The organism is Geodermatophilus sp. CPCC 205506, from assembly GCF_051383635.1.
Taxonomy (GTDB): Bacteria; Actinomycetota; Actinomycetes; order Mycobacteriales; family Geodermatophilaceae; genus Geodermatophilus.
The window spans coordinates 1-41,583 of sequence record NZ_JALPKP010000049.1 but is presented as its reverse complement, the minus strand read 5'-3'; the positions used below and the strand labels follow the sequence as shown (position 1 = coordinate 41,583).

At 75.0% G+C, this 41,583-nt stretch carries 38 protein-coding genes, 1 pseudogene and 1 riboswitch; of the genes and pseudogenes, 19 read left to right on the top strand and 20 right to left on the bottom strand.

Going from position 1 to position 41,583, the window contains the following annotated elements; translation table 11 throughout:
* Positions 1-421, bottom strand: a 421-nt coding sequence (locus MY520_RS22550) for a transglycosylase family protein (protein WP_436694810.1), incomplete at its 3' end; no start/stop codon positions are given.
* Between the two features lie 2 nt (positions 422-423).
* A riboswitch (cyclic di-AMP (ydaO/yuaA leader) is annotated at positions 424-570 on the bottom strand.
* Positions 571-837: 267 nt separating this feature from the next.
* Between MY520_RS22550 and MY520_RS22545 the strand changes: the two genes are divergently transcribed.
* Positions 838-1,368 carry a DNA-directed RNA polymerase subunit alpha C-terminal domain-containing protein gene (locus MY520_RS22545; protein ID WP_436694809.1) on the top strand — a complete coding sequence of 177 codons (531 nt, stop codon included), beginning with the start codon at positions 838-840 and terminating at the stop codon, positions 1,366-1,368.
* Positions 1,369-1,407: 39 nt separating this feature from the next.
* Positions 1,408-3,069, top strand: coding sequence for a bifunctional 3'-5' exonuclease/DNA polymerase (locus MY520_RS22540; protein WP_436694808.1), 1,662 nt, complete (start codon positions 1,408-1,410; stop codon positions 3,067-3,069).
* A gap of 4 nt (positions 3,070-3,073) precedes the next feature.
* On the opposite strand, the gene MY520_RS22535 is transcribed toward MY520_RS22540, so the two are convergent.
* The gene (locus MY520_RS22535) at positions 3,074-3,436 is read right to left on the bottom strand and encodes an ArsC/Spx/MgsR family protein (protein WP_436694807.1); all 363 of its coding nucleotides are present in this window, start codon (positions 3,434-3,436) and stop codon (positions 3,074-3,076) included.
* 93 nt (positions 3,437-3,529) lie between these two features.
* On the opposite strand from MY520_RS22535, the gene MY520_RS22530 reads away from it, so the two are divergent.
* Positions 3,530-5,419, top strand: a complete 1,890-nt coding sequence (locus MY520_RS22530) for a M20/M25/M40 family metallo-hydrolase (RefSeq protein WP_436694806.1) — start codon at positions 3,530-3,532, stop codon at positions 5,417-5,419.
* 26 nt (positions 5,420-5,445) lie between these two features.
* On the opposite strand, the gene MY520_RS22525 is transcribed toward MY520_RS22530, so the two are convergent.
* From MY520_RS22525 to MY520_RS22515, 3 genes are all read right to left on the bottom strand, one after another.
* Entirely contained in the window at positions 5,446-6,207 is a 762-nt protein-coding gene (locus tag MY520_RS22525; protein WP_436694805.1) for an FRG domain-containing protein, read from the bottom strand.
* A 2-nt stretch (positions 6,208-6,209) separates the two neighbouring features.
* Complete coding sequence (locus MY520_RS22520; protein ID WP_436694804.1) at positions 6,210-7,799, bottom strand: P-loop ATPase, Sll1717 family; 1,590 nt, start codon at positions 7,797-7,799, stop codon at positions 6,210-6,212.
* Between the two features lie 163 nt (positions 7,800-7,962).
* On the bottom strand, positions 7,963-8,859 hold the full coding sequence (locus MY520_RS22515) for a hypothetical protein (RefSeq protein WP_436694803.1): 897 nt from the start codon (positions 8,857-8,859) through the stop codon (positions 7,963-7,965).
* A 155-nt stretch (positions 8,860-9,014) separates the two neighbouring features.
* Here MY520_RS22515 and MY520_RS22510 point away from each other — a divergent pair, with 155 nt between their 5' ends.
* Positions 9,015-10,700 (top strand): esterase/lipase family protein, encoded by a 1,686-nt coding sequence (locus MY520_RS22510; protein ID WP_436694802.1) that lies wholly within the window; start codon positions 9,015-9,017, stop codon positions 10,698-10,700.
* A 10-nt stretch (positions 10,701-10,710) separates the two neighbouring features.
* Here MY520_RS22510 and MY520_RS22505 read toward each other — a convergent pair whose 3' ends face one another.
* Both MY520_RS22505 and MY520_RS22500 read right to left on the bottom strand, forming a co-directional pair.
* Complete coding sequence (locus MY520_RS22505) at positions 10,711-11,037, bottom strand: protealysin inhibitor emfourin (RefSeq protein WP_436694801.1); 327 nt, start codon at positions 11,035-11,037, stop codon at positions 10,711-10,713.
* A complete protein-coding gene (locus MY520_RS22500; RefSeq protein WP_436694800.1) occupies positions 11,021-12,112 on the bottom strand; it encodes a M4 family metallopeptidase in 1,092 nt (363 codons plus the stop codon). Before MY520_RS22500 ends, MY520_RS22505 begins: the two co-directional genes overlap by 17 nt.
* A 227-nt stretch (positions 12,113-12,339) precedes the next feature.
* Between MY520_RS22500 and MY520_RS22495 the strand changes: the two genes are divergently transcribed.
* From MY520_RS22495 to MY520_RS22480, 4 genes are read left to right on the top strand one after another with little or no spacing between them, the layout of a single operon-like run.
* Complete coding sequence (locus MY520_RS22495; protein WP_436694799.1) at positions 12,340-12,675, top strand: antibiotic biosynthesis monooxygenase family protein; 336 nt, start codon at positions 12,340-12,342, stop codon at positions 12,673-12,675.
* Positions 12,672-13,346: a hypothetical protein gene (locus MY520_RS22490; protein WP_436694798.1), complete on the top strand. Its 675-nt coding sequence runs from the start codon at positions 12,672-12,674 to the stop codon at positions 13,344-13,346. The genes MY520_RS22495 and MY520_RS22490 overlap by 4 nt, the downstream gene beginning before the upstream one ends.
* Positions 13,347-13,389: 43 nt before the next feature.
* A complete protein-coding gene (locus MY520_RS22485; protein WP_436694797.1) occupies positions 13,390-14,061 on the top strand; it encodes a hypothetical protein in 672 nt (223 codons plus the stop codon).
* A 45-nt stretch (positions 14,062-14,106) separates the two neighbouring features.
* Entirely contained in the window at positions 14,107-15,747 is a 1,641-nt protein-coding gene (locus MY520_RS22480; protein WP_436694796.1) for a TIGR03086 family metal-binding protein, read from the top strand.
* 1 nt (position 15,748) lies between these two features.
* Here the strand turns inward: MY520_RS22480 and MY520_RS22475 are convergent, their stop codons facing one another.
* From MY520_RS22475 to paaA, 6 genes are all read right to left on the bottom strand, one after another.
* Entirely contained in the window at positions 15,749-16,522 is a 774-nt protein-coding gene (locus tag MY520_RS22475; RefSeq protein ID WP_436694795.1) for an enoyl-CoA hydratase-related protein, read from the bottom strand.
* On the bottom strand, positions 16,519-17,613 hold the full coding sequence (gene paaE / locus MY520_RS22470) for a 1,2-phenylacetyl-CoA epoxidase subunit PaaE (RefSeq protein ID WP_436694794.1): 1,095 nt from the start codon (positions 17,611-17,613) through the stop codon (positions 16,519-16,521). The genes MY520_RS22475 and paaE overlap by 4 nt, the downstream gene beginning before the upstream one ends.
* On the bottom strand, positions 17,613-18,107 hold the full coding sequence (gene paaD, locus MY520_RS22465; protein WP_436694793.1) for a 1,2-phenylacetyl-CoA epoxidase subunit PaaD: 495 nt from the start codon (positions 18,105-18,107) through the stop codon (positions 17,613-17,615). Before paaD ends, paaE begins: the two co-directional genes overlap by 1 nt.
* Before the next feature lie 38 nt (positions 18,108-18,145).
* Positions 18,146-19,057, bottom strand: coding sequence for a 1,2-phenylacetyl-CoA epoxidase subunit PaaC (gene paaC / locus MY520_RS22460; protein ID WP_436694792.1), 912 nt, complete (start codon positions 19,055-19,057; stop codon positions 18,146-18,148).
* Positions 19,058-19,155: 98 nt separating this feature from the next.
* Positions 19,156-19,527, bottom strand: coding sequence for a 1,2-phenylacetyl-CoA epoxidase subunit PaaB (gene paaB / locus MY520_RS22455; RefSeq protein WP_436694791.1), 372 nt, complete (start codon positions 19,525-19,527; stop codon positions 19,156-19,158).
* Positions 19,524-20,516, bottom strand: a complete 993-nt coding sequence (gene paaA, locus MY520_RS22450) for a 1,2-phenylacetyl-CoA epoxidase subunit PaaA (protein WP_436694790.1) — start codon at positions 20,514-20,516, stop codon at positions 19,524-19,526. Before paaA ends, paaB begins: the two co-directional genes overlap by 4 nt.
* Positions 20,517-20,742: 226 nt before the next feature.
* Between paaA and paaK the strand changes: the two genes are divergently transcribed.
* The 3 genes from paaK to paaZ all read left to right on the top strand — a co-directional run bounded on the left by paaK (position 20,743) and on the right by paaZ (position 24,866).
* Positions 20,743-22,083 (top strand): phenylacetate--CoA ligase PaaK, encoded by a 1,341-nt coding sequence (gene paaK, locus MY520_RS22445; protein WP_436694789.1) that lies wholly within the window; start codon positions 20,743-20,745, stop codon positions 22,081-22,083.
* Complete coding sequence (locus MY520_RS22440) at positions 22,080-22,694, top strand: TetR/AcrR family transcriptional regulator (protein WP_436694788.1); 615 nt, start codon at positions 22,080-22,082, stop codon at positions 22,692-22,694. The genes paaK and MY520_RS22440 overlap by 4 nt, the downstream gene beginning before the upstream one ends.
* A gap of 123 nt (positions 22,695-22,817) precedes the next feature.
* Positions 22,818-24,866 (top strand): phenylacetic acid degradation bifunctional protein PaaZ, encoded by a 2,049-nt coding sequence (gene paaZ / locus MY520_RS22435; RefSeq protein ID WP_436694787.1) that lies wholly within the window; start codon positions 22,818-22,820, stop codon positions 24,864-24,866.
* Positions 24,867-24,915: 49 nt separating this feature from the next.
* Here the strand turns inward: paaZ and MY520_RS22430 are convergent, their stop codons facing one another.
* The gene (locus MY520_RS22430) at positions 24,916-26,241 is read right to left on the bottom strand and encodes a cytochrome P450 (protein ID WP_436694786.1); all 1,326 of its coding nucleotides are present in this window, start codon (positions 26,239-26,241) and stop codon (positions 24,916-24,918) included.
* 14 nt (positions 26,242-26,255) lie between these two features.
* On the bottom strand, positions 26,256-27,110 hold the full coding sequence (locus tag MY520_RS22425) for a 3-hydroxyacyl-CoA dehydrogenase family protein (RefSeq protein WP_436694785.1): 855 nt from the start codon (positions 27,108-27,110) through the stop codon (positions 26,256-26,258).
* A gap of 314 nt (positions 27,111-27,424) precedes the next feature.
* Between MY520_RS22425 and MY520_RS22420 the strand changes: the two genes are divergently transcribed.
* The gene (locus MY520_RS22420) at positions 27,425-27,856 is read left to right on the top strand and encodes an ester cyclase (protein WP_436694784.1); all 432 of its coding nucleotides are present in this window, start codon (positions 27,425-27,427) and stop codon (positions 27,854-27,856) included.
* Positions 27,857-27,911: 55 nt separating this feature from the next.
* Positions 27,912-29,129 (top strand): L-2-hydroxyglutarate oxidase, encoded by a 1,218-nt coding sequence (gene lhgO / locus MY520_RS22415; protein ID WP_436694783.1) that lies wholly within the window; start codon positions 27,912-27,914, stop codon positions 29,127-29,129.
* A gap of 7 nt (positions 29,130-29,136) precedes the next feature.
* Here the strand turns inward: lhgO and MY520_RS22410 are convergent, their stop codons facing one another.
* Together MY520_RS22410 and MY520_RS22405 are read right to left on the bottom strand one after the other, a co-directional pair.
* On the bottom strand, positions 29,137-29,736 hold the full coding sequence (locus MY520_RS22410) for a PadR family transcriptional regulator (protein ID WP_436694782.1): 600 nt from the start codon (positions 29,734-29,736) through the stop codon (positions 29,137-29,139).
* A 170-nt stretch (positions 29,737-29,906) separates the two neighbouring features.
* Positions 29,907-30,239 (bottom strand): WhiB family transcriptional regulator, encoded by a 333-nt coding sequence (locus MY520_RS22405; RefSeq protein ID WP_436694781.1) that lies wholly within the window; start codon positions 30,237-30,239, stop codon positions 29,907-29,909.
* A 318-nt stretch (positions 30,240-30,557) separates the two neighbouring features.
* Between MY520_RS22405 and MY520_RS22400 the strand changes: the two genes are divergently transcribed.
* Positions 30,558-31,253, top strand: a complete 696-nt coding sequence (locus MY520_RS22400) for an eCIS core domain-containing protein (RefSeq protein WP_436694780.1) — start codon at positions 30,558-30,560, stop codon at positions 31,251-31,253.
* A gap of 19 nt (positions 31,254-31,272) precedes the next feature.
* Here the strand turns inward: MY520_RS22400 and MY520_RS22395 are convergent, their stop codons facing one another.
* The 3 genes from MY520_RS22395 to MY520_RS22385 form a co-directional block, all read right to left on the bottom strand.
* Positions 31,273-34,098: an AAA family ATPase gene (locus tag MY520_RS22395; protein WP_436694779.1), complete on the bottom strand. Its 2,826-nt coding sequence runs from the start codon at positions 34,096-34,098 to the stop codon at positions 31,273-31,275.
* A 119-nt stretch (positions 34,099-34,217) separates the two neighbouring features.
* Complete coding sequence (locus tag MY520_RS22390) at positions 34,218-34,850, bottom strand: hypothetical protein (RefSeq protein ID WP_436694778.1); 633 nt, start codon at positions 34,848-34,850, stop codon at positions 34,218-34,220.
* Positions 34,847-36,430, bottom strand: coding sequence for a hypothetical protein (locus tag MY520_RS22385; RefSeq protein WP_436694777.1), 1,584 nt, complete (start codon positions 36,428-36,430; stop codon positions 34,847-34,849). Before MY520_RS22385 ends, MY520_RS22390 begins: the two co-directional genes overlap by 4 nt.
* A gap of 224 nt (positions 36,431-36,654) precedes the next feature.
* Here MY520_RS22385 and MY520_RS22380 point away from each other — a divergent pair, with 224 nt between their 5' ends.
* From MY520_RS22380 to MY520_RS22360, 5 genes and pseudogenes are all read left to right on the top strand, one after another.
* On the top strand, positions 36,655-37,035 hold the full coding sequence (locus MY520_RS22380) for a hypothetical protein (protein WP_436694776.1): 381 nt from the start codon (positions 36,655-36,657) through the stop codon (positions 37,033-37,035).
* A 31-nt stretch (positions 37,036-37,066) separates the two neighbouring features.
* Positions 37,067-39,019 (top strand): phage tail sheath family protein, encoded by a 1,953-nt coding sequence (locus MY520_RS22375; protein WP_436694775.1) that lies wholly within the window; start codon positions 37,067-37,069, stop codon positions 39,017-39,019.
* Positions 39,020-39,047: 28 nt separating this feature from the next.
* On the top strand, positions 39,048-39,548 hold the full coding sequence (locus MY520_RS22370; RefSeq protein ID WP_436694774.1) for a phage tail protein: 501 nt from the start codon (positions 39,048-39,050) through the stop codon (positions 39,546-39,548).
* Between the two features lie 6 nt (positions 39,549-39,554).
* Positions 39,555-40,433, top strand: coding sequence for a hypothetical protein (locus tag MY520_RS22365; protein WP_436694773.1), 879 nt, complete (start codon positions 39,555-39,557; stop codon positions 40,431-40,433).
* A 793-nt stretch (positions 40,434-41,226) separates the two neighbouring features.
* A pseudogene (locus MY520_RS22360) lies at positions 41,227-41,583 on the top strand (hypothetical protein); the annotation flags it as partial.

The following is a 41,583-nucleotide window of genomic DNA, read 5'->3' as shown; positions in this document are numbered from 1 at the left end:
CCGGTGCCGGCGCGGCGGCCGGAGCCGGTGCCGGCGCCGCGGCGGCCGCGGTGGTGCCGTCGGCCAGGAGCTTGCCGCAGGTCGGCCACGCGCCGATGCCCTGACCGGCGAGCACCTTCTCGGCGATCTCGATCTGCTGGGCGGGGGTCGCGAGGTCGGCGCGGGGGGCGAGGTCGGTGCCCCCGAAGCCCGCCCAGGTGGCCGGGCTGAACTGCAGGCCGCCGTAGTAGCCGTTGCCGGTGTTGATGCCCCAGTTCCCGCCCGACTCGCACTCGGCGACGCCGGTCCAGTCGTGGGTGGAGCCGGCGTGGGCCGGGGAGCTCAGGACGCCGATCCCGACGACGGTGGCGCCGGCGGCGACGGGGGCGCGGGAGAGGACCTTCTTGGTGCGGACATAGCGAGGCGCGCGGTGCTTGGGCATGGGTGATCTCCGATCGCCGCCGGCGAGGTGAGCTGTCGGGTTCGGACGATCGGTGCCCGGCCGCGGTGCGCGGCTTCACCCCGAGGCGCGCGCGGCGCGCCGTGGACGTGGGTCCCCCACCCCTGCCCGGAGTTCTTCGGAGGACAGCCGGTGGGCAGGGTTTGGCGGACCGGCGCCACGCTCACTTGTTTGCTGAGCGCAGCCAAAACGCTACGACCGGTCATGTCGACTGTCGCCGTGTCGCCGGTCACACTCGACACGCGGATCGGGAATGGGCTGGTCGTCGCTGAACGCGCCGGTTCCCGTGTCCGGTGCGTCACACGACACGCCGGAACGGCTTGGCGTGGCGTCCGTCCGGGGCGGGCCGCCCGGCTCGGGCGATCGCCGGCCGGGCGGCGGCACTAGGGTCGGATGCCATGCCGACCAGGTCGACGGGGCCCGCCCCTGCGCGGACGATCGCCGACCTGGGCCTGCCGGGACGGGCGGTGACCGCGCTGACCCGCGCCGGCGTCACCCGCGTCGACGACCTCGCGGCGCTCACCCGGCGGGAGCTGGCCGCGGTCCCCGGGCTGGGCACCGGCCTGATCGCGGCGATCCGGCTCGTCGTCCCCGAGCCGCACCCGAGTCCGTCGCCGGTGACGGGCACGGAGCCCCGGCCGGCCGAGACGGAGTCGCCGCTCGCGCCCCCCATCCCGTCGTTCGACTCGCTGCGGGGCCCCCGCCGCCGCACGGCGGTCGACCTGCTCGTCCCCGACCGGCGGCCGCCCGACCCGCCGCCCGTCTCCGCTCCTCGTCCCGCGCCTGCGGCTCCCCGGCCGGCGGAGTACGCCGACCTGCTGCACCTGGGCGCGCGCCTGGCCCGCGCCGCGGCCGGCGTGCCGTGGCGGGTGGCCCGGTGGTCGGTCCAGCTGCCGGTCCGCCGCCTGCGCGGGCTGCTCGGCCGCTAGCGACGTCGTCCTGTCGGGGACCTCGACGACACTGCACGGGTGACCCGTGTCCTCCTCCGGCGCCGTGGAGCGGCCGTGGAGGTGCGCGAGCACGCCGACGACGGGACGGCGACCGAGGTGCGCCGGCTCCCGGCCGAGGAGCTGGCCGCGTACGTCCGGACACGGGAGGCGGGCCCGTCGGTCCGCTGGGTGTGGGACGACACCACGCGCTGGTACCCGGCGCTCCTGGAGGCCGGCGTCCGGGTCGAGCGCTGCACCGACCTGAGACTCGCCCACGCCGTCCTCCGGCGGACGCCGTTCGTCGACCAGGCCCTGCTGGCCGCCGACGACACCCCGGGATGGGACGCGCTGGAGCCGGTGACCGCGGCGGACTCCGCGCTCTTCCCGCTCGACGACCCCGCCGACCGGCTCGACCCCGTCGCCGAGGACGAGCGCCAGCAGGCCGCCGTCGCCGCCTCTCCGGAGCAGGCGCGCCTCGGCCTGCTCCTGGCGGCCGAGTCGTCCGGCGCGCTGGTGGCCGCGGAGATGACGCACGCCGGGTTGCCCTGGCGGGCCGACGTCCACGAGCGGCTGCTGACCGAGCTGCTCGGACCGCGGGCGGGAGCCGGCCGGCGGCCGGCGGTGCTCGAGCGGCTGGCGGGGGAGGTGCGGGCGGCCCTCGGGGCCGCCGACCTCAACCCCGACTCACCGAGCGTGCTGCTGCGGGCGCTGCAGGCGGCGGGGCTGCCGGTGACCGACACCCGGTCGTGGAGCCTGGAGCAGGTCGACCACCCCGCCGTCCCGCCGCTGCTGGAGTACAAGAAGCTGTCACGGCTGCTGCAGGCCAACGGCTGGACCTGGCTGGAGACCTGGGTGCGCGACGGCCGGTTCCGCTCGTCGTTTCTCCCCGGGGGCGTGGTCACCGGGCGGTGGGCGGCGACCGGCGGCGGCGCCCTGTCGGTCCCGACCCAGGTGCGCCCCGCGGCGGTCGCCGACGACGGCTGGCGGTTCGTGGTCGCCGACGTCGCCCAGCTGGAGCCGCGGGTGCTCGCCGGCATGAGCGGGGACACGGCGATGGCGCAGGCGGCGCGGTCCACGGACCTCTACCAGGGGATGGTGGCCGGCGGTGCGGTCGCGACCCGGGCCGAGGCGAAGGTCGGGATGCTCGGCGCCATGTACGGCGGCACCCGCGGGGAGAGCGGGCGGATGATGCCGCGGCTGGCCCGCCGCTACCCGCGGGCCATCGGGCTGGTCGAGGAGGCCGCCCGTGCCGGCGAGCGCGGCGAGGTCGTGCACACCCTGCTCGGCCGGGGGTCCCCGGCACCGACCGGCGGCTGGGCGCAGCGGCCGGCCGGACTCGGCGACCCGCCGGACGAGGCGGACCCGCGGGAGGAGCGGGACCGGCGGCGGCGCGCCTGGGGCCGGTTCACCCGCAACTTCGTCGTCCAGGGGACCGGCGCCGAGTGGGCGCTGTGCTGGCTGGCCGATCTCCGCAACCGGCTCTGGCGCCTTCACGCGAGCGGATCGCTGGCGGAGCGGCCGCACCTGGTCTTCTTCCTCCACGACGAGGTCGTCGTCCACACCCCCGAGCACCTGGCCGCGGACGTCGCCGAGGAGGTGCGGCACGCCGCGGCCACGGCCGGCCGGCTGCTGTTCGGCGACTTCCCGGTCGACTTCCCGCTCGACGTCGCGGTCGTCCGGTCCTGGGCCGACGCGGGGTGAGCGGTCAGGGGCGGCGGGCGGCCGCGAGCACCTCGGTGAGCGTCTGGTCGTCGCGGGCGACCCAGGCGCGGCCGTCGTCGGTCAGCACGATCGGTCGCTGGATGAGCCGCGGGTGCTCGACCAGGACGCGGATCCAGGCGTCGGCGTCCCGGGGGGCGTCCGGCAGCCCCAGCTCGCGGGCCAGCGGCTCGGACATCCGGGTGATGTCCCAGGGCTGGAGTCCGAGGCCGGTCAGCGCGGCGCGCAGCTCCGCCTCGCTCGGCGGCCGGTCCAGGTACCGGCGCAGCGTGTACTCGACGCCGGCCTCCTCGAGCTGGTCGCGCGCGGCGCGGCACTTGGAACAGGACGGGTTGAACCAGACCTCCACGGCCCGAGCCTAGGGCGCGCCTAGTGCGTGACAGGCCGGTGACGGGGCCCTCCCTACGGTGCACGCGGTTCGGGCACCAGGTGGGGAGCGGGCATGGGCGAGCTGGACGGGACGGCGGTCCTCTTCGACATCGGCGACACGCTCGCCTCGGTGACGCTCTCGGGCGCCGGCGACCGGATCGACCGGTTGACCCCCTACTCCTTCGTCGACTCCGTGCTGACCGAGCTCCGGGACCGCGGCGCGCGCCTGGGCATCCTCTCCGACCCGGGCCCGGTGGCCCCGGACGAGGTGGACCGGGCACTCGCCGCCGCGGGCCTGGCCGACCGGTTCGACCGCGCCCTGGTGCGGCACGGCCGGAAGGACGGGCCGGCGGCCTTCGAGCAGGCGGCCGCCGCCGCGGGGTCCTCGCGGGCGCTCTTCGTCGGGGAGGACCCCGGCGAGCGTGCGTCCGCGCTCCGCGCCGGCCTGACCGTCGCGCCGCACCCCCTGCTGGCCCTGCCGCTGCTGGAGCAGGAGTCGCCGCTGCGCTACGTCCGCGTCACGGTGCCGCCGGCGGCGGCCGACGGGGACTGGCGGCAGATGCTGCGGGACCTGCGCGTGCTGCCCGCGCACGTGACGGGGGAGGGCGGCACCACCGTCTACGCGGTCACGACGGTGGCGACCGCCGCGCAGCTCGACGACCTGGGCTTCTGGGTCGACCGGCTCGGCGCCGCCGACGAGCCCCTGACGACCGACCTCTACCTGCTGCGCGACGACCGGCAGGTGCGCACCGGGTTCCTCGCCGCCGAGGGCAACGCGGCGGCGTTCCTCGGCGCGGGACCGCCGGCGCGCGGCGTGCTCGCCTCCACGGGCGAGGGGCTGTTCGTCGCAGTCCCGGCCGGCGCCTCGGTGGAGGGGCTGCACTTCGCCGACGCCCGGCACGGGCACAACCTCAAGCTGGTCCCGTCGCCCGCGCTGCTGGCACCGGCAGAGGCGGTCCTGCCGGCCCTCGTGGCCGATCCGGTCGGGGCGGCCGCGCTCACCGGCGCGGAGCAGGAGGTCCTCGGGGCACGGGTCCAGGACCGGCTGCTCGCCGGCCACGTCGAGCGGTACGCGGGGGTGGCGTCGGCGGTCGGGGACGGCGGCGTCATCCGCAGCCGGCACATCCACCATCCGGACAACGCCGTCGCCGTCAGCACGCTCGTCGCCGACCTGGACCGCATCGGCGGCGGGCGGCTGACCGTCCGCCGGCACCGGTTCCGGCACGAGGGCCGCGACCTCGAGAACGTGGAGGCCGAGCTGCCCGGGCGTGACCTGGACGGCGTCGTCCTCGTCACCGCCCACCTGGACTCCACGGCGGCCCGCCTGCCCGGGTACCGGGCCGGCCGGGACCCGGCTCCCGGCGCGGACGACGACGCGAGCGGAATCGCCGGGGTGCTGGCCGCCGTCGAGGCGATCGCGGCGCTGGACGACACCTTGGCCCCGCCCCGCCGCACCGTCCGCTTCGTCCTGTTCAACGCCGAGGAGCACGGGCTCGTGGGCAGCCGCGCCTACGCCCGCGACCGGGCGGGGCCGGGTGAACCGCTGGCCGCGGTCCTCCAGATGGACATGATCGGCTACGACCGGCTGCCCGCCCGGACGTTCGAGGTGCACGCCGGCTTCACCCCCGCGCCCGGCGTGCAGGCGCGCTCGCTGGAGCTGGCCCGCCTCGTCGCCGGGCTGCAACCGGTGGTGTCGCCGGCCCTGCGCCCGGCGCAGGTCTACCCGGCGACGGGGGAGTGGGACGAGGCCGAGCGGCGCAGCGACCACTCGAGCTTCCACGAGCAGGGCCACGCCGCGGTGCTGGTGTCGGAGGACCTGTTCGCCGGCCCCGGTCCGGGAGCGCCCCCGGAGGAGATGAACCCCGAGTACCACCTGCCGACGGACGCGACGATCGACGCCGGGTACGCCGCGGACATCGCCCGCGTCGTCACCGCCGCCGCCTGGGTCGCCGCCACGCGCTGAGCAGGCCGGGGCTCCCGGGGGCGGCCTCAACGGGTGGACGGCGCGGATGCCGTCGAGGCCTGCAGCTGCATGCGCAGGGTCACGCCCTCGGCGAGCCCGCTCCAGTCGGGGAAGAGGTTCGCGGCGTTCGCGCCCATGGCGTCCAGGTCGGGCAGGGCCCGTACGGCCTCGGCCCGCGGGAGGCTGAACTGGGTGAGCGCACCGTCGGCGAAGCCGAGGTGCGTGACGTAGTCCTCCAGCGTCAGGTGCGGTGTGCGGGCGTAGGTGAAGCGACCCGACTGGTTGCGCAGCCGGGAGTTGCCGCCGGTCAGCGGGGCGATCAGCTCCACCCCCATCTCCGCCGACCACGCGCTGGACCGGGTGTCGAGCACCCACAGGGCCACCTGCCCGGTCGCCCCAGGCGTGTCCAGCGCCTGGCGGAAGGCGAAGAAGGAGGCCACGTAGGGACTCAGTGACCAGTCCAGCAACCGGGTGGGGAGGCCGTGGTGCTGGCCGAACGCCAGCAGCGCCCGGTCGTCACCGAGGATCTCGGGTGCGACGCCGTGCTCGGCGCACGTCTCCCGGAACGCGCCGAGCAGTGCGGTCCACAGGACGACCCGTTGGTCACCGGGGAGGAAGTGGAACCTCCGGTCGAACGACGAGGTCAGGCTCCAGCCGGCGTCGCCGCACCCACGGAACAGGTACCGGCCCGACTGGAAGGGGCCGCCGTCGAAGAGGTGCGGGATGAGATCCCGCTTCAGGTCGTACCAGGTGTCGAACGACCGGCGGCCCACCGCGCTCGTGGTCATCGTCAGTCCCGGTCGTAGGGGTAGACGATCGCGGCGCCGACCGGCTTGACGCTCGGGACGGCGTCGATGACGCACGGATGGAGCACGTACTCGTCCGCGTCGGGCGGGATGGTCAGCTGACTCATGTCGGAGACCGAGTAGAAGTGGCTGCGTCCGTCGCGGACCAGCCCGAGCAGCCCGTTCTGCCACAGGACCGAGGGCACGTGCGTGCTGTGCTCGAAGACCTCACCGGACAGTTCCTCGAGCGTGTTCAGACTGGCCCGGTCGAATCGATCGACACCCACGGCCCGGATGACGTCCTTGAGCTGCTCGCGGAGGGACGTCGCGTACTCCTGGTTGGACGTGTAGAACTCCGAGTACCCCTTCTGTGCAGCGTTCCTCGGCATGAGGTCGGCAGCGATCTGGTTCGCGCACTGGGCCAGCTGGGAGTCGCCGAACCGCTTGGCGGCGTGGGAGACCACACGTCGCATCACCTCGTTCGGGACCTCGGTGTTCCCGAGTTCCTTCTGCCGGAGGACCGCCCGACAGAGGTCGTTGCCCAGCGAGATGACGTCGCGGGGGATGAGGCGGGTGTGGCGGATCAGGTACTCCAGGACGTCCTCGGTCACGCCACGGGCCTCGTTGTGCACCCAGGGGCAGCCCAGCCACGCCTCCGGTCCGCGGGGCAGGGCGGGGGCCATCAGGTACTCGGGAGGCAGGCGCTCGATCTTCTGGCGCAGCAGGAACTCGATGGCGTCCTTGGACCAGTCGAGCACCCGGATGTGCGGCTCGTTGTAGTACTTCGGCGCGTTCTCGCTGCGGTTGATGGAACTGAGGACGAGGTCGCGGATGCACACGACGACGTGCAACCGGGAGCCGAACTTCCCGTCGCGCAGCAGCTGCATGACCTGGAAGAAAAGCCCCTCCTGGCAGCGGAGCCAGTAGAAGGGTGCGCTGTTGAGGTTGTCGTCGATCGCGTCCAGGTAGAAGAAGACGGGCTTGGTGTCGTGGAGCAGCCCGGCGAGGTCGTACTCGAGGTCGTCCCAGTCCGACTGCTCCAGGTAGCGCATGAGGTCGATGGCCGAGTTGTGGCTGTTGATGATGTCGCGCAGCTCGCTGTAGATGGATCGCGGTTTCCGGAACCGCCCCAGCAGATCGCCGTAGTCCGCGCGGATGCGTGCGGCCTCCTCGGATTCGACGCTGCCGCGCAGCTCCCGGGACTCGAGCAGGTGCGTGGTGAGGCTGCGCAGGATCGCGCGGTGCCAGATCTGCGACCACTTCTCGCTGAGGATCTCCTTGGGGAACCACTGGCACGCCCGCACGATGACGTCGGTCTGCGGCAGGGCCTGCTGGGGGTTGTCGGCGTACACCGAGTTGCTGGCGGTCTGGAACGAGAACAGGCGCCGCATGTAGACGGTCTTCCCGGCGCCCATCCGGCCGACGATGACCCGCACCTTGGCGTCGTCGGCTCGCGTGGCGACACCTCCGAAGGCCGGCCGGTCGTCGAGGTCGATGAAGTCGCGCTGGATGTCCTCGATGTCGGCACGAGACCCGTCCGGGGTGCCGAAGGGGCCGGACAGGGCGTTGGTCCTCGCAGACTCGAGCTTGGTCATCTCCGCCTCACCAGGGAACCGCCCTCACGGCAGGGGCACGATCCACCATCACGAGCCGGCGCCACCGTCGCGTCACCGCCGCGTCACGAGGCGGGCCGACACGGGGTCGAGCCTGGCCCGGACGCGGACCGGCTGACCCCGCCCGGGCCCGGCCGGGGAGTCCTCAACCGGGGAAGGACCCCGCCGTCACCTGCACGTCCGACTGCTGGTCCGCGAGCTTCCGGCAGCTGCGGTTCGGCGACCGGTAGGGCCGGTCCTGGAGCTCCCACAGCAGCGGTGCCTGCCCCGCCGCCTGGGCACCGACGAGGTGGCAGAGCCGGCGACTCGCGACGTCCTCCGACCGGATGCGGTTCAGGCCGCGGTCGCCGGCCCGCATGACCGTCGTCCACTCGCCGTCGGCACTGAGCACGTTGCCGACGACGAGGCGCTGCTCCGCGCCCTCCTGGAAGGCGACCAGCTCGACCGGCGTCCACGGCCGGGTCAGCGAGCCGAGCACCACCCACAGCACCGCGACGACGAAGAAGACCGGTGTGCGGAAGAGCGGGGAGCTGGTGAGGGAGGCCCAGCGGCTCCGCCACCGCGACCGGTGGTCCGGCGCGTCGGCACCCGTGGCCTCCGCCGCGGCGCGGGGCCCCCGGGCGACGAGCAGGAAGACCAGGAAGGCCAGCCCGCAGGTGAGCAGGGACCGGACCGGCGAGAGCAGGGCCGAGAGGGCCGCCAGGCCCAGCAGCGCGGCCCCCTCCCAGGTCCAGGCCCCGATCCTCCGCCGGGCCCGGACGGCGCCGTACAGGAGGGCGAGCGCCGCCAGCGGCAGGATCCAGTAGGCGTAGGACATCAGGCTGCCCAGCAGGACCGTCAGCGGGGCCGTGGTCAGCAGCGCCGCTCCGGTCGTGAGCGAGAAGTGGCCCACCGCGTAGCTCTTCACCAGGGCGAAGCCGGTGAGCAGGACGGCGCCCACGATGCTCAGGTGGGCCGCGTCCTGGAGGAGGGACGCGTGTTCCCGGACCGCCCGCTCCCTCGCGCTCTCCCCACCTGGACCGCGTTCGTCGACGGTAGCCATGTGCCGATCGTCGGCTCCGGCTGTCACGACCTCGTCACGGCACCGCCATGGCCGGCCGCTGCGTTGACGCCGGCGTGACGGCGGGGTGACGACCCCGACCGATCATCGTCCGCGCCGCCCGACCGGGTGGCAGCCCTGCCTCGAGCGAGGTGGCCATGGACGACCAGTCCGTCGACCTGCACGCGGCGCGCCCGCTCATCCTCATCCGTGGCTTCGGCGGCCTCGGCACCGCCGACGAGCGGCGGGTGGCCTACCAGGGCTTCAACGACGGCACCGTCTACCCGCACAAGCGCGGCGAGAACTTCATCTACGAGGGCCTGGTCCTCCGCCTGCTGAAGTCGGACTGGAACTACCAGGACGCCACCAACATCGTCAGCTACCACGCCCACCGGCAGGCGGCTCCGGAGCGGCTGCCGGACGAGCTGGCCGGCCTGCGCTCGTTCTTCGAGGGACGGCTGGTGGCCGACGCGGCGATGGCGCTCGACGTGGTCCGGTCCACGCGGTCGGTGGCGAACACCATCTGGGTGTTCCGCTACTACGACTTCGAGGACCGGTCCTTCTCGACCTACGGCTCAGAGCTCGTGCGGCTGATCGACTTCATCCGCGCGCTGGCCGCGCACCGGCAGCAGCCGGTGCCCAAGGTCGACGTCATCGCGCACTCGATGGGCGGGCTGATCGTCCGCCACGCCGTCCAGGTGGACTATCCCGCGCTCAAGGACGGCAACCCGCGGGCCGCCGAGGACCACATCAACAAGATCGTCACCCTCGGGACGCCGCACCAGGGCATCTCCTTCCAGGTCCTCGACCAGCTCGGCGGTCTCGGCGCGGCCGAGGAGCTGGAGGCGTTCGCGCCGGACGGACCGGCCGCCCGGTCCGGGGACCCGAGGGCCTGGTCGTTCCAGACCTTCGGCGAGCACTTCGACCCGCGGCGGTTGCTCACCGTGGTGGGGACGAACTACCGGTCCTACGGCAACGGTGCGGCCAGCCTGCTCAACCGCCTGGCCTCCGTGCCGGGGGAGTACGGCCCCCGCTACAACCGCAGCGACGGCCTGGTGAAGCAGGCGTACGCGCAGGTCCCCGGTGCGCCGCGGACCTTCGTCCACAAGTGCCACGGAGGCGAGGACTCGCTGGTCACCAGCCGCGAGTCCTTCGAGGTCGCGATGCGGTTCTTCCACGGGGACGTGCGCGCCCGCCTGCGCCTCGTCGACGCGCGGGTGACCCGCGGCAAGGACGCGTTCGGCCGCAGCGAGTTCTTCCTCGGGGTGTGCGTCAAGCCGCGGCTGGTGGACTTCGAGCTGTTCCACCAGAGCTCCGAGGCCGAGAACTGCTACGGCCCCTTCCACCGCGAGGGGCTGGACGACGAGCTGGACGACCGGGGGTTCGACTGGGCCGATCCCGACGACCGCACCATCTGGGAGGGGTGGCTCAACACGCAGGTCCGGCGGGCCGGCCGCAGCGCCGAGGACCTGGTGGTCCGGCTCGACGTGTACGTGGGGGAGCGGGACAGCTGGGGGATGGGCTTCTCGGACAACCTGGTCTTCCAGAAGCAGTACTACCTGCAGGCCTTCCTGGAGCCGCAGGTGCGGCTGTTCCTGCACACGGGCGAGCGGTACCTGTCCGACCAGCGGCCCACCGACACCGCGGAGCTGCTGCGCCAGGTGACGGCGGCCGGCGCCGAGGACGGCGACGCGGTCGTGGCCTGCGAGCAGGTGGACGGCGAGTGGCGGTTCCCGGTGCGCGGCACCGGGTTCACCGCCACCTTCGGCGTGCGCCTGGCCCGCGAGGAGGCCGCCGAGGACCGCCGCGACCGGGCGCCCACAGGAGCCGGCCCCGTCGCCTGACGCGGGGCGGTCACCCCGGCCGGTCGAGCGCCCGCTCCTCCAGCGCCTCGACGAGCGGCAGCAGCTCCGGGGGCAGCCGGCTCTCGTCGAACCGCAGCGACACGACCTCGCCGCCACGGTGGATGGTCAGGTCGTAGCGGTACTCGTCGGCGCCGGTGCCCGTGCCGGGCAGGTCGGCGAAGCGCGCCGGGCCGGGGCCCTCCAGCACCCGGGCGAGCGCCGCGGCGCCGGCCGGGCCGAGCTCGTCCTGGGTCAGGGCGAGCTCGACCCGGTTGCCGGCGAACATGCCGCCGGTGCGCCGGAACTCGACGCGGGTCGGTTCAGAGGTCGACGCCAACGCCGCTCCAGGCCTCCTCGACGGCGGACACCTGCCGGCTCCCGGTGCCGAACAGGGTCGAGGCCACGTAGCGCGTGATGCGAGCGAACTGGCGGAACGTGGCGGTCGGCAGCAGGCGTTCGTGTCCGAGCGAGGCGTACCAGATGCGCCCGGCGTCCTCCCACGCGTTGCCGCCCAGCCGCTTGGCCGCGAGCGTGAACGCCCGGTTGGGGATGCCGGAGTTGATGTGCACGCCGCCGTTGTCCTCGTCGGTCTCCACGTACTGGTCCATGTGGCCGGGCTGCGGGTCCTTGCCCAGCACGTCATCGTCGTAGGCGGTGCCGGGCTCGGCAAGGGAGCGCAGCGCCTTGCCGGTCACGCCCGGCGCGAGGATCTCCCGGCCGACGAGCCAGTCGGCCCGGTCGACGCCCTGGCCGAGGGACCACTGCTCGACGAGCACACCGAGGACGTCGGCCATCGACTCGTTGAGCGCGCCCGACTGGCTCTGGTAGACCAGCGGCCCGTCGTACTGCACGACGCCGTGGCTCAGCTCGTGCCCGCACACCGTCAGCGACTGCGCCAGGTTGGTGAACAGCCGCCCGCTGCCGTCCCCGAACACCATCTGTGTGCCGTTCCAGAACGCGTTGTCGAAGTTCCGGCGGTAGTGGACGACGCCCTCGATCGGCATGCCCGCCTTGTCGATGGAGTTGCGGGCGAACACCTGGAAGAAGAAGTCCCAGGTGGTGCCGAGACGCTCGAAGGCGGCCTCGACGGTCTTGTCCTCGCTCGCCGTCCCGGCCTCGGTCCGCACGATCGGGGCGCGCAGGTCCGTCGTGTTGCGGGCGTCGCGGATGATCCGCTCCTTGGTCGGGGGCGACAGGGAGATGGTCAGCTCGGGCATGGCCGACCGCGGCAGGACCGACCGGCGGGCCTCCGCCTGGACCCGCAGCGAGCGCATGGTCCCCGAGGACGCCAGGGCCTCGAGGGCCATGCGGCGCTGCTCGTCGTCGCCTCGCTCGGCGATGTTGCGGAGGACGTGGTCGGGGATGAGCCGGCACACGGCGTCCATCCGGGGCTGCGGGACGAGGCTGGTCATGGGATCTCCGATCTCGAGCACCGGGCCGGCCCCCTCGTGGGAGCGCGTCCCGGCGTGGGGACTCAGGTGCCGTCGCCATCCTGGGGAGGGGCAGTCACCGGGGCGTCACCTGCTCGTCACGGGCGGCGCCCCGAGCCGGTCGACCAGGGGTTCCTCGATCTGCGCGACGGGGGCCACCCCCATACCGTGGAGCCCATCCTGAGCCGCTCGGTCGAGCAGGGGGCGTCATGGCCGTCTTCCGGATCCTCGAGGCGAAGGCGCGTCCGGGCAGCATCGACCGGCTGGCCGACCTCCTGCTCCGGCAGAACGAGAGCGTCGTCACCTCCGCGCAGGGGGCGCTGTTCGCCCAGGCGCTGCGCAGCGGGGACCAGGTGCTCGCCGTGTCGAGCTGGCGGAGCGCCGAGGACATGCAGCGCTACCTCGACCAGGAGGTCACCCGGGAGTTCTACCGGGCGCTGCCCGAACTGCTGATGGGGACGCCGAGCGTCCGCACCTACGAGGTGATCGGCAGCGGCGACGGCGGCTCCGGCTGGACGGGAGCCGGCGAGGGAGCGCGGCGATGAGCTGGTACTACCCGAAGGGCTGGACCGACCAGGAGGACGGCGTCGAGCAGGTCGTCATCCACTACGTGACCACGCCCCCCGGTCAGTGGCCGGACTGGTCCTGGGGGCACGAGTCGCGGGTCCTGGAGGACCGCGGCGGCTCCCCGCGCACCCGGCTGAAGGTGCTGCGCATGCCGCGCGACGTCTGGGACATGGAGAACGGGTGGGCGACGCCCGAGTACCGCTTCCACTACTACTTCGAGGTCTTCCAGGACGGGCACCGGTGGACCACCGACCTGTTCAGCGAGGACATCGTCTACCGCGACCTGGAGTACGTCGACGAGCAGGGCTGGGCGACCAACATCTGCATCTACTGGTCGGTGGGGGACTGGAGCGCGCCGGTCTACAGCCCCATGGAGGACCCGCGGTTCCCGGGCGGGTCGGAGTTCCGGTCGACGAAGTACTACTCGTACTGGGACAAGGAGCGGTTCCACCACGAGAAGTTCCACATGCTGCGGGGGCTCGAGCGACCGCACCGGTGGCAGGCGCGCATGTACGGCCCGCGCGGGGCGACGCTGGTCCAGCAGTACCACGTCGGCCGGATGTACCCGCCCGAGGAGAAGGACGAGTTCTGGCTCGGCCCGGACGGCCGGGCCGCTCCCGGCGGCAACTGGTGGGTGCACCACCTGTGACCCTGCCCGGTCGACCCCTGGACGCTCTGGACGCGAGGTGCCCGTGAGCCACCTGTCCGCCGCCGTCGCGGCCGAGGCCGCGGACTTCTTCGGCCTGCGCAAGACCTGGGTCGACCCCGCTCCCGGCATCGAGATGGTGGAGCTCCACTACGCCTGGACGCCGCTGGGCGGGGAGCCGGACTGGGAGGCCGGCGACTCCCGGGTGCTGACCCCGGCCGACTCCACACCCGGCCTGCGCACCGCCGTCATCGAGGTGCCGCGCCGGGTCGACGGGAGCGCCGCCGGGTACGCCCTCCACCACTTCTTCTTCGTCGTCCACGGCACCGAACGGAGCACCTCGCCGGTGGTCACCGAGGAGATCGTCGCCCGCGAGGTCAGCTACCAGGACGACACCGGCCGGTGGACCCACGTCGGGATCGGCTGGGGCGTGTCCCCGGGGGCCCCCGAGCCGGCGGCGCCCAACTACACGTCGGCGGCCATGGACGGCCTGCCGTTCGAGGACGCCGGCGCCGGCGCGCTGCCCGAGCCGGCGTCGATCGCGGAGTTCGTGCGGGCGCAGCCGCTGCCGCACGTGTTCCGGGGGCTGGTGTTCGGTCCCCGGGGCTTCGAACTGCGCTACGTCGTCCACCTCGTGTGCGCCGGCAGCCCGCGACCGGAGGAGGACGCCGAGACCTGGGACGACGCCGACGGGGACGGGTGGACGCTGACGCTCTAGCTCCGGGCCGACGCCGTCCACCTCCGACCCCCGAGGAGACCCCGCATGCCCAGCCCGTCGCCCGCCCCCCTGCCGGTGGAGTGGGTGTCGCCCGTGGGCGAGCGGGCCCCGGCCGGACGGGTGCGCTACCGCGGGCCTCTCGCCGCGGCCGACCGTCCGCTGCACCTGCACCTGGCCTTCGACGGAGCGCCGCCGCCGTTCCGGCACGTCCCCCTGGAGCGCGACGGCGACGGCAGCTGGGCCGCCGACATCCCCGAGGCCGACGGCCACACCCTGCTGGACTTCGCGATCGCCGCCGCCGACGACGACTGGGACAACAACGGTGGAGCCAACTACCGGCTCTGGATCGGGCTGGACCCGGTCGACGCCCACGTGCACGCGCGCACGCCCGGCCTCGACGAGCTGGGTTTCGAGAGCCTGCGGATCGCCCTGGCGTCGGGAGGCATGACCCACGGGCTGGTGTCGTGGCAGGACAACGCCTTCGTCGACCGGGTGACCGAGGGGGTCGGCTGGCTGACGAAGCTGGTGTGGGTCAGCCCGGGCGGCCCGGAGCCCGACGACGTCCGCCGCCGGCTGGCCGAGGGTGCGGTGGGGCTGAAGCTGCACCCGACGTACGACGGGTACCCCGCCGACACCCCCGGCCTCGACCCCTTCCTGCAGGTGGCGGCCGAGGCCGGGGTGCCGGTGACGGTGCACACCGCGCCGGGCCCCTCGGACCCCGACCTCGTGCGCCGGCTCGCCGAACGGTTCCCCCAGGTGCCGTTCGTCCTCTACCACACGTTCCTCGGCCACCCGGAGGGCCGACGGCGGGCGGCGCGGCACGCCCAGGAGCTGGCGAACCTCCACCTCGAGACCTCGTGGTGCCGCTCGGCGGAGGTCCGCCGTCTCATCGACGAGGTCGGTGCCGACCGGGTCCTGTTCGGGTCCGACGCCGCGACGGACGGGCCGGTGCACTTCGTCCGCTCGCCGCCGAACCTCGAGATGACGGAGAACTACAACGAGAGCCTGCTGACCCTGGCCCGGCAGCTGCCGCCGGAGACCCTCCGCGCCCTGCTGGAGGACAACACCCGGCGACTCTTCCGCCTCGCGCCGCCGCGGCTGCCGCAGGCCGTGCCGGAGCCGGTCGAGGACGTCCGCGAGCTGTTCACCGCCGCGCTCGAGCAGGCGGAGCGGGTGGTCGCGCGGGTCGGCCGCGAGCAGTTCGCGCTCCCGACGCCGTGCGCCGAGTGGAACGTGCAGGCGCTGCTCGGGCACCTGCTGGCGACGGTCCAGCGGGCCGAGCGGGTCGCCGGGGGACAGCCGGCCTCGTCCGTGCCGCAGGTCCTCGCCGTCGACACCCGCGGCCGCTGGGCGTCCCGGTTCGAGGCGGCCACCGCCAAGGCCCGGCACGCGTGGAGCCGGGACACCGCACCGGCCGACGTGCCGGCGCCCTGGGGGCTGGTGCCCGGCCCCGTCGCCCTGTCCGGGTTCGTCCTCGAGCTGGTCGCGCACACCCACGACCTCGTCGTCGGCACCGGCTCCCCGGAGCCGCTCGACGACCGGCTCGCGACCGCCGCCCTCCGGATCGCCGAGCGGCTGGTGCCCGCCGCGCTGCGGGGGGCGGCCGTCGCCGACCCGGTGCCGGCCGCGCCGGGGGCCGCGGACTACGCCCGGCTGGCGGCGTTCCTGGGGCGCGCTCCGGCCTGACTCAGGCCGGCACCCAGCGGGCCGGCCGCTTCTCGCGGAACGCGGCGATGCCCTCCTGCCCCTCCTCGCCGGCGAAGAAGCGGGCCGACAGGCCCAGCAGCTCGGGGAACTGCTCGGCCAGTGTCCCGGTCCGCTCGGCGCGCAGCAGCCGCTTCGTCTCCGCCAGGGCGAGCGGCGCGCCCTTGCCGAGCGCGTCGACCTGGGCGGCCAGGCAGGCGTCGACGTCGGCGTCGGGGACGACGAGGTCCACCAGCCCACCGGCCAGCGCCGTCGCCGTGTCGAACACCTCGCCGGTCAGCATCAGCCGGTGCGCCACGTTGGGCACCATCCGGGGCAGCACGACCGCGGAGATCACCGCGGGGACGATCCCGATGCGCACCTCGGTGAAGGCGAACGTCGCGGCGGATCCCGCGACCACCACGTCGCAGGCGGCCAGCAGGCCGACCCCGCCGGCCCGGGCCGGCCCGCGGACGGCGGCCACGACGGGCTTCGGGGAGGTCCAGAGCAGCTCCAGCAGCTCGGGGAACTCGTTCACCCCCTGGTCCTCGGCGGACCCGCCGGCCGCCTCGGTCAGGTCCATCCCCGAGCAGAAGACCCGGCCGGTGTGGTCGAGCACCACGACCCGCACCGCGTCGTCGGCGAGCGCGTCGGTGAGCGCGGTGCGCAGCTGCGCGCGCATCGCCCGGGACAGGGCGTTGCGGTTGGCGGGGGAGTCCAGGGTGAGGACGGCCGCGCCGCGGCGGACCTCGGCCTGCAGCACCCGGTCGCCGGTCACGCGTCGAAGTCCACGGTCACCGTCTCCGAGAGGGGCACCGTCTGGCAGGTCAGCACGTACCCCGCCTCCACCTCCCGGGGCTCGAGGGCGTAGTTGCGCCGCATCTGCACCTCGCCCTCGGTGACCCGCGCCCGGCAGGTGCCGCACACCCCGCCCTTGCAGGCGAAGGGCAGGTCGCCGCGGACCTTCTGGGCCGAGTCGAGCACCGGCACGTCGCGGGGCAGGGCCAGGGTGGTCTCCCGGCCGTCGAGGACGACCGTCACCTGGCTGCTGGGCCCGGTCACCGTCTCCTCGTCGCCGCGGACCGGCTCCGGCGGGACGTCGTCGACGTAGAACAGCTCCTGGTGCACCTTCTCGGGCGGGACGCCGAGCTCGGTCAGGAGGTCGCGGGCGTCGCCGACCATCCCGTGCGGACCGCAGAGCCACCAGTGGTCGACGTGCTCGGCGTCGACCAGGCTGTCCACCAGCGTGCGCAGCCGTGCGCCGTCGAGCCGGCCGCTGGTCACCTCGGCGTCCCGCGGCTCGCGGGAGAGGACGTGCACCAGCTGCAGGCGGGTGCCGTAGCGGTCCTTCAGGTCGGCGAGCTCGTCGGCGAACATCACCGTGTTGGTCCGCCGGTTGCCGTAGAAGACGGTGACGGTCGACTCGCCGTCGCGCAGCACGCTGGCCGCCAGCGACAGCGCGGGGGTGATGCCGGAGCCGGCGACGACGAAGACGTGGTCGGCCGGCTGCGTCAGGTCGGCGGTGAAGGTGCCCGACGGCGGCAGCACCTCGATCTCGTCCCCGGGCCGCACGGAGTGCACCAGGTAGGAGGAGAAGTAGCCGCCGGGCACCTCCCGGACGCCGACCCGGGGCGCGGCGCCCACCGGCGCGCAGATCGAGTAGGAGCGGCGCTCGTCGCGGTCGCCGTCCACCCGGCGCAGGGTCAGCGCCTGACCCGGCTTGAACGTGTAGTCCTCGGCCAGCTCCGGGGGCACGTCGAAGGTGACCGCGACGGCGTCGTCGGTGAGCTGCTCGACGTGGGCCACCTTCAGCGGGTGGAACTGCGGCCGACGCCGGGTGCTCACGGGGGCCTCGGTGGTCGCCGTCATCAGATCTCCTTGACGTGCTCGAAGGGCTCGCGGCAGCTGCGGCAGCGGCGGAGGGCCTTGCAGGCGGTGGCGCTGAACTCGCTGACCTCCTCGGTGTCCGGGGAGCCGCACACCGGACAGACCGCGGTGCGCCGGGAGGGTCCGAGCTGCAGCGGCACCGGGCCGGCGGTACGGACGGGCGCCTTCCCGGGCGGCGCGATGCCGCCGGCGGCCAGCTTGCGGCGTCCCTCCGCGCTGATCCAGTCGGTGCTCCAGGCCGGGGAGAGGACGGTGCGCACCTCGACGTCGCCGAACCCGGCCCGGTGCAGCGCGTGCAGCAGGTCGGCGCGCATCGTGCCCATCGCCGGGCAGCCCGAGTACGTGGGGGTGATCTCGACGACGACGGTGCCGTCGTCGTCGACCCGGACGTCGCGGAGGACGCCGAGGTCGGCGAGGGTCAGCATCGGCAGCTCAGGGTCGGTGACCGTCTCGGCAACCGCCCTGGCGTCGTCCACCGAGGGGCAGACATGGCCATCTCTGCCCTGGAGGGCCGTCACCACGTCGCGGCCGGGTGCTGGCGGGCGAGGCCCTGCAGGGTGGCCAGCAGCTCGGTCAGCTCGGCCGTGTGCGCGCCGCGCCGGCCGCGGGGCGGCGCGGCGGACGGCCACGCGGGCACCCGCAGCGTGGCCCGCTCGAGCACCTGGGTGAGCACGCCGGTCACCTCGTCCCGGACGTCGGCGGGGTCGACGGCGACGCCCGCCCGGGTGAGCCGGACCTCCACGTCGGTCGCGGTGAGGACGTCGTCCAGCAGCGGCCAGACGGCGTCGGCGCCGGCCTGGGCCCGGCGGTGCGACTCCTCCGTCCCGTCGCCGAGGCGGAGCACCCAGCGGGCGGCGTGGTCGCGGTGGTAGGCCAGCTCGTTGACGCCCTTGGCGGCGATCGCGGCGAGCACCGGGTCGCGCGAGTCGCGCAGCCGGGTGAAGACGGCGAGCCGGACGGTGGCCGCGACGAGGAGCCGGACCATCGTCCGGGCGAAGTCCCCGTTCGGCGCCTCGACCAGGTCGGTGTTGCGGAACTCGTCGGCATCGCGGAAGTAGGCCAGGGCGTCCTCGTCGGGGATGCTGTCGGTCGCCTTCTCCCGCGAGCGGCCGAGCACGCCCACCGACCCGGCGCGGGCCAGCAGCAGCCGGGCCTGGCCGAGCAGGTCGAGGGCGACGTTGGCGACCGCCACCTCCTCCTCCAGCTCCGGCGCGGCGGTGATCCACTGGGTCAGCCGCTGCGCCATGACCAGGGCGTCGTCGCCCAGCATCAGGCAGTACTCGCCGAGGTCGGCGGGGTCGATGCCGTCCGGGACGGTGGTGTCCACACCGGCCAGCGGCTCGTCGAAGCCGGTGCCGAACGCCCAGTGGCCCTCGCCGCCATGGGCGTGGTCGAGCGCCTCGTACACGGTCTCTTCGTGCGCCATGGGAACCCTCTCTTCCGGGCACGGAGTGCTCGGACATCGGCCTCCTCTCAGGGGCCCGCCCGCCGAGGAACGAGGCGGGTGGGGGGAGAGGAGGTCCTTCACATGTGCGGGACGCTCTCGGGGATCTCGTAGAACGTCGGGTGGCGGTAGACCTTGTCGCCGCTCGGGGCGAACAGCGGGTCCTTCTCGTCGGGGCTGGACGCGGTGATGTCGGCGGCCTTGACCACCCAGATGCTCACGCCCTCGTTGCGCCGGGTGTAGAGGTCGCGGGCGGAGTGCACGGCCATCTCGTCGTCCGGGGCGTGCAGCGAGCCGACGTGCACGTGGTTGATGCCGCGCTTGCCGCGCACGAACACCTCGTAGAGCGGCCAGTCCCGCCGGGTGGTCGCCGGCTTCGGCTCGACCGGCACCTCGGGCCCCGTGGGGACGGCGCCGTGCCCGCCCTCGGCGGTGACGTCGGTGGCGCTCATGCCGCACTCTCCTCGTGCTCGGTGGTCGGTCGCCCGCCGTCGTGCTTCCGGGCGTACGCGGTGGCGGCTTCCCTGACCCAGGCGTTGTCGTCGCGGGCGGCCCGCCGGCGGGCGATGCGCTCGGCGTTCGCCGGGCCGTTGCCGCTGATGACCCGCTTGAACTCGTCCCAGTCGATGGCGCCGAAGCGGTGGTGGCCGGTCGCCGGGTCGAACCGCAGCTCCGGGTCGGGCAGCGTGACGCCGAGGAACTCCGCCTGCGGGACGCTCATGTCGACGTAGCGCTGGCGCAGCTCGTCGTTGCTGTGCCGCTTGATGCCCCAGGCCATCGACTGCGCGGAGTTCGGGCTGTCGTCGTCCGGCGGGCCGAACATCATCAGCGACGGCCACCACCAGCGGTCGACGGCGTCCTGCACCATGGCCCGCTGCTCGTCGGTGCCGCGCATCATCGTCATCAGCAGCTCGTAGCCCTGCCGCTGGTGGAAGGACTCCTCCTTGCAGATGCGGATCATCGCCCGGGCGTAGGGCCCGTAGGAGGAGCGGCACAGCGGCACCTGGTTGCAGATCGCCGCGCCGTCGACGAACCAGCCGATGACGCCGACGTCGGCGTAGGTCAGCGTCGGGTAGTTGAAGATGGAGCTGTACTTCTGGCGGCCCTCGATGAGCTTGTCGGTGAGGTCGGCCCGGTCGGCACCGAGGGTCTCGGCGGCGGAGTACAGGTACATCCCGTGGCCGGCCTCGTCCTGCACCTTGGCCAGCAGGATCGCCTTGCGCCGCAGGCTCGGTGCGGCCAGCAGCCAGTCGCCCTCGGGCTGCATGCCGATGATCTCCGAGTGCGCGTGCTGGGCGATCTGCCGGATCAGCGTCTTGCGGTAGCCGTCGGGCATCCAGTCGCGGGGCTCGATCCGGTGCTCGGCGGCGATGACGGCGTCGAAGTGCTCCTGCAGCGCGGCGTCGTCGGCCGCGCGCCGGTCCAGGGTGGGCGCTGACATCTCGTTCCCCTCGGTGGCAACGGCGGTCGCTGATTTACTGACCGCTTGGTCGGTAATGAGTGTGCACGACCGGCCTCCGTCGCACAACCCCGGCCGGGCGGGTGTCCGCCGGGGCTTGACAGCGGCCGTGGCGGGGAGTTGGTTACCTGACCATCTGGTCGGTATTTGGGGGAGACCTGGCTGCCGACCGTCCCGCGAGGACGCTGCGACCACGGAGGCGACGGCCATGACGGCTGCGACCAGCGAGACCACCCGGCGCCTGGGGCCGGCGCCCGACCCGGCCATCCTCGACCCGGCGGAGCGCATGTCCGTCGACGAGCTCCGGGCCACGCAGCTCGAGCGGCTGCAGTGGACCCTGCGGCACGCGTACGAGAACGTGCCGCACTACCGGCGGGCCTTCGACGCTGCCGGCGTGCACCCCGACGACTGCCGCGAGCTCGCCGACCTGGCGCGGTTCCCCACCACGAGCAAGGCCGACCTGCGCGAGAACTACCCGTTCGGGATGTTCGCCGTCCCCCAGGAGCAGGTGCGCCGGGTGCACGCCTCCTCCGGGACCACCGGCCGGCCCACCGTCGTCGGCTACACGGAGAAGGACATCGACACGTGGGCCACCGTGATGGCCCGCTCCATCCGCGCGGCCGGCGGCCGCGCCGGCGACCGGCTGCACAACGCCTACGGCTACGGCCTGTTCACCGGCGGGCTGGGCGCGCACTACGGCGCGGAGAAGCTCGGCTGCACGGTCATCCCCGTCTCGGGCGGCATGACGCCGCGGCAGGTCCAGCTGATCACCGACTTCGAGCCGCGGATCATCATGGTGACGCCGTCCTACATGCTCACCGTGATCGACGAGTTCGAGAAGCAGGGCCTCGACCCCCGGGCCAGCTCGCTGGAGGTCGGCATCTTCGGCGCCGAGCCGTGGACCGAGCAGATGCGCCGGGAGATGGAGGAGCGCCTCGACATCCAGGCCGTCGACATCTACGGCCTGTCGGAGGTGATGGGCCCCGGTGTCGCGCAGGAGTGCGTGGAGACCAAGGACGGCCTGCACATCTGGGAGGACCACTTCTACCCCGAGGTCATCGACCCGCTGACCGGCGAGGTGCTGCCGGAGGGCGAGCAGGGCGAGCTGGTGTTCACCTCGCTGAGCAAGGAGGCCATGCCGGTCATCCGCTACCGGACCCGCGACCTCACGCGCCTGCTGCCGGGCACCGCCCGGCCGGGGATGCGGCGGATGGAGAAGATCACCGGCCGCACCGACGACATGATCATCCTGCGCGGGGTGAACCTCTTCCCGACCCAGATCGAGGAGATCGTGCTGCGCACCCCCGGCCTGTCGCCGCACTTCGCCCTGGAGCTGGTCACGCGGGGGCGGATGGACCACCTGATCTGCCGGATCGAGGCCCGACCGGACTGCCCGCCCGAGCGCCGGCCCGCCGCCGCCGGCGAGGTGGCGAAGGGGGTCAAGGACATCGTCGGCACCAGCATCGAGGTGCAGGTCGTCGATCCGGAGACGCTCGCCCGCTCGGTGGGGAAGCTGCAGCGGCTGGCCGACCACCGGGAGCGTGCATGACCTCGATGGCCGATCCCGCCCGCGTGCGGCGGGGCCGTCCCGGGCACTCCCTGGACTCGCTCCTCGACGTCGCCGTGGAGGTGTTCAACGAGCGCGGCTACGACGCGACGAGCATGGACGAGCTCGCCGCGCGGCTGGGCATCACCAAGTCGGCGATCTACCACCACGTGTCCAGCAAGGTCGAGCTGCTGCGGCTGGCCCTCGACCGGGCCCTGGACGCGCTGTTCGCCGTCACCGAGGAGCCCGGCGCGACCACCGGGTCGGCGATCGACCGGCTCGAGCACGTCGTCCGGGGCTCGGTCCGCGTGCTCACCGCGGAGCTGCCCTTCGTCACCCTGCTGCTGCGGGTGCGCGGCAACTCCCCGGTCGAGCAGGAGGCGCTGCAGCGACGTCGCCGGTTCGACCGGATCGTCACCGACCTGGTCCGCGCGGGGGAGGAGGAGGGCGACGTCCGCCCCGACGTCGACCCCGCCGTCACCAGCCGGCTGCTCTTCGGCGCCGTCAACTCCCTGACCGAGTGGTACCGCCCCGACCGCGGGCTGGACGCCTCGGCCGTCGCCGACGCGCTGGTCGCGATCACCTTCGACGGCCTCCGCACGACGACCCGCTGACCGCCGCCGCCCCACCGGCGGTCCCCGCGGGGATCGCCGCCGCTCCACCGGACTCTCCGCGCCGAAGGTGCGCCGTTCCACCGGACTCCCGGCGCCGCCGGGAGTCCCCGAGAGGAGATCGCCGTGACCGCACCCCTGCTCGAGAGCTACGTCGCCGGCCGCTGGTACGCCGCGCCGGACGACGGGACGCCGATCGCCGACGCGGTGACCGGCGAGACCGTGGCGCGCGTCAGCAGCACCGGCCTGGACGTGCCCGCCATGCTCGACCACGCGCGCACCGTCGGCGGGCCGGCGCTGCGGGAGCTGACCTTCCACCAGCGGGCCGGCCTGCTCAAGCAGCTCGGCCTGCGGCTGATGGCCGGCAAGGACGACTTCTACGCGTTGTCCCGCCGCACCGGCGCGACCGACCGGGACAGCGCGGTCGACGTCGACGGCGGCTTCGGCACGCTGCTGTCGTACGCGTCCAAGGCGCGCCGCGAGTTGCCCGACGACACCGTCGTCCTCGACGGCGCGGTCGAGCCGCTCGGCAAGCGCGGCACGTTCGCCGGCCAGCACCTCTACACCCCGCTGCGCGGCGTCGCCGTGCAGATCAACGCCTTCAACTTCCCGGTCTGGGGCTTCCTGGAGAAGCTGGCCCCGGCCTTCCTCGCCGGCGTGCCCACCATCGTCAAGCCGGCCAGCCAGACCTCCTACCTGACCGAGGCGGTGGTCCGGTCGGCCATCGAGTCCGGCCTGCTGCCGGAGGGCTCGGTGCAGCTGCTCGCCGGCAGCGCCACCGGCGTGCTGGACGGGCTGGCCGGGCAGGACCTCGTCTTCTTCACCGGCTCGGCGGCCACCGCGCGCAAGCTGCGCAGCCACCCCGCCGTCGTCGCCAACTCGGTGCGGTTCAACGCCGAGGCCGACTCGCTCAACTGCTCGGTGCTCGGCCCCGACGCCGGCCCGGACACCCCGGAGTTCGAGCTCTTCGTCGAGCAGCTGGTCACCGAGATGACCGTCAAGGCCGGGCAGAAGTGCACCGCGATCCGCCGCGCCCTCGTCCCCCGGGAGCTGGTGGACGACGTCGTCGAGGCCACCCGGGAGCGGCTGTCCCGCGTCGTCGTCGGGGCGCCGGGAGCCGAGGGCGTGACCATGGGCGCGCTGGCCGGCCTCGACCAGCGCGAGGAGGTGCTGCGGTCGCTCAAGGCGCTGCGCGGCGTCGCCGAGCTGGTGGTCGGCGACCCGGAGCGCTTCGAGGTGGTCGGCGCCGACCGCGACCGCGGCGCCTTCCTGCCGCCGATGCTGCTGCGCTGCGACGACCTCGGCGCCGCCGAGCCGCACGACGTCGAGGCCTTCGGCCCGGTGAGCACCGTGCTGCCCTACGACGAGATCGCGCAGGCCGTCGAGCTGGCCGCCCGGGGCCAGGGCAGTCTCGTCGGCTCGATCGTCACCCACGACGAGGCGGTCGCCCGGGAGTTCGTGCTCGGCGCCGCGCACTCCCACGGTCGCATCCTGGTGCTCGACCGCGACGACGCGAAGGAGAACACCGGGCACGGCTCGCCGCTGCCGGTGCTCGTCCACGGTGGCCCCGGCCGCGCCGGCGGCGGCGAGGAGCTGGGTGGCATCCGCGGCGTGCTGCACCACATGCAGCGCACCGCCGTCCAGGCCTCGCCGGACATGCTGACCGCCGTCGGCGGCCGCTGGGTGACCGGCTCGCGGCGGAACGACGACGGCGTGCACCCCTTCCGCAAGTCGCTGGCCGAGCTGCGGATCGGCGACTCGGTGACCGCGGGCCCGCGCGCGGTCACGCTCGAGGACATCGAGCACTTCGCCGAGTTCACCGGCGACACCTTCTACGCGCACATGGACGAGGAGGCCGCGGCGGCCAACCCGCTGTTCGGCGGCCGGGTGGCGCACGGGTACCTGATCGTCTCCTGGGCGGCCGGGCTGTTCGTCGACCCCGACCCGGGCCCCGTGCTGGCCAACTACGGCGTCGACAACCTCCGCTTCCTCACGCCGGTCAAGCCGGGGGCGGAGCTGACCGTCACGCTGACGGCCAAGCAGATCAGCCCGCGCGGCGGCGCCGACCACGGCGAGGTCCGCTGGGACGCCGTCGTCGTCGACACCGAGGGCAAGCCGGTCGCGACCTACGACGTCCTGACGATGGTCGCCAAGACCTGGCCGCCGGCCGCCTGACCGGCGAGCGGAGTCGTTCGGTGGCGGGAACCGCCACCGAACGACTCCGTCAGGCGGCGGTCCAGCGGATGGGGAGGCGCTTGACGCCGCGCTGGAAGTTCGACCGCAGCAGGGCCGGTGGCCCGTCGGGCTCCAGGGCGCTGGTGCGGCGCAGCAGCGCGGCGAACAGTGCGCGCATCTGCACGCGGGCCAGCTGGGCGCCCAGGCAGAAGTGCGGCCCGTGCCCGAAGGTGAGGTGCGGGTTGGGCGCGCGCCGGATGTCGAACGCGTCCGGATCGGCGAACACCGACTCGTCGCGGTTGGCCGAGGTGAAGGACACGACCACCTTGTCCCCGGCCCGGATGCGGACCCCGGCGAGGTCGACGTCGGTGGTCGCGGTGCGGCGGAACACCATGACCGGCGTCCACCAGCGCAGCATCTCCTCGACCGCGCCGGGCAGCAGCGACGGGTCCGCCCGCAGCGCGGCCGGCGCCTCCGGGTGCTGGAGCAGCGCGATCAGGCCGCCGGGCAGCCCGTTGCGCAGCGTCTCGTTCCCGGCGACGGCGAACAGCCAGAACATGTTCTCGAACTCGGCGTCGCTGACCCGCCCGCCGCCCTCGTCCACCTGCGCGAGCAGGATCGACATGACGTCGGCTCCGGGGGAGCGGCGCTTCTCCTCGGCCAGCAGCCGGGCGTACGCGTAGAGGTCGGGCATGCCGGCCCGCGTACGGGGGTCGGGCATCCGGCCGTCCGGGCCCGGCGCCGGCCGCAGCGCCACCGCCTCCCGGGCCATCGGCGTCCCGCCGGTGCCGTCGAACGCGGCCGAGGTGGCGTAGTCCGGGTCCTGCCAGCCGATGACCCGGTTGGACCAGTCGAACATCAGCCAGCGGTCCTCGGCCGGCACCCCCAGCACGTCGGCGAGGGTGAGCAGCGGGAGGTCGGCGGCGACGTCCTTGGCGAAGTCGCACCGGCCCGCGGCCGCGCCGTCCACCATCCGGTCGACCAGCCGCTCCGCCGTCGCCTCGATCGAGGCGGTGAGCGCGGCGACCGCGCGCGGGGTGAACGACCGGGTGAGCAGCCGCCGCAGCCGGGAGTGGTCCGGCGGGTCCGTGTTGAGCATCATCCGGCGGACCCAGTCGAGGTCCGCGGCGTCCCGGATCTGGGTGGCCCCCAGCCACGAGGAGAAGGTCGCGGGGTCGCGGAGCACCCGCTCGACGTCGGCGTGCCGCAGCACCAGCCAGAATCCCGGGCCGGCCGGCTGGCCGTGCAACGCGGGCTCCTCGACCCACGTCACCGGCGTCTCTGTCCGCAGCCGGCGCAGCAGCTCGAACGGGGGCCCGCCCTCGTAGGTCGACGGGTCGACGAGAGCGACGGTGTCCAGCGCCGCAGCGGCCATGCCGGCTCCTCGGGTCAGGTGTAGTCGTGGAAGCCGCGGCCGGTCTTGCGGCCCAGGTCCCCGGCGGCCACCTTGTCGCGAAGCAGCTGCGGCGGGGCGAACCGCTCGCCGAGGGTGCGGTGCAGGTACTCGGCGATGGCCAGCCGGACGTCGAGGCCGACGAGGTCGGTGGAGCGCAGCGGGCCCATCGGGTGGCGGTAGCCCAGCTCCATCGCGGTGTCGATCGCCTCGGCGTCCGCGACGCCCTCCTCGAGCATCCGGATCGCCTCCAGCCCCAGCAGGACGCCGAGCCGCGACGAGGCGAAGCCGGGGGAGTCCTTCACCACGACGTCGGTCTTGCCCAGTGCCCGCACCCAGCCGCTCGCCGTCCCGACCAGTTCCGGGTCGGTGTCGCGGGCCACGACGACCTCGACCAGCCGGGAGGCCGGCACCGGGTTGAAGAAGTGCAGCCCCAGGAAGCGGGCGGGGCGCTCCAGCGCGGCGGCGAGTTCGGTGACCGACAGCGAGCTGGTGTTGGTGGCCAGCACGGCGTCGGGGCCGACGGCCGCCTCGGCGGTGCGCAGCACCTCGGCCTTGAGGTCGGCCCGCTCGGGCACCGCCTCCACGACCAGGCCGGTCGACGGGTCGAGCGCCGCGGCGGAGTCGAGCAGGGTCAGCCGGCCCAGGGCGGTGGCCGCGTCCCCGTCCAGCTTGCCCCGGCGGGCGGCCTCGTCCAGCCCGTCGGCGACGCGCCCGCGGGCGGCCTCCGCGGCGTCGCCGCCGGCCTCGACGACGGCGACCTGCGCACCGGCCGCCAGGAAGACCTGCGCGATGCCGGCGCCCATGCGCCCGCCGCCGATCACGGCGACCCGGGTGGGGACGGCGCTCATCTGCGCTCCTCTGCGACAGGGTCGGCGAAGGCCGCGGCGGTCCCGCTCGCTCGAAGTTCCCGACCAATCGTTCAGTAATTGACGGGTGGAGTCTGGCCCACAGCACGGACACCGTGCAAGCCCCGCGATCGTCCGCAGACGTCCTAGACATCTGTTGCGAGGGCGGCCCGCGACCGGCACGCTGTCGGCGGGCGGGGCCCCGGGGGGCCTCGGGTGTGCTCCGCCCGCCAACGTCCGACGTCGCGTCGACGACGTCGAGGAGCGCGGGCGGGCCACGCCTGGTGGCCGCGGCGGGACGGGACGAGCATGGGCCGGTGCCCTTCGACGTCGAGCGACTGCTGCGCCTGTGGACCGACCCGCTGCCCGAGGACGACGACGTCGCGGCGGCGTCCTTCCGCGAGCTGTACACCGATCCGGTCACGGTCAACGGCGCACCGCTGACCGTGGCCGACCTCGTGACCCGCGCCCGCGTCATGCAGGCGGCCCTGGAACGGCCGGAGCGGGAGGTGCTGGCCGTGGCCGACGCCGGCGACTCGGTCGCGCTCGCGTTCCGCCTCGCGGGCCGGCAGGTGGGCCCGCTGGACACACCGGCCGGGCGGCTGCCCCCGACCGGCCGCCGGATCGACCTGCGCGTCATCGACCTCCTGTCGCTCACCGACGGCCGGGTGAGCGGCATCTGGATGGTCGGTGACTGGCTGGCCGCGCTGGCCGGGACCGGCGCCGTCCGCCTGGCGACGGAGGCGTGACCCGCGCGGCGGGCCGGTCCCGCCGACGGCAGGACCGGCCCGCCGGAGGGGCCGGGTGAGCGCGGCCGGATCCCTGCACGTCGGCGTCGTCGGCGCCGGCATCGTGGGCCTCGCGGTGGCCCGCCGGCTCGCCCGGCTGCGGCCCGACGCGCGGATCACCGTGCTCGACAAGGAGGACGACGTCGCGGTCCACCAGACCGGTCGCAACAGCGGCGTCGTCCACGCGGGCCTCTACTACCGGCCCGGGTCGCTGAAGGCCGAGCTGTGCACCCGCGGCCGTGAGCTGCTCCGGGAGTTCTGCGCCGACCACGGCCTGGTCTACGACGAGTGCGGCAAGCTCGTCGTCGCCCGCCGCGCCGACGAGCTCGCTGCCCTGGAGGAGATCGAGCGCCGGGCGACGGCGAACGGGGTGCCGGGCCTGCGCCGGCTGTCCGGCGCGGAGCTCCGGGAGGTGGAGCCCGAGGCCGCCGGGGAGGCGGCCCTGCACTCGCCGCGCACCGCCATCGTGGACTTCCGCGCGATCGCGCGGGCCGTCGCCGACGAGCTGCGGCGGACCGGCCACGAGGTCCGGCTGGGCTTCGAGGTGACCGGTGTGCGCCGGCAGGCCGGCGGAGGAGTGCTGGTCACCTCCCGCGACGACGCGCTCTCCGTGGACCGGCTCGTGGTCTGCGCCGGGCTGCAGGCCGACCGGGTGTCGCGCCTGGCCGGCGACGAGGAGGGGCCGGTGATCGTGCCCTTCCGCGGCGAGTACTACCGGCTGGTCCCCGAGCGCAGCGCGCTCGTGCGCGGGCTGATCTACCCGGTCCCCGATCCGCGCTACCCGTTCCTGGGCGTGCACTTCACCCGGCGCGTGGACGGGGGCGTCGACATCGGGCCCAACGCCGTCCTCGCCCTGGCCCGGGAGGGCTACCGCTGGGGCGACGTCCGCCCCGGTGAGCTGCTCCGGACCCTGACCTGGCCCGGGATGCGTCCGCTGGCCAGGCAGCACTGGCGGATGGGGATCGCGGAGTTCCGCGGCTCGCTGTCGCGCAGGGTGTTCCTCGCCGCGGCCCGGGAGTTCGTCCCGGCGCTGACCGACGCCGACGTCCGGCGGGCCCCGGCCGGCGTCCGGGCCCAGGCCGTCGACCGGGACGGCACCCTGGTCGACGACTTCCGGATCAACCGGCTCGGCCCGGTCGTCACGGTGCGCAACGCCCCCTCACCGGCGGCCACCTCGGCGCTCGCGATCGGCGAGTACGTGGCCGACCGCGTCCTGGCGGCGGATCCGGGCTGAGCCGCGGTCAGTCTCCGCCGGCGTCCGGCGACCCGTCGGCCGGGGTCACGGGACCGTCGGCCAGCAGCAGGTAGAGGGCTCGGCGCGCCTCGGCGAGGATCGCCGCCGCCGAGGTCTGCTGTGCCTCGGTGCCGCTGCGCGCTACCTGGCGGGCCGCGGCGTGCAGCTCGTCGAGGAGCCCGCGCAGATCCGCGCCCGCGCCGGCTCCGGTGTGCCCGGCGAACGGGTCCGGGCTCGTGCCGCGCCGGGACTCGACGTGCTCGCGACCGGTGTCGGTCAGGGTGACGAGCTTGCGCCCGGCGTCCGCCGTGACGGTCACCAGGCCCTCGTCCTCGAGCTGGCTGATCGTGGGGTAGATGGCGCCGGGACTCGGGGTCCACCGGCCGCCGCTGCGCTCGGCGATCGACTGCATGAGCTGGTAGCCGTGCATCGGCTCCTCGGCGAGGAGCAGCAGGACGGCGGCGCGGACGTCGCCGCGCGGAACGCGGCCGCGGCCGCCCCGGCGGTGCGCCATGGGGGCGCCGTCCGGCAGATCCGGCCGGCCGCGGCGTGGGTGGTGGTGGCGCCGGCCGGGGGTGCGGCCGTCGCGCTCTCGCATGGGGTGCATGTGTCCTCCTCGGACTATCGAATGACAGTAACGATACATCGGTACTGTCATTCGTCAACGTCGAGGCGGCACGACATGGGACTCCCGGAGCGGGGGTCCCGGACCGATCGAGGACTTTCGGTGCCGAAAGTCCGGGGGTCGGGTCCCCGAGGGGCCGACCGGGGTGTCGCTCAGGCGCTGAGCGGCGTCTGGCGCTGGAGGCGCAGCCGGCGACGCTCCCGCTCGGACAGGCCGCCCCAGATGCCGAACCGCTCGTCGTTGGCGAGGGCGGACTCGAGGCACTCGGCACGCACCTCGCACCCGGAGCAGACGCGCTTGGCCTCGCGGGTGGAGCCACCCTTCTCCGGGAAGAAGGCCTCGGGGTCGGTCTCGGCGCAGAGCGCGTCCAGACGCCACGCGTCGTCGGTGGCGACCGCGGGCCACGGCGACGCGGGCAGCGGCTCGGCCCAGGCGGGGGTGGCCTCGGTGAGCAGGGTCAGGGACGGGCGGGAGAAGGAAGGCACGGGGAGCTCCTCGACGTGGGCGGTGTACCGGCGTGACGGACCGGTACGACATGCTTGCTGTCTGTGACGTTACGGATGCCCGGCCCGGGTTGGCACTGGCAAACCGTACGAAACCGTCTCGTGCTGTTGGAGGAATGTGTCGCTCCCCCGTCACACCCGCACCACCGTCGGCGTGGCCGGCGACCGGCGAGCCGGCCCGGATCTGGCCGTGGAGCCCGCAGCGGGCGCATGCTGTCAGCGTCCCGGATCGCCCCCGCCCGAGAGCGCACACGGCGGCCGGGAGCAGCGCGTGGCACGACGGCAACGGGAGCGTGGGCCATGGACGAGTCCGCTCTGCACCACTCGGGCGTCGGTCACGTCCGGGTCCGCTCGCCCAGACCGGAGACGGGGCCACCGGAGCGTCGACGCCCGGCCGAGCGTCCCGGGCAACCGACCGGTGCGGCGCCGCTCCACCTGCAGCGTGCCGTCGGCAACAGCGGGTCCGCGGCGCTCCTGGGCGCGCGCGACGACGCGGCCTCCTCCGTGGAGGGCGTCGTCCGGTCGCCGGGGGAGCCGTTGCCGGTCGGGGTCCGCACCGACATGGAGGCCCGGCTCGGCGGCGACTTCGGCGACGTCCGGGTGCACACCGACGACGCGGCCGCGGCGTCCGCCCGCGCGGTGCAGGCCAGTGCCTACACGGTCGGCTCTCACATCGCCTTCCAACGCTCGGTGTACGACCCCTCGAGCGACGGGGGCCGGGCCACGCTGGCGCACGAACTCGTCCACGTCCTCCAGCAGCGCAGCGGTCCGGTCGACGGCACGGAGGGCCCCGGCGGGATCCGGGTCAGCCACCCCACGGATCGGTTCGAGCGGGACGCGGAGGCCACGGCGGCACGGGCGCTCGGTGCCCCGGCGCCGGAACCCGCCGGGCCGGCCGACGTCCAGCGGCTGGACGAGCCGTCGGACGAGGCGCCCGTCCAGCGGGTCGCCACCGAGCCGGAGGTGGAGGAGCCCGAAGAGGAGCCCCCCGGCTGACACCGGGCGTGCACCCGGATCACCCCGACAGCCGCGCCTCGACCGACGACGGACCGGGCGCAGGCGCGCTCGGCGCCGCGTGCAGGGGGGCCAGGAAGCGCGCGAGGTCGGAGCGGGAGCGCAGGCCCAGCTTGCGGTAGACCCGGGTGAGGTGGGCCTCGACCGTCTTGCGGGACAGGTAGAGCACCGCCGCCGCCTCGGCGTTGTTGAGGCCGTCGGCGACCACGCGCGCGATCTGGAGCTCCTGGGGGGTGAGCACCGCCAGACCGGGCGCCGCCGGGTCGCAGCGGGGGGTGCGGTGGACGCCCGTCGCCGCCAGCTCCGTCTCGGCCCGGGCCGCCCACGGACGCGCCCCCAGCCCCTCGAAGACGGACAGGGCTTCCCGCAGCACCGGCCGGGCGGCCGCCGGACGCCGTAGCCGCCGCAGGACCTCTCCGGAGCAGAGCAGCGTCCGGGCCCGCTCGAACGGCACGGGACGTCGCGCGTGCAGGCGGGCGGCCTCGGCGAAGGCGCGCTCCGCCGGCTCGAGGTGGTCGGCGAGCAGGCCCCGGCAGCGCGCGGCGGCCGCCGCCGGGAACACCAGACCCGTGGTGGCGGCTGCCTGCTCCAGGGCCGCGAGGACTTCCTCGGCCCGGGACGTCGAGCCGCACCGGACGTGGGCCTCCACCAGGTCGCCGACGAAGGGCACCACCGTGGTCGCGGCCAGCCCGGCCGCCTGCGCCGCACGCCAGGCCTGCTCCAGGTGCTCCACGGCCTCGGCCGGGTCGCCGGCGCCCAGCGACGACAGCCCGAGGACGGCGGCCCGCTCCAGGTCGGCCCGCCCCAACCCGTAGGCCCCGCTCTCCCGGAGCGCACGGTCCAGCGCGGCGCGGCAGCCGGCCGCGTCCCCGCGGGAGGCGTCCAGCCGGGCCAGGGACGACAGGGCCGCGGCGGTCACGGCCGGCAGCCGGAGCTCCTCACCGCAGCGGACCGCCGCGGCGGCGTCCGCGGTCGCCGCCGCCCAGTGGCCGGTCCACCAGCCGAGCTCCGCTCGGGCCGCGAGGGCCAGGCCGGCGAGCCACGCCGAACCCTGCCGCCGGGCCTGCTCCACCAGCGCGTCCAGGGCCGCCGCGGCGGTCCCGTGGTCCTCGAGCCAGGTCCGGCACTGCGCCAGCAGCACGAGGGGCTCCAGGTCCCAGGCGCGGCACCGGCTGTCGGCGCCGGCCCGGTCGTCGCTGACGACCGGACGGGGTCCCGGAGACCCTCCGGCGAAGGCGTGGCCGGCGGCGGCCGCAGCGGCTCCGACCACCGCGCCCTCGCTGTCGCCCGCGGCGACCCGTGCGCAGCGCGCCGCGGCCTGCCGCACCAGGTCTCCGCGGCCGGCGAGCACGGCCGGCAGCACCGACTCGGCGTGCAGGCGGCGGGCCCGGCGGGGATCGTGGGCGAGCACCGCGTCCCCGGCCCTGACCAGTCCGTCGAGGGCGCGCTGGGGGTGTCCCGCCCACGCCACCGCCCGCCCCTGCACGAGGGCCACGTCGGCGGCGAAGAGCGGCTCGGAGCGGAGGGACAGCGCCTCGTCGCAGGCACCGCAGGCGGCGTCCATGCGCCCGGCCAGGTAGGCATCGGTCGCGGCGGCCAGCAGCCGCTCGGCCCGGCTCCTCCGGTCCGGGGTGAGCTCGGCCGCCCGCCGCCAGATGCGCGCCGCGGTGCGGTGTGCGCCGCGGCCGCGCGCCGCCTCGGCGGCCTCGACGAGGTCCCGCGCCGCCGGCTCGTCGGGGCCGACGGCGCAGGCCGCCACGTGCCACACCCGCTGCTCGGCCTCGGCGTGCTCGGCGAGGGCCCGGTGGACCAGCAGGCGCGTGGCCAGCGGGGTCCGGTCCTCGACGACCCACCGCAGGAGCGCGCTCCGCAGCCGCGGGGTCCCGTCACGCACGGCGACCAGACCGATCCGCTCGGCCGGGACGAGGTCGTCGAGGGACCCGCCGAGCGCGGCGAGCACCGGCTCGACCGCGCGCACGCCGGCCGGCCGGCCGGCCGCGATCGCGAAGAGCGCCGTCCGGGTGGGCTGGGGGAGCGCGTCGACGACGCAGCCCCACACCGTGCGCAGCGTGGGGCCGGGCGAGCCGAAGCCGGTGTCGAGTTCCGCACCGCACGACGCCCCGGACGGCAGGGCGGAGGTGGTCTCCAGGAGCGCGAGCGGGTTGCCGCTGGACCGCTCGACGATCTCCTCGACGGCCTGGCGGCCGAGGGCGGCGTCCTGCGCGGCGACCAGGGTGCGCGACTCGGCCTCGCTCAGGCCGCCCAGGTCGACCGTCGGGATGCCCACCGGCGCGTCCACCGGTCCGGGACGGTCCCGCAGGCCGAACAGGAGCAGGACGCGTTCGGTGGCCAGCCGCCGGGCGACGAACTGCAGCACCCGCGAGGACGCGGGATCGACCCACTGCAGGTCGTCGACGAGCACCAGCAGCGGCGCCCGCCGTCCCGCCGCGGCGAGCACCCCGAGCGTGGCCGCGCAGACCGCGAGCGGGTTCCCCGGCCCGCCGGTCCGGAGCGCCATGCTCGCCTCGACGGCGTCCCGCTGGACGCCGGGGAGCTCGGCGAAGTGCGCCCGGAGGGGCAGCAGCAGATCGGTCACCGCCACGTACGGCAGGACCTCCTCGGCCTGGAAGCCCCGGATCCGCTCGGTGCGCGCCCCGCTCTCCGCGGCGACCCGCTCCAGCAGCGCGGTCTTGCCGACGCCGGCCTCGCCCCGGACCACGACCGCCCCGCCGCGGGTCCCGATCCGCCGGGCGAGCGCCCCGAGCAGGTGGACCTCCCGCTCACGACCGACGAAGCAACCGCACGCCCCGGGTCCGCCGCCGTGCATGTCGCCCTCCCCGCCGAGCCGCCGTCGGCCCGTGCCGCCGAGACGGCACGGTGCTACGGACAGTTCAGGGGGTCGGTCGTCACCAGGGCGTCACCGGACCGTCGCGCCGGCGGGAACGGTCAGAGGAACTCCAGGTCGAGGGTGCCGCGCGCGTACCGGCCGTCGAGGTCCTCGGCGGCGACCGTGACGAGCGCGACGGTCTCCGCGACCGAGCGGAGGGTGATCTCCGCGATGCCGCCCCGGAGCTGGACCAGGCCGCCGCGCTCGGCGAGCTTGCCCCGCGTCGTTGACACGCGCACCCGGTCGGTCCGGTCGTCGAGCAGGCGGCCGTGGGCGTCCCTGGCCGACACGGTGACGACGACGGAGTCCTCGCCGTCGCCCTCCAGCTGCCGGCGGTCCGCGGTCACCGCCAGCTGGGGGCGGGGTGCCAGCCGGCCCGACCCCGGATCGACCCACACGTCGGTGGCCATGGCCTCGGTCGGGTCGGCGACGGCCAGCACGCCCACGTCCGCGTCCGCGGAGACGGCGCCGTCGGGGAGGAGGCCGGCGTCCCTCGCCACGGCGAGGACCGACTCCTCGTCCAGCTCCGCGTAGCCGCCGTCACCGACGCTGTACCGGCTGTACCGGCCCAGGACGGCGCCACTGGCGCGGTCGTACAGGACGTGCACCACGGGACTCTCCGTCGGCCGGATGGCGCTGCTCTCCTCCGGCACGGCGGGCAGCTCGGCTCCACCGGTCTGGTCCAGGCTCACTCGTAGAACACCACCCCGATGCCGAGGACGCTGGCCGCCGCGAACGACCGCGCGCGGAACGTGATGACGCGACCCTGCCCCCAGAAGGTCCTGGCCAGCACGTTGCTGTCCTGCCCGTTGGCTCCCCAGTGGTCGCCACCGAAGAACGAGGTCGCGGTGCGGGCCCCGTCCACCCGGAAGATGTCCAGGGCGATGGCGTGACTGCGGTCGAAGGCGTTCCGGGGGTCGTTGCCGCAGCTGGCGACGAAGGCGGTGAACTGGCGGGGCGCCCCCAGGTCCACGTCGGCCAGGCTCGTCCCGGCATCCGCCGACAACCACACGGACTGCATGTACCGCGCCGCGTTGCCGCCGAGCTGGCGCCAGTCGGGGCCGTTGACCCAGACCCGCCCGGCCGCGCCCTCCAGCACGACGGCGTCGGCGCCGGCGTTCCGGACCCAGACCGACCCGCTGCCTCCGTCGGAGAACACCGAGAGCCCGGTGCGCCCCGTCGGGTCCTGGACGTGGACCCGGCCGGCGTTCTGCGACCCGCCGGCGATCACCGAGCCGCCGGCGGTCACCGACCCGCCCGCGGTCACCGATCCGCCCGCGGTCACCGATCCACCCGCGGTCACCGCCGCGCCGGCCGCCACGGAGCGCGCCTGCAGCGAGCCGGTGACCGTGGCGGCCCTGCCGACGGTGAGCTGCCCGTCGACGGTCGCCCGATCGCCGACCGCGAGCGCCCCGGTGACGGCGGCGGCCCCGCCGACGGTGAGCTGCCCGTCGACGGCCGCCCGGTCGCCGACCTCGAGCGCCCCCGTGACGGCGGCGGCCCCGCCGACGGTGAGGTCTCCTCCGGCGGTCAGCGCGAGGCCCGGGGTGGTGCCGCCGGCGGAACGGACGGTGAACCCGCCGGCGAGGTCGGTCCGCAGCACCGCGCCGGCCCGCTCGGAGACGACCGTCTCGCCGCCCGCGGGGGACGAGGTCCCGGTGGCCCGCAGCTCCAGCTCGGTGGCGCCCACCGTCGGCCCGGAGCGGTCGCCCGGCGCGACCCCCTCGGCGGCGACCTGGCCGTCGTCGGTGAGGGACAGCGTGGCCAGGACGACGTCGTCGTCGGCCGGCGTGCCGGTCGCGGGGGTCAGGAACAGCCAGGGCGTCTGGTGCGTGATGAACACCCGCTGGCCCTCCGCGTCCCACAGGGCCTTGTCGAAGGTCTCCCGCCACCGGAGGGCCAGCCGGCACTGTCCTCCGTGGCCGGCCAGCGGGACCTCGACACCCAGCTCGGTCACGGGGACCAGCCGGCTCTCCTCCTCCGGCTCGGCGGCCAGTTCCGCCCGGCCGCCGGGCGCCAGCACGATGTGCCGGCCGGCGCGGTCGACGGCCACGCCGGGACCGACGCGCACCGACGCGGCACCGCCGGCGGCGTGCACGGTCAGCCCGGTCGCCACGCCGGCTCCGTGCAGGGCGCCGGCGTGCGCCCGCTCCAGGGAGCGCAGGTGTGACAGGAGGTCGGTCTGGTCCTCGGCGTGACTGGCCGGCCCCGGGCGGGGTGCGCTGGACCCCGGCACCAGGTGCTCGGTACGGCTGATCGGACGGATGACCACAGGTGACCTCCTTGCCGCGGCTGCCCCATGCTCGGGGAACGGCTGCGGCGGCGCTTCCGGGATCACCCCCGCCCCGCCGGTCCGGAGCGGCGGCCCTCTGCCGCCGCCGCCGGCGGGAGGAACGAGGGAGTTCCCCGATGCGTCGCCCAGCGGCCGGCCGGTCCACTCGGGGCCCTCGGCCCACCGTCAACGAGCCGGGCCGGCCGGCCCGCGAGGAGGCGACGATGCCCTACATCCTCACCAGCAAGGCGTCGTCGCGGCCCCTGCTGGTGTTCCTCGCCAGCGGCTCCAGCGTGCGGCTCTCCCCCCGGCAGGAGTCCGAGGTGCTCGCCGACGTCGACGTGCTCGACGTGCCGGCGATCGAGCGGCTGGAGCGGCAGGGCCTGCTCGACGTCCGCCGGGTGGACGACGGGGACGAGGGTGGCGCCCCGGTCGAGGATGTCGCGGTCGAGGACCGGGACGGCGGCCAGGAGCCGGCGCCCGCAGACCCCGAGGCACCGGCCGCCGCCCCGGCCCGGGGGAGAGCGCGGACCGGGCGGACCCGGCAGAGCAGCGAGCCGAGAGCGTCCGCGGAGGACGCCCCGGCCGAACCCACAGCGCCGTGACGCGGCCGCGACCGCGGAGGGAGAACCGGACGTGCCAGCACTGACCTACCCCGGCGTCTACGTCGAAGAGGTCTCGAGCGGGATCCGCCCGCTGGAGATCGCCGGCACGTCCACCGCGGCGTTCGTCGGCCTCGCCGAGCGGGGCCCGGACACCGGCGCCCCGCGGGTGACGAGCTGGGCCCAGTTCCAGCGGGACTTCGGCTCGTTCATCACCGACGGGCACCTGCCCCTCAGCGTCTTCCAGTTCTTCAACAACGGTGGACGCCAGTGCTACGTGATCCGGATGACCCGGAACGACGCCGAGGCGGCGTCGGTGACGGTGCAGAACCGGGCCGACCCACCCACCGAGGGGCTCGTCCTGGAGGCGAGCAGTTCGGGGGCCTGGGGCAACTTCCTGGTCGCGAACATCCAGAACGGGTCGGGGGACCCCGACAACGAGTTCCGGGTGAGCATCCGCCGCCAGCCGGATGCCACGACCGTGCCCAAGGACTTCCTGAGCACCGAACCGCTCGAGGACTTCGACGACCTGAGCATGGACCCCGACGCGCCCAACTTCGTCGTCGACGTCCTGGAGCGCCGGTCCGCGCTGGTCCGGGCGCGGGTGTCCGGCGAGAACACCGCGCAGCAGGCCGGCGTCCACCGCGGCGGCCGGGGGGCGAAGGTGCCCCTGGACGAGCTGCTCAACCTGCAGATCATGATCGACGACGATGGTCTGCGCACCGTCGCGCTGCCGCCCGAGGCCGGTGCGTTCGACACGCTGGCCGAGGTGGCCGCCGCACTGCAGGCGGCCGTCCGGGCGCTGACGCCGGTCCGGACGTCCACCGACCCGGACGCCTACGCCGGGTTCACCTGCGCCGCGGAGGGCGAGGGGACCCAGGCCCGGCTCGTGCTGAGCTCCGGCAGCACCGGTCCGCGCTCCTCGGTCCGGGTGCTGCCCGGTGCCGCGTCCGACGCCAGTGGGCTGCTTCGGCTCGGCGTCGCCAACGGGGGTCGATCGGAGGGTGGCATCGCCGTCCGCCGGCCGCCGGTCACCGGACCGCTCCAGCTGGGGGACGCGGCGCGGAAGGCCCCCGTCGTGGACGTCGTCCCCGGGGACGACGGCGTCGCCGCGCTGACCGAGACCTCGTTCCAGGAGGCGTTCGCCCGCCTCGACCCGGTCTCCGACGTCAGCCTGCTCGCGGTCCCCGGCGAGGTCGCCGTCGGCGTCCGCACCCTGATGGACCTGGGCACCGAGTACTGCTCGCGCCGGCCCCTGCAGGACCTCTTCTTCATCGGGGAGACCGACGCCGAGGCCGTCACGCCGGCCCTGGGTCTGGCCTTCCGCGACAAGGTCAACTCGGCCAACTCCTACGGGGCCCTCTACTTCCCCTGGGTGACCGGACCCGACCCCCTGGGCCGGTCCAGCACGCCGGTCCCGCTGCCGCCCTCGGGCTACGTCGCCGGGCTCTACGCCCGGACCGACGCCGCCCGCGGGGTGTGGAAGGCACCGGCCGGCACGGCCGCGAGACTCAACGGCGTCGCGGGGCTCGTGACCGAGGTGGGGGACGTCGACCACGGGAACCTCAACCGCAGGGACGTCGCCGTCCTGCGCCGCTTCCCCGGGGTGGGCGTCGTCGCCTTCGGGGCGCGCACCGTCGCGTCCGACCCCGAGTGGCGGTACATCCCGGTGCGCCGGACCGCGATCATGCTCCGGGTCAGCATCTACCGCGGGATCCAGTGGGCGGTCTTCGAGCCGAACGACGAGGTGCTGTGGTCGCAGTTGCGGCTCACCATCGGCTCGTTCATGACGACCCTGTTCCGCCAGGGCGCCTTCCAGGGTGCGTCCGCGACCGACGCCTTCTTCGTCAAGTGCGACGCGGACACGACCACCCAGGCCGACATCGACGCCGGCGTGGTGAACGTCCTCGTGGGTTTCGCGCCGCTCAAGCCCGCGGAGTTCGTCGTCGTCCGGATCAGCCAGCAGGCCGGCGCGGCGTCCGCGTGATGCCGGGCGGCCGGAGAGGAGCAGGGGGATGGCGCGGTTCACCGTCAACAGCACCCGGTTCGACCCGTACCTCGGGTTCAAGTTCAAGATCAAGTGGGACGGTCAGTACGTCGCCGGGCTGAGCAAGTGCGGCGCCCTCAAGCGGACCACCGAGGTGACCACCTGGTGGGAGGGCGGGGACTCCAGCGGACCCCACCAGATCCCCGGCAAGAGCCGGTACGACGCGATCACGATGGAAGCCGGGGTGACCCTGGACACCGCCTTCGAGGACTGGGCGAACAAGGTCAACAACTTCCGGGGCGACGCGGCCATGTCGCTGGCCACCTTCCGGAAGGACATCTCGATCGAGGTCTTCGACCACCAGGGCCACAAGGTCCTGGCCTACAACGTCTTCCGCTGCTGGGTCTCGGAGTACCAGGCGCTGCCCCAGCTGGACGCCTCGACGAACGCGGTGATGATCAGCACGATCAAGCTCGAGAACGAGGGCTGGGTCCGCGACACCTCGGTCGTCGAGCTCCCGGAGACCTGACCGGCGATGCTCGACGACCGCGCCGGCGTGCTCCCCGGCGGCTTCTGGGACGAGGCCGGGCGACGTCACCGGACGGTGGCCCTGCGCCCCCTCACCGGCCACGAGGAGGAGTTGCTGGCCGGCGGGGACGGCGGCAACCCGCCGGCCCTGGTGACGGCGGTGCTCGGTCGCTGCCTGACCCGCCTGGGCGAGATGGCCCCCGTGCCCACCGACGTGGTGCGCCGGCTGCTCGTCGGCGACCGGGACTACCTGCTGCTGCAGCTGCGGCAGCTCACCTTCGGCGACGAGGTCCGCGCCACGCTGGTCTGCCCGTGGGAGGCCTGCGGCGAGCAGGTCGCGATCGAGTTCGCCGTGTCCGACGTCCCGGTGCACGGGTCACCGCTCCCGGCCCCCGACTACACCGTCCGGCTCTCGTCCGAGGCGGACGACGCGCGCAGCGAGATCCGCTTCCGCCTGCCCAACGGGGCCGACCAGGAGGCGGTGGCGCCCTGGGCCGAGCACAACGAGGCGGCGGCCCTGACCGCGCTGCTGCGCCGCTGCGTGCTGGGCGCCGACCCGCCGAGCGAGGACTGCGTGGCGGCGCTGAGCCCGCGGGCCCGCGCGGAGCTCGAGGCGGAGATGGAGCGGCTGGCGCCCCGGGTCGAGCGCACCATGACCACGAGCTGCGTCGAGTGCGGCCGCCCCTTCACCGTGCCGTTCGACCTGCACCGCTTCTTCTTCGGGGACCTGCGCACCGACGCCGACCTGCTGTACCGCGAGGTGCACGTGCTCGCCTGGCACTACGGCTGGAGCGAGCCGGACGTCCTGGCGCTGTCGCAGGCCCGGCGCCGCACCTACATCGACCTCCTGGCCGAGGAGATCGAGGGGCTCGACGATGGCCACTGACGGCCTCCTGACCGCCGTGCTGGGCGGCAGCGGTCAGCGGTTCCGCCACCGCGGCGGCGTCCTGCGGCTCCTCGGCCTCCCGGACCCGGCCGGTGTCGAGGTCCGCTTCTCCCCACCGGGCGGCGCGGGGAGTCGCTGGTTCCGCGAGCCGGCCCCCCGGTCGCGGCGGTCGGCGCCCGCCTCCCGGCGGCGCACCGCGGCACCGCAGGCCTCCGCCCCGCGGACGGGGCCTGCCGCCGTGCTGCCGCTGCGGTCGGCGGCCGGCGCCGCGCCCGATGGCCGCGCCGAGGTCCACGGAGTGCCCGGGGAGGGGACCCCCGCGCCGGCACGCCGGCGTCCGGACGACGCGGATCCCGGCCGGCCGGCCCGACCGGACCGCTCCGCCGTTCCGTCGCCGGCCGCGGCGCCTCCGCCTCCGACCGGGTCGCAGCCGGTCGCGGGCCGGGCCGGCCCGGACGGGCCGTCGCGGCCGGCATCGGTGGCCGACCGGCCGGTGTCGGTGGCTGACCGGCCCGCGCCCGTCGGCGCGGCGCGCCCGCCGCGGCGGGAGGTCGTCGCGGTCCCGCCCGGGTCGCCGCCGGAGGCCGTTCCGTCGGCGGAGGAGCACGCCGCCGAGGGACCGGGCCCCGTGCCGTCCCACCCGGAGGACACCGGCTCGGCCGGGCGCGGGCTGCCCCGACCCGCGGACTCCGGCGTTCCTCCGGTGCCCGCCCACCCGGAGCCGGGGCCGACCACGACCGGGGCAGCCTCGACGCCGGAACCGGCGCCTCGACCCGACCGCCGGGGGACCGGGGTGGCGGCACCGGAGGAGCCGGCCGCCGGCCGCCGGCCGGCTCTGCGGGCCGCGGCGGACGCCGACCCCGCGCCGGCTCCCTCCACGGACGGCCCAGGGCCCGCGCACCCGGACGACGGTGCCCCGCACGTCGTGCTGATCCCCCCGCCGCCCGCGGTGGCCGGCCACCCCGGCACGACCGCGGGCCGGCGGTCCGGGACACCGCCGCGGGGCCCGGCGGCCGGGCTCCCGACGGCGGGACCGCAGCTCGCGGGCGATCCCGACGGCGATCCCCTCCGGACGGGCACGGCGCCGGCCCCGGCCGCGCAGCAGCCGGCGGCCGTGCCCCGGCGGGGCGCGCAGCCACCGGCCGCGCGG

What these genes read in the sequence shown, in the direction of transcription:
- MY520_RS22545 (WP_436694809.1), top strand. Translation starts at nt 838, where the DNA reads ATGCCGACCAGGTCGACGGGGCCCGCCCCTGCGCGGACGATCGCCGAC.
- paaK (WP_436694789.1), top strand. Translation starts at nt 20,743, where the DNA reads ATGACGGCTGCGACCAGCGAGACCACCCGGCGCCTGGGGCCGGCGCCC.
- MY520_RS22430 (WP_436694786.1), bottom strand. Translation starts at nt 26,241, where the DNA reads ATGGCCGCTGCGGCGCTGGACACCGTCGCTCTCGTCGACCCGTCGACC.
- paaA (WP_436694790.1), bottom strand. Translation starts at nt 20,516, where the DNA reads ATGTCAGCGCCCACCCTGGACCGGCGCGCGGCCGACGACGCCGCGCTG.
- MY520_RS22380 (WP_436694776.1), top strand. Translation starts at nt 36,655, where the DNA reads ATGCCCTACATCCTCACCAGCAAGGCGTCGTCGCGGCCCCTGCTGGTG.
- MY520_RS22370 (WP_436694774.1), top strand. Translation starts at nt 39,048, where the DNA reads ATGGCGCGGTTCACCGTCAACAGCACCCGGTTCGACCCGTACCTCGGG.
- MY520_RS22525 (WP_436694805.1), bottom strand. Translation starts at nt 6,207, where the DNA reads ATGACCACGAGCGCGGTGGGCCGCCGGTCGTTCGACACCTGGTACGAC.
- paaE (WP_436694794.1), bottom strand. Translation starts at nt 17,613, where the DNA reads ATGACGGCGACCACCGAGGCCCCCGTGAGCACCCGGCGTCGGCCGCAG.
- MY520_RS22395 (WP_436694779.1), bottom strand. Translation starts at nt 34,098, where the DNA reads ATGCACGGCGGCGGACCCGGGGCGTGCGGTTGCTTCGTCGGTCGTGAG.
- MY520_RS22480 (WP_436694796.1), top strand. Translation starts at nt 14,107, where the DNA reads ATGCCCAGCCCGTCGCCCGCCCCCCTGCCGGTGGAGTGGGTGTCGCCC.
- MY520_RS22490 (WP_436694798.1), top strand. Translation starts at nt 12,672, where the DNA reads ATGAGCTGGTACTACCCGAAGGGCTGGACCGACCAGGAGGACGGCGTC.
- paaC (WP_436694792.1), bottom strand. Translation starts at nt 19,057, where the DNA reads ATGGCGCACGAAGAGACCGTGTACGAGGCGCTCGACCACGCCCATGGC.
- MY520_RS22510 (WP_436694802.1), top strand. Translation starts at nt 9,015, where the DNA reads ATGGACGACCAGTCCGTCGACCTGCACGCGGCGCGCCCGCTCATCCTC.
- MY520_RS22520 (WP_436694804.1), bottom strand. Translation starts at nt 7,799, where the DNA reads ATGACCAAGCTCGAGTCTGCGAGGACCAACGCCCTGTCCGGCCCCTTC.
- MY520_RS22530 (WP_436694806.1), top strand. Translation starts at nt 3,530, where the DNA reads ATGGGCGAGCTGGACGGGACGGCGGTCCTCTTCGACATCGGCGACACG.
- MY520_RS22495 (WP_436694799.1), top strand. Translation starts at nt 12,340, where the DNA reads ATGGCCGTCTTCCGGATCCTCGAGGCGAAGGCGCGTCCGGGCAGCATC.
- MY520_RS22400 (WP_436694780.1), top strand. Translation starts at nt 30,558, where the DNA reads ATGGACGAGTCCGCTCTGCACCACTCGGGCGTCGGTCACGTCCGGGTC.
- MY520_RS22365 (WP_436694773.1), top strand. Translation starts at nt 39,555, where the DNA reads ATGCTCGACGACCGCGCCGGCGTGCTCCCCGGCGGCTTCTGGGACGAG.
- paaB (WP_436694791.1), bottom strand. Translation starts at nt 19,527, where the DNA reads ATGAGCGCCACCGACGTCACCGCCGAGGGCGGGCACGGCGCCGTCCCC.
- MY520_RS22425 (WP_436694785.1), bottom strand. Translation starts at nt 27,110, where the DNA reads ATGAGCGCCGTCCCCACCCGGGTCGCCGTGATCGGCGGCGGGCGCATG.
- MY520_RS22410 (WP_436694782.1), bottom strand. Translation starts at nt 29,736, where the DNA reads ATGCACCCCATGCGAGAGCGCGACGGCCGCACCCCCGGCCGGCGCCAC.
- MY520_RS22515 (WP_436694803.1), bottom strand. Translation starts at nt 8,859, where the DNA reads ATGGCTACCGTCGACGAACGCGGTCCAGGTGGGGAGAGCGCGAGGGAG.
- MY520_RS22500 (WP_436694800.1), bottom strand. Translation starts at nt 12,112, where the DNA reads ATGACCAGCCTCGTCCCGCAGCCCCGGATGGACGCCGTGTGCCGGCTC.
- MY520_RS22440 (WP_436694788.1), top strand. Translation starts at nt 22,080, where the DNA reads ATGACCTCGATGGCCGATCCCGCCCGCGTGCGGCGGGGCCGTCCCGGG.